Consider the following 57,671-nt stretch of genomic DNA (forward strand, 5'->3'; position numbering starts at 1 on the left):
GCGTTGGTCTTAGGCTTGCAATTGGATTTACGATACCGCACATAGTCCAGTGCATTTTTTCCATCCAGCTCTGCCGGACCCTTTTTCAGATTGATATTCGTGCCATCCACAGTGTCTGTATAACACATATTTTCACTAATATTTACTTCGACTCCCCCAAGCTCGTCCACTACATCACGGAAGCCCTGAAAATCAAGAATCGTTGTATAATCTACATCAATATCCAAATACTTACCCATCATCGTCTTCATCTCATCTTCAGCCAGTAGACCAGAGGATTTCTCCTTACCCTTGAAGCGAGCATAAAATTCATTAATTTTCGTCTTCTTATAGCCACTTAGCTCCACGTAGGTATCACGAGGAAGCGAAACAATAGTCGCTGATTTAGTCTTAGGATTAAGTGCTGCAACCATGATTACGTCAGTCAAATAAGACTCGTGTTTAGGTCTGTTATCCGTTCCCAGTATAAGCATTGTCAGTGGTTTTTCTGAAGCGGAATGCCCTGGAGCAACCGTACCCTCAACCCCTGCATTAAATACGCCATGCTCAAGCTTCCAATACAGATAACCGCCATAACCCAGCACGCCGAGGATCGCAATAATTAGCAAAGTTAACAATACTCTAACTAATCTGCCAAAAAAACCTCTCTTTTTCACTTTCTTTTTCGTTTTTTTCTTAGAAGCACCCTTCACAGGCTGTTTTCTATTAGTAGGTTGTTGCCCGTTTGCTCTTGGAGGTAAACCGCTGTTTCTTGTACTCATAATAGAATAAAGTCCTTTTCATTTCATTTAGAATTAGAATTGCTACATTAATTAGACGATCCTTAAGGTACAAAAGTTGCGATTACGATCTCTTCGCTGCTGCCGCAGCCTTTCTCTTCTGTCGGGCTTCTACTATATAACGTATCCGTACCATCAGCATTAATCCGACAGCAACCAACAGACACTGGATAATCGGAAGCTTATCATGTTGGAAAATGAGGAGCATGCCAGAGCCAACCGCCATCATTATGTAGAGCATGATTTCCTTGCCAATCGATAACTTTTGATTCACACGAAAGACTTGATTATAAACAAAAGTAAGCAATATAAAGATAACAATATAAGCGACGATTGGATGCTCAGCGAACCACACCTGCATAGATAACCGCACTCCTCCCAAATTTAAGATACGTTTACATTATATCATCAGTAGGGGAATTTTTTGTTTCTTATATTAAAAAAAGCCGCCGGATGCAATAATCCGGCGGTCTTATTCATAAGCATGTGTTTACGCGTTGGCTTGTGCTGTTTTACGTTGTTTCTCTACACGTTCGCGTTCGCCTTTGTTCAGAATCTTTTTACGCAAACGAATGGATTTAGGTGTAATTTCACAATATTCATCATCATTCAAATATTCAAGTGCGCCTTCCAAAGAGAAGGTGCGTGGTGTCTTCATTTTTACAGTATCATCTTTGCCTGAGGTACGCATGTTGGTAAGTGCTTTTTCCTTACAGATGTTAACGATAATATCGTTATCACGGGTATGCTCGCCTACGATCATACCTTCATAAATTTCTGTACCTGCATCCAAGAAGAGAATACCACGATCCTCAACACCCACGATTCCGTATTGAGTTGTTGATCCAGTCTCACTTGCTACAAGCACACCTTGATGACGTCCGCCAACTTGACCAGCAACCAGTGGAGCGTAGCTGTCAAAAGCATGGTTCATAACGCCGTAACCGCGTGTCAAAGTCAAGAAGTAAGTGTTGTAACCAATCAATCCACGTGCAGGAATCAGGAATTCCAGACGTACTTGACCCGTACCGTTGTTAATCATATTGACCATTTCGGCTTTACGAGTACCCAGACTCTCCATAACAGAACCCATGCTCTCTTCTGGAATATCAATCATTAGACGCTCAAGCGGCTCCATTTTGACACCGTCGATTTCTTTAATGATTACTTGTGGTTTAGAAACTTGCATTTCATAACCTTCACGACGCATATTCTCGATCAGAATACCAAGGTGAAGCTCACCACGTCCAGAAACGATAAATGCATCAGGACTATCAGTTTCTTCCACACGCAAACTCACGTCTGTTTCAAGTTCTTTAAATAGACGCTCACGTAGTTTACGGGAAGTTACCCATTTACCTTCTTTACCAGCAAAAGGACTGTTATTCACTAGGAATGTCATTTGCATGGTTGGCTCGTCAATCTTCAGAACCGGAAGTGCTTCAGGGTTTGCAGGATCAGCAATGGTCTCACCAATGTTGATGTCCTTGATCCCTGCAATAGCAACGATATCCCCTGCGCCCGCTTGCTCTGTTTCAATACGTTTCAAACCTTGGAAGCCGAACAATTTCTCGATACGTGCAGTTTTGCTCTTACCATCACGCATAATAACTGTTACAGATTGACCTTGTTTGATCACACCGCGGTTAACACGTCCAATCGCAATACGACCCAAGTATTCGTTATAATCCATCAACGTTACGAGGAATTGAAGCGGTTCTTCAACACTTTCGGTTGGAGCTGGAATATGTTCAACAATGGTTTCGTAGAGCGAAAGCATCGTTTCATCTTGTTTCTCAGGAACCATGCTTGATGTACCATTAAGAGCAGATGCATAAACAACAGGGAATTCCAATTGTTCGTCATTTGCTTCAAGTTCGATGAACAAATCGAGCACTTCATCAATAACTTCCTTAGGACGAGCAGCTGGACGGTCAATCTTGTTCACGACAACGATCGGTGTAAGTTTTTGTTCCAATGCTTTACGCAGAACGAATTTCGTTTGCGGCATGCAGCCTTCATAAGCATCAACAACCAGCAATACACCGTCAACCATTTTCATGATCCGTTCTACTTCGCCACCAAAGTCAGCATGTCCAGGTGTATCCACAATGTTGATCAAAAACTCTTTATAAGTAATTGCTGTATTTTTAGCTAGGATTGTAATTCCACGTTCCCGTTCGATATCATTAGAGTCCATAGCACGTTCTTGCAAGTGCTCATGGGCGCTGAAGATCCCCGATTGTTGAAGGAGCTGATCGACGAGTGTTGTTTTGCCATGGTCAACGTGGGCAATGATCGCAATGTTGCGAATATCTTTTCTTGAATGCATGATTTGTATCCAAATCCTCTCATTTATCAAATTAAAACTGTTAAAATTCATAGCATGTCACGGCAGTCTCACAAAAGAAGCGCCAGGCAGAAAGCCGACGCTTCAACATAACATTAATATTATAGTGAAAGTACCATGAAAAGCAAGTCTTTTTATGAAAAAACAGTTACCAATTTCCGTTTTTTTTCACAAGATCCTACAGCAATTAGCTTCGATACCATCTATTCCGGCCACGTGCTCTGCCTCGACCGGTAATCAGCCAAATTCCTACAGCTATTAATACAATCCCGATCAGGTAGATCGCGCCGGTGCCCATAAGGCTGAAAATACAAAGCGCAAGGCTTAGTAAGCCTAATGTTACAGCAATTGCTGACAGGCCACCCGTCCGTCTAGGTTCATAGATGGAGTATTCATACAAGCCCACGGCAAGACCAAGCAACAGCACAGGCCATAAGCTTCTCATAAGCCCCCATCCCCAAATATTGCAGAGGCCAAACAACAAACCATACACCGTTAATATCCCGGCAGGAACCAATACCGAGGCCGAAGCACGACGGCTGAAAAATAACATGTGTAGTACTATTCCTGGAATTAAAATCACTAGAGGCCAAAGCGCGCGCCCCAAAAATCCGAAGACGCCCAGCTTACCTAATAAAATCACGATGCCAGCAGCAACAATAAAAATTCCTAGCTGTATATCTTTCTTTGAAGACATCCTTCACCCATCCCTTCAATTTCACGTCTACCTCATTTCCTCGTCACCTTATAGCCTGAAAGCGACAGGATTCTTACTCATATATTATCCGAAACATACACAAAATGCCATCACTCCCTGTGATTAATCAGTGTCGATAACCGCTTCTGATCACGCAAAAAAAACGGACAATTCCAATTTATGGAGATGTCCGTTTAGTATTGCCTTTTATTGCAATTTATTAACCTGCAGATGTTTTTCTGCGTTTTATTGCTCCCGTAACGACAACTAATATTCCTAAGGCAATGGGCAAATAGGAATGTGAGGAAGGGAACAAAAAGGATAGCATCGTCCCTAATTTTGCATCCTGAAGCAACATATCCCCTGCTGTAAACGCCAATATATAAGCACCGATAAATACGAGCACTGGAAACCGGTGCAGCCAGCCTACAATAATGCCGCTTCCCCACACTACTATCGGAATGCTAAGGGCAATCCCGATGACAATTAAAGCCAAATCTCCTTTAGCTACTCCTGCAATAGCTAGTACATTATCCAGGCTCATAATGAAGTCTGCTACAAGAATCGTCCGGATTGCTTTCCAGACTGAGGATGATTCCCTTACTCTGAGATCCTCCTCTTCCTCCAAAAGCAGCTTGAACGCTATCCATAGCAGCAGCATTCCCCCTCCAGCCTGAATATAAGGGATTTTTAATAGCAATACCGCAACAAAAGTAAGCAAACACCGCAGAACAACTGCGCCTGCTGAGCCCCACCATACTGCAGTCTTTCGGTGCTTCGCCGAAAGATCCTTGCTGGCCATTGCGATAACCATTGCATTATCTCCGCTCAGCACCAGATTAATCATCAATATTTCACCAAGGAGCAATAATGAATCCATTCGCACTTACCTCCCCGAGTCACATGTAACTACTTGTATGTTCGGAAATGACAAGCTATGCTTCCTGTCCAACTTTTTTTGAGCGTGAACGCATGTTGGCTCCTTTTTTTGCGTATACAAAACTAAGCATATTTTGAAGCTCAATCTAACAAACTTGGGAGTGACTTCGCTTTGAATACATCCATTTGGGAGTTTATATTATCGCTGCTCAACATTATTTTTCTAGATCTTATTTTGGCGGGAGATAATGCCATTGTGATCGGTCTAGCGGCGCGTAATTTACCGTCAGACACGCAAAAGAAGGCTATCGTATTTGGAACAGCAGGTGCTGTAGTGTTGCGGATCTTCGCAACGATTCTGGTCGTATGGCTGTTGAAAATCCCCTGGTTACTGCTTGCCGGAGGGATTTTACTCATTCTGATTGCCTATAAGCTGTTAACCAGTGAGAACACTTCAACAGATATCAAGGCAGGTCAAAGCTTGTGGTCCGCTGTAGGGACAATCATTTTAGCTGATGCTGCCATGGGCCTTGATAATGTGATCGCCATTGCCGGAGCTGCCAAGCATAATATCTCACTGGTTATCATAGGACTGCTGATCAGTGTCCCCATCGTTGTGTGGGGAAGTACCCTTTTTATTAAATTAATCAACAAATATCCATGGATCATTTATATTGGTTCTGCTGTCTTAGGTTTCACTGCTTCAAGTATGATTACGGATGAACATCAGCTTGCGCCATTTTTTGATCATCATCCGCTGCTCAAATATCTGTTTATAATCGTGATCATTATAGGTATTTTGGCAGCGGGACATTGGAAACGCCAATCAAAACCAGAAGAGCCTCAGGAGGGCACAATCGTCTAAACCACAAAAAAACTGCCTCAGAACGTAGATTTCACTACGCTTCAAGGCAGTTTTTTGGTTTATTATTTTAGAACCATTCTTCCTGTAATCCAGCCTCGACACTTACAACATCACTAGGCTTCTCATCTCCATAGGGAGTGATTAACACGGTCTCTGTGGCTTCAATCGCCGCTTCCAGAAGTTCAGAATATCCCGGAAGCGTAGCCTCTATCTTATCCACAATCCGTAAATTCGGATTTGTTGTAGGTGATTTTGGAACAAATAAAGTACAGCAATCCTCATAAGGAAGGATAGACAAATCATAGGTACCGATGTTCTTCGACAGGTCCACAATATCACTTTTGTCCATCATTACCAGCGGACGCAGAAGGGGCAGGGTTGTCGCCCGGCCAATCACGTTCATGCTTGGCAAGGTCTGGCTAGCGACTTGTCCCAGACTATCCCCGGTTACAATCGCCAATGCACCTTCGCGCTCAGCAAGCTGGGTAGTAATTCTCAGCATTGCCCGTCGCATCAGTGTAATAATCAGATTATCCTGGCCGATGCCGGTAAAGGAAGTTTGCACTTCAGTAAAGGGTACCAGATGCAGCTTGATTACACCCGCATAACGTGACAATACCCGCGCAAGATCCACAACTTTTTGTCTAGCAAGCTCGCTTGTATAAGGATAACTGTAGAAGTGCACGCACTCCACTTCAAGTCCGCGCCGCATGGATGACCAGCCTGCTACGGGACTATCAATGCCACCGGACAGCAATAACATCGCTTTTCCGTTAGTGCCTAATGGAAATCCACCTACACCGGCAATATTTTCACAGAAAATATAAGTATGTCCCTGACGAATTTCGACCCTCAGCTCTAATTCAGGCGATTTAACGTCTACGGTGAGGCCAGGATATCCTTGCAATAGTGGTGTCGCGATCCGTTTATTCATCTCAATGGAGCCGTAAGGGAACTCTTTCCATACCCGCCGAGCATTAACCTTAAATCTGGTGCCCGGAGCAGGCGCGATTATCTCCAAAAATTGACGGCTGACCGCTACAATATCCTCAAGCTCTGACTTAGAAACCTTCACTGGACTAACTGAAGCAATGCCAAATACATTCTTCAGTGCTTGTACCAATTCAATCGCAGATTCCCCGTTCAATTCCACGTAAATTCTTCCGAATTCCTTGCTCAGAACTACGTTTGGATAAGGCTTAATCAATTCCTTCACATGACGCAGTACGGTTTTTTCAAATCGGGTACGATTTTTGCCCTTTAAAGTAAACTCTCCAAAACGCAGGAGCAGCATATCAGCGTATTCTATACTATGGGCTCTGCCTTCTGCAGATTCCTTGTTCATCATGCTCATTTGTTACTTCATTCCTCCTTCAGCAATCTTTAAAGCTTGTACCGCAGTGGTTAATGCTTGCTCAAGCGCAGCGACATCCTCATCTGTATGACTGTCGCCAAGGCTAATACGAATCCCACCTGAAGCACTGGAGACATCTTTACCCATAGACAATAATACACGACTAGGCTCAGCCAGTCGTGAGGAGCAGGCCGAACGGGTGGAGACAGCCATCCCCAGTTCCTCCAGCTTGCGGGCGAATACCTCTCCCTTCATGCCAGGGTAAGAGAAATGCACAATATGGGGAGCTCCATCCTCTCTGCTGTTTATAACAAATTCAGGAACGGTGCGCAAGAAGCGTAATAATCGATCTCGGAGTGGAACCAACTGGGCAACGAAGGTTTCGCGCTGCTCACCACTCATGCGGATAGCTTTGGAGGATGCGACAATCGCAGGTACATTTTCAGTTCCAGCGCGTTGTCCTTCTTCATGAGAGCCCCCTGTAAGCAATGGGAATAGCTTAATTCCCTCTTTGATATACAGTAATCCCACTCCACGTGGGCCTCGAAGCTTATGAGGAGACAGGCTATAAAGATCCACCTGCCAATCCTTTAAGTCAACTGCAAGCTTACCATATCCCTGAACACCATCTACATGAAATAAGGTTCGCGGATTCACAGCTTTAATCAGCTTCCCCATCTCTTTAAGCGGTTGTATCGTTCCAATCTCGTTATTGACATGCATCACACTAACAAGCACTGTGTCGCACCGGACAGCAGCAGCTACGCGCTCAGGATCAACAACGCCAGTGCTATCGGGTGCTACAAAAGTAACCTCCCAGCCCATTCGCTGCAATTGCAGGAAACTCTCATATACAGAGGGATGCTCTATTTTTGTAGTTACCAAATGGCGGCCTCTAGTCTGATATTGCAGAGCAGCGCCTTTTATCGCCAAATTATTGCTTTCCGTTGCACCAGAAGTGAATAGAATCTCCTGCGGTTGTACAGATAAAGCAGCAGCGCATACTTCACGCGACCGTCTGATCAGCTTACCCGCTTCACTGCCCGCACGGTGCAAAGAGGAAGGGTTCGCATAATGCAGCTTCATAATTTGTTCCATCGTCTGCACCACTTCTTCATAGGGCGGTGTAGCGGCGGCATAATCCCAGTAAAGCATATGTCAAATGTCTCCTTTACTTCGTTGAGTGAACTTATTATCGAAAAAGGATCAAACGGTGTTTCCCGTTTGATCCTTTTTATTATACCGCGTATTGAGCGCGAGCGCGTTCTATTTTAAAGATATAAGATTGTGTCTCTTTTGGAAGCAGGCTAAGTTTCTCCAATAATTCCTGATCATTGGTTACTCCCAGATCTGTTACCCGTCCCGGCCCTGCGTTGTACGCTGCAAGTGCCATCTTTTCCTCTCCGCCAAAGCGTTTCAGTTGATAAGATAAATAACGTACGCCGCCATCAATGTTTTGCGCCGGATCGAACGAATCAGTAACCCCTAAGCCGCTCGCGGTCCCATCCATAAGCTGCATTAAACCTTTAGCCCCTGCCGAAGAGACCACATTAGGATTAAACGAAGATTCAGTATCAATCACTGCTTTGATCAGATCAATCGGCACGCCATATTTAGCACTCGCCTTCTGGATGAGATCATCATAGCTCGTAGGTGTGGAACCCGTTATTTCCCCGGAAATTATGTTATTGAAGGTTTCTGTTGTCCCGCCTATCTGCTGCCATAACAAGCTGCTGACTGAAGTTGCATCCGGGAGAGAGGTCAAATAGCTTGAACTTTCACTACTCGTTGACATTGCCTGAAGCATTGTCGCAAATCCAGAAGCTGAAACTCCCGTTGACCGTTCATTTCCATTCGCGGAGCTAGTCTTTTCGGTTGTAGCCTTAAGGTTGATCCATTTAAGCTGCCCTAACCCGTCGGTTACAGCGGGATTGATCTGCATGCTGGCGCACTCCTTTTTTGTCCTACTCGAATCATATATAAGGTTTCGCGTTGAAATTTCGATGAATTACGGCTTAATCTTACATTTTATCTGAGATTATTGCTATATGTTGGAATGAAAAAACAGACTTCAGACCCTGATATTTAGGTCTAAAAGCCTGTTTAGATCAAAGCCATTCAGTTCTTTTTAGCGCGCAAAGGGAATCATCACGAAGTAACTTAGTGTCGCAACAATCCCTAAGCCCATTGCCCATGCCCCAAGCGTTTTTTGCTCTTTGACATAGGAATAATAACCAACTACGGCAGCGATGGGTCCGAGAATAAAAGACCAGATGAACAATGAGGCGATCCCCATCCCCAGTCCAACATACCCCATTACCCGGCTTCCACTATATTCCGCTTCACTGTCCTTGCGTTCTTCCACTATCCGCGGGGCATCCCGAACCTGCATTGGAACCGGATTTACCTCAGCAGCGTATTCTTCGCGATGCTCTCTGTCCCGCCGAGGATAGTCCACTCTCCGCGGACGAAGAATGACTTTTCTCGGACCGGATTGTTCCCGTGATGAGCTTGATTCATTATCCTTTTCTGTGTCCATTCTGGCGGCCTCCTAAGCGTTCGGCTTAAACGTCAGACAACATGTTGCAGATGATGTACTGGCATGATCGCGGTGACCTTCATTTGTCATTTCTTCAGCATATTCTTCCTTATAACCATTGCCTACGTGCTTATCGATCTCGATGACAATTTCTTCAGCCCGGCATAAATTATGCTCGCCCCAATAATGACAATTGCTCACGCTACATTTTACTAGTGGTTTTTCACTCGACATAATTATCACCTCGGCTTCATTATGTCCGCTCCATTTACCCGCTATTCGACAGAGTGGTTTCCAGTTGATGTATCGAGACAGGGCTTTTAATCCACGCAAAAAAGGACCAGCTCATTGTCATTACAAAATGACAAAGTGCTGATCCCTTTAGATCACTATTTAGAAGTTAAACCTGATTTTGCATACGTTTCTCGGTCAAATAGTCGTTCTCATAATAAATGAGATCATCGCGAAGATCTTCATACGTTTTGGTGATTTCTAGGATGATATCACGTGCGGGACGTACTGGCTTTTTGCGGAAACGGATTGCATCCTGACCTGTATAAGCGTATCGGCCATCTTCAGAATAACTTTCATTTTTCGGATAAAAGAAGTTGTTCACACCATAGTGATATACATTATAAAGCGCTTTCTGTGCAAAAGATTCATCGAATGTCGCACGACGCAGCGCAACGCCTAATTTCTCATATGACATTTCCGAGAACACTAATAGGTGACGAAGATCGGACAGAAAACCTTGGTAAAATTGTACGGTTTCCTCATCTCCCTCAACTACAAGCTGAGGCAATGCATGCTCATTTAGAAATACTTCCATTTTGTCGATTACCACTTTAAGTTTATCTCTCGTCGATTCACATAATTTCTGCACATTGGCTGCTGACATAGCGGTTGCTCCTCCTTATTATTCCCTGCTCTTGTAGTCAATAAAGTTAATCCTCTGAAAGAAACCGCCCTAAAGACGTATCTCTTTATTCTTGCAATATCAGGATGTGAACACAGAGAAGTCTAACCTTCTGAACAATTATTAAGAACAACATCTAATGAGGTATCTCTTACAAAATCAAGAAGACAATTCGAGATACTTATTCTCTCTGATATTATCATAAAAAACGTTAGGAAGGTATCCTTTTCTAAGATGCATAAAAGATACGCTCTCTTCTAAACCTATAGACATTACATTGCATAGAGGAGCGGAAATCATGTCACGAAAAAATCTAACAGTTGCAGGTTTGGTTACAGCAGCTTTTACAGTTGGGTTACTTACCTTTGCCCTGCGCCCTGCCACTAATGGGACGACCAGAGATGTCGCAAAAGTCGCTGTTCAGAATCCGGCTCCAACTTCAGCTTTGCATTCACCTCCAAATCCCTCTCAGGAAAAAACATTAAAGAAAACCTCCTTAAGCCAGGATGTGGAGGCAACAGATCATCTGAATAGAGTCGATGTCAGTAGACACTTAACTAAACTCCTGTCTGAAACAGACGGGATGTCTTCGATTCATGATAAATCAGTGTATGCGAAACGATTGCAGCAAGACCACGGGTTTATCTCCATGCTGATGTGGATCGATTTCCGCACACAAAAGACTGAGACCTTTAAGTCGTCTTTTCCAAAAGGAACCGAACAGGAGAACAAACAGCTTCTAAAATATCTCAATACGGCAAAATCAGCAATCCACGGTCATCAATCCTATGAATCTCCAACGTTTACAATCGGTAAAGAAAAATATTACTTTATCGCTCAGCGGAACAAAGAGAAAAATGTAGGGATTATTGCTCTTATTAACCAAAAGGTGCTTGGGCGTGTGGCAGACCATCAGCTGAAGAACCTGCGTCTCATTCCGTATCCTAAGGAAGGCAAATACCATGTGGAATCAGTCCATACCGATAACTTAAAGGACATTACAGTCAAGACCGGCCATGATAACGAAAATGCCAGCCATTTTTATGAGAATGAAATTGTAGTCCGTTTTAAGGGAAATGCTCCGACTCAGGGACAGCTCCAGACGATAACCGCCGATATCCACTGCAAGCAGCCACGCAAGCTGGGATATGCCTATATCTTTCGCTCTGAGAAGATGACCTATTATCAGCTGAAATCCTATTTCACCAACAAATGGCATCCCGAGTATACGGAACCTCACTATATGTATTTAACCAATGATACCATCACTAAAAACGCTGAAGGAACTGTCACGCCTAACGACATGTTATTCTCCACTTACCAATGGAACCTCCCGGCGATTGAAACTGAGCTAGGTTGGAATCTTTCCAAAGGCAGCAAAGAAGTGGTTGTAGCCGTAGTCGATACGGGAGTACAGATTAATCATCCTGATTTACAAGGTAAGCTTTTGACTGGTTACAATGCCATTACCAATGGTTCCACACCCGAGGATGATGTAGGTCACGGTACACATGTATCTGGAATCATTGGCGCACTTGTTAACAACGGGGAAGGTGTAGCTGGCATCAGCTGGTACAATAAGATCCTCCCTGTAAAAGCGCTAGATAACTCAGGTGCCGGAACGACTTATTCCGTAGCAGAAGGTATCATATGGGCAGCTGACAATGGCGCAAAGGTTATTAACTTAAGTTTAGGGAATTATGCCGACTCGCAGTTCCTCCATGATGCGATTAAATACGCCTATGACCGGGACATCGTGCTTGTGTCTGCAGCAGGCAATGATAATACAGAACGGCCTGGATACCCTGCAGCTTATCCCGAAGTGATTGCAGTGGCTGCTACAAATGCTTCAGGGGAAAAAGCCTCCTTCTCCAACTACGGCGATTATATTGATGTCGCTGCACCCGGAGAAAGCATCGCAAGCACCTATCCGGACAGCCAGTATGCCGCTTTATCCGGCACGTCGATGGCCAGTCCCCATGTCGCTGCGCTGGCGGGTCTGGTACGTTCACTGAATCCTAATCTGACGAATAAAGAAGTTATGGACCTTATGACCAAAAACGCTGTTGATCTGGGAACTTCCGGCCATGATAAATACTTTGGCTGGGGTCAGGTCGATATTTATAAAACGCTACAAGCGGCAAGCGGCAATCAAGTTCCATTGCAGCTTTTTCCTCAACATGTACGCCAGCAAATGAATCAATTAAAACAAAGAACAAATAACACCCCATAACCGTGTCATTGCAAAAACCGGCCAAGTAAGCGCAGAAACCGCTTTAACCCTTCCTCCATTTCCGATTCCTTCATTTGCGAATAGCAAAGACGGATGTGGCGGGAAGGCGTTTCCGCAGAGTAACAGACATCACCGGGTAAAAAAGAAATGCTCTCCTGCTCCGCCAAGTCATGCAGGCTTGCGATATCAGGAGAAGGGGGCAGCTCCAGCCAGAGATTAAGTCCTCCCTCTGGTAGAATATAGTTCACTCCAGGCGGCGCGTACAGCTTCAGAAGCTTCGCCGCCTTTTCCATACGACCACGGAGTGTAATTCGTAGCTGTGCTGCGTAGGCGTCGTATTTTTCAGCGATGAAGGGTAATACGGCCTTCTGTGTCAGCAAGGGACTTCCTAGATCACTCGCAGATTTAGCGGCGATCAGCCGGGACAGAATATTTCCTTCTGCAGCCACACAGGCGATTCGGCAACCAGGTGCAAGTACTTTGCTAAAGCTTTTCATATAGACTACATGTCCATCGGGATCCATTGATTTAATCGCCCTAGGTGGTGGTGCATGGAAATATAAATCACTAAATGGGTCATCCTCAACAATGAGGCAACGGTAGCTGCGCGCTAATTCCAGCAGTCGTTGTCTTCTTGTGATGCTCATAGTTACGCCGCTTGGATTTTGAAAAGTAGGGATGGTATAAATTAGCTTTGGCGGTCTTTGATCACACATTTTTGTAAGAACATCCACTCGCATCCCTTCACTATCGGTAGGCACAAAAATCATCTCTGCACCTCGTCCCGCAAAAACATCAATAGCACCAGTATAGCTAGGCGCCTCAAGATAGACTGTATCTTCAGGACCAACAAATGTACGAGCCACCAGATCAATGCCTTGCTGAGTCCCGCTGGTTATCATCAAATCGGAAGAAGTGAGTGAAACCCCACGCGATTTCAAATGTTCTCTCATGACATTCCGCAGCTCAAGATCTCCCTGAAAATTCCCGTAGGTTGCCATAAGCTCCGGTTGCTCTTTGACCAAGGATGCATAGGTGTCACCAATATCTTGAAGTGGCAGCAGCTCACTGTGGATGGCGGCTAAATGAAAGGGATATTTCACTTCTGAAACATCAAAATTCCGCCAAAGCTGAGCCCGCGGCAAATAATCATCATATAAATCCTGCCAGCAACCCTCTTCTTGACGTCTATTATGGGTTGGATCGGCTACAAAGCAGCCTTTACCCTGTCTGCAGTAAATAAGTCCTCGTTTCTCAAGCATATCGTAAGCCTTGCTTACTGTAACCTGACTCACGTTCAATGTTATAGCTAGACTTCTAACGGAGGGCAGCCGGACACCTTGCTGAAGCAGTCCTGATGAGATCCGCTGACTGAGGGTTTCACTAATTTGATGGGGCAGAGTTTTGCTGCCGCTGCGATTCAAATCGATATGCATGAACCCTTCACCTCCACTGTTATATTCAACGCTTTACTGTTATACAGCACTCCTATTATGATAGCATCAAATCGAAAGGTGGAGAACTAATTTATGGATATCAAATACTCAACGGCAGCCAATCATCTAGGATCATCAGCAGTTCGGGAGATTCTAAAAGTTACACAAGGCAATGACATTATTTCACTTGCAGGCGGGCTGCCTGGGGAGGATTTGTTTCCCTTGGAGGCCGTACGTGATGCCTATAATCGTGTGCTCTCCAGCGACACCTCAGCGCTTCAATATGGGCTTACCGAGGGTTTTACTCCACTACGTGACAAAATAGCTGAAAGGCTTACCCGGCAAGGCATCCCGGTTACAGCCTCTGAGATGGTATTGACTACAGGCTCACAGCAAGCTATAGATCTGTTATGCAAAATATTGCTGGATCCCGGCGATGCAGTTTTTGTGGAAGCGCCCACCTATCTGGCAGCACTACAGGTACTCGGTTCTTACCGGGCTGCTATTCATTCGATACCAAATGATGAACATGGCATTCTGCAGGATCAGTTGGAAGAGCAGATTCGGATACATCGGCCAAAACTGCTATACGCAGTTCCGACCTTCAACAATCCGTCTGGAGCAACCTGGAGTAAAGAGCGCCGCGAGAAGGTGGTTGAAATCTGCCGCCGTTACGGTGTTCTTATTTTAGAGGACAATCCCTATGGAGAAATAACCTTTGATGAAGATAAAACTCTATATCCACCCTCATTAGCCTCCATCGATAGAAGCTGCGGCGGGGATCATTGTGTAGTCTACACAGGGACCTTCTCCAAAATCGTCGCCCCTGCCCTGCGCACCGGCTGGATTATCGGCGATTCCGAACTAATCAAGACCATCGCCAAGGCAAAGCAAGCAGCCGATCTGCATTCCAGCACCATCGACCAGCGTGCTTTAGATGAACTGCTGTTGCATTTTGATATTGAGCAGCATATCCGCCTCATCTCAAGAGAGTATCATTCGCGTATGAAGCTCCTGTCCGCGGAACTCAGATCACATAACTGGAAAGGAGCACATTTCCTCGAGCCAAGAGGCGGCATGTTCCTATGGCTTACCCTTTCCAAAGAGATCAATACTAAGGAATTACTCCCGCTGGCAGTGGAAAACGGAGTAGCGTTCGTACCCGGAGAGGTATTCTATTCAGCGGAGCCTCACAAAAACAAAATGCGCCTTAACTTCACACACACGCCACCAGAGCAAGTCCCTGTTGCTGTCCAGCGTCTAGAGAAAGCATTGGTACAATGGCAGCAAAATCAAAACATCGTTCGGTCGTAAACAACTGCTCGTAATCAATACCTACGATGGCAAAATAAAACGGCTTCTCCATCCTTTATTGGACGGGGAAACCGTTTTTTGTGAGCAGATTTCTGAGCTTTCACTTTTGCGCATTTGCAGAATGTTACATTTACGCATTTCTGCAAATCTCATTTTCGTATTTTTACTTTTAGTGTTTTTGCACATCACATTTCGCAATTCCACATTGAGCGTTTCTGCTCAGCTCATTTCGTATCTTCACATTTCACATTCAGCAATTTTCACACTTCATATTTCTGATTTCCACATTTCAGCGCCTCTACAGATCCCATTTTCGTATTTCCCCATTCAGCAATTTTTGCTCGTCACATTTCGCATTTTCACATTTCAGCGTTTCTGTACAACTCATTTAGCATTTTCACATTCGCATTTCTACACTTTGCACGTCATATATCCCATTTCCCACATTTCGCTTTCCGCATCACCAAACATCCTCTAGTTACTCAACACATCTACCACTCAATTAACTCCGATTTCACAGCGAAGTACAGCCAGAGGTTCTTATTGATATGATGCTTCTGATACCAATCTTTCCGCAGAAGATTAGCCAAGCTCCGCATTGTTACAGTTTGCTAGCTACTAGTCTAATTCTGGCGTCAAAGTAACCATGGCGTTCGGAAGTTCGGGAGTTCTGAATTCTGGAGTTCTGAGTTCTGGAGTTCTGGAATTCTGGAGTTCTGGAGTTCTGGAGTTCTGGAGTTCTGGAGTTCTGGAGTTCTGGAGTTCTGGAGTTCTGGAGTCTAGAGTTCTGAGTTCTGGAGTTCTAGAGTTCTAGAGTTCTGAGTTCTGGAGTTCTGGAGGTTTGTATCGGACCCCAGCGCTCTTATTTGCATCAATTCCGCTCATTTGGTTTGCTATCGGACCCCATAGTCACTATTCGATCCAAAACGCCCGATATCCACCCTATTTATGCCGAATAACGGCTCTCCAGTCCGAAACTCCTCCAAAAAGGCATAAAATACACAAATAGCTGCATCTCGGTCCGTTAGCATATCAGCTCATCAAACCATCAACCATCATCCATCAACCATCATCCATCAACCACCAGCCATCTATTCATCAACCACCAGCCATCTGCTCATCAACCACCAGCCATCTGCTCATCAACCACCAGCCATCTGCTCATCAGCCCATCAGCCGCTAGCAATTCTTCTAAAAAGTCTAATTTCTGCATATCACGTTCCAAATCCCTGCATGTTATCGCATTCACCGCTTTATATATTTGCCGTATCCGCATTTGTTTGCAACAAAAAAGGCGGCGTAAGCCGGGTTACCGGGATACGTCGCCGTTTGTATGGTGTTGTTATTATAACGTTGCAGTTAGGAAAGTTTGCCGTAAGCCGGGTTCTGTGCTCGTCGTGGTTCGATCGGGAACTACCCTCCCACCATAAGCGACAATCATCTATCTAGGCCATACATTACTGCACAGCTCCAGCGACCAACCTAGACGCGCCTCAGGCTAAGGCTGCTTATTCAGCTGCGTCTCATTAGGTCTTGCTCCAGATGGGGTTTACCAGGAACGAAGTCACCAGCGTTCCTCGGGGTCTCTTACACCTCGGTTCCATCCTTGCCTGTGCCGCCCTAAGGCGGCCATCGGCGGTCCATTTCTGTGGCACTATCCTTCAGCTCGCGCCGACTGGACGTTATCCAGCATCCTGCCTTATGGAGCCCGGACTTTCCTCCCGTGACGTCTTCACGTCACCGGCGATTGTCTGTCAAACTTTCCGAACAACATTATATATTATACAGACATCACATGTCTGGCACAAGCATTATTAAATGGCAATTTTATAGGAACTTAAATGGCTCCGTATTCACCTGCGAAGCATGCACAGCTGTATCATACTTATGCTCGGCCAATTTTCCAGCCATCCACTCCGCTACTTTCTCTTTCATGATCTTCTCCGCATTATGTCCCGGATCAATCAGAGTGATTCCGGCGAGCGCAGCATCCTGAACTGTATGATAATCCAGATCCCCAGTAACCAGGACATCCGCACCGCGGAAAATAGCACTGTTATAATACTTTCCACCCGAGCCGCCGAGAACGGCAGCTTTACGAATCGGACGGTCCAAATCACCAACAACCCGTACATGGTCTACCTTCAGGCCTTTTTTTACCGTCTCCACGAATTGTCCAAGGGTTGTAGGCTCTTTGAGCTTTCCTACCCGCCCAAGTCCTAAGCTGCGGCCTTTAAGATCCATTGAGTACAAATCATAGGCAACCTCTTCATAAGGATGGGCCTTAAGCATAGCCTGCACCACTTTATTGCGGATGGAGTGCGGGACGATCGTCTCAATACGAATTTCCTCGGCACGTTCCATCTTACCTTTTTCCCCGATATAAGGATCCGTGCCTTCTCCTGGAATAAAAGTACCGTATCCCTCGATATTGAAGCTGCAATGACTATAGTTGCCAATTGCCCCTGCTCCAGCATTCAGAATAGCATCCAGAACCTTCTGATGATGATCCTTCGGCACAAATACTACCAGCTTTGATAATTGCTCGGAGTGAATGTCTTTGATGGGTACTCCGTTTTCTATGCCAAGAGCTTCAGCCATCCAATCATTCATTCCACCTTCGGTGACATCCAGATTCGTGTGGCTGATGTACACCGCAATGTCATTCTTAATTAATTTTTCATACATTTTGCCCGCCGGTGTGTCTGTCTGGATTCCTTGCAATGGACGGAAAATAATCGCATGATGCGCAATAATCAAATTGCAGCCTAGACGAATCGCTTCTTCAACTACCTCATCATTCACATCTAAAGCAACTAATACATTAGTGATTTCTTTTTGCAGCGTGCCCAGTTGAAGGCCAATTTTGTCCCAATCCTCAGCTAAATGCTTAGGAGCCAGTTGCTCCATATACTGAATTACTGTTTGTCCCTTGGCAAACATTGTAGCACCTCCGTAATTTCCCTGATCTGACCTTGAATCTGTTTCCGTTTATGCTCAGCAGATTCGAGTTCTGAACGTGACAACGATGTTAAAATGCCTTCCAATTTCTGAATCTCACCCTGCCACTTAGCAAAAAACACAGTATTTGGCGCTTGAAGCAGCCATGGTCCCATTTGAAGCAAGGCCTCTTGCCCAAAGACTTTAGCGGAATCCCCCAAGGTTAATTCACGATATACACTTTCATTTGTAATTCCAGCTTCCGTATTTTCTGGTACAGCCGTCAATACTTCATATAGCTTCCCGTCTTCTTCCAAAATTCTCTCAGCTACGAGTACCCATTTATTATTTAATAACCAGCGGCGCAAAATATCCTCGCCTACATTCGGCTGAAGCAAAAGGGTTGTAACCTCTTTTAGCTTCCCCTGGCTTTGACCCCGGTCCAGAATCGCGGCAATTAATGCGCCTCCCATGCCAGCAATCGTGATACAATTGACTTCACCAGGTTCCAGAACCTCAAGGCCATCTCCACGGCGCACCGAGATCACCTTCCCTAGTCCAGCCTCTGCAACGCCCTTACAAGCAGCATCAAAGGGACCCGGGTTTACTTCACCTGCAATTGCAAACACAGCCTTACCGCTTTCGACAGCGGCCACAGGAAGCAAGGCATGATCGGAACCGATATCTGCTAATCTGCTTCCTTGCGGAATTTGCTCCAGCAATTGCTGAAGCCGATCTGATAATTTCACATTGTTCATGTTGCCACCCACGTTATCCATTTTTTTCGAAACCCAAACAACAAAGCTAACCCTGCTGCAATCTTTAGGATCAGCATCAATGAAATCCACTGCGGATAATCCTGTCTTAATAAAAGAGCGTCAAGCTCTGGCATGATCCAAAGCGATACTCCCACTGCAAAATAAACACTGGCAACACCTCTTACCTTATGATGCAAAAGCCAGCTTAACCATACCATCAGCACACACAATGGCAGCCATAGGAACTCCAGTTCAAATATAGAGGCCTCCGGGCTTCTTCCACCGAAGAACCCTGCATACAGTAATGCCCAAAAAGCAAAACCACAGTACTGCAACAAACCTATCCGGAGTAAAAATCCCAAAATACACCATAACAAGCCGCAGCACCCAATTAGAATAGGCCTCCAGAGCTGAGGATCCAGATCATGCAAATCAATCAGCCATAGCCCAAAACCAAGCGTTAAAACACTGCCCAGCCCCGCTAGGATAAGACTGATAACATTGTTCCGGTCCTTATAAACGGCGGAGTATCCATAACAAATAATTAATACAGATAGTGCGGTTGCAAGTTGCAAAGGCCAGGGAAAAACGCTAAAATAAAGACTAATCAAGAAAATCAAGGAAATAATTCCAAAAGAAAACAGCCAAATTTTGATGCTTCCCTGCTGTAAATTTCTCAGCGATATTGGATTGTTATCCTTATTCGCATCCTCATCGTCATACAGATTGGTTAAGAAATCGCAATACTGCTCTGGCAGCAACCGGCTTTTTCTCCAATACTGAATCTCTTTTATAATGATGTCGCGTTTTTCCAAATTCACTGGCTCATCCTTCTTTCCAGATACACAAGGTCAACACATTTTTTACCAGCGTAAATTCAAATAAAAGAACCTCCTGCCACTGAGCAGCAGAAGGTCCAGTTCATGAAATACTATTCAAGGAAATCCTTAAGCCGTTTACTGCGGCTAGGGTGACGAAGTTTGCGCAATGCCTTGGCTTCGATCTGGCGGATCCGTTCCCGGGTAACACCAAACACCTTGCCGACTTCTTCAAGCGTTCTTGTCCGTCCATCATCAAGGCCAAAACGCAGACGAAGTACATTCTCTTCACGCTCCGTGAGCGTGTCCAGCACATCCTCCAGCTGTTCCTTCAGGAGTTCATAAGCCGCTGCATCCGCAGGAGCCAATGCTTCCTGATCCTCAATGAAGTCTCCTAGATGAGAGTCATCTTCTTCACCTATTGGTGTTTCCAAGGATACAGGTTCTTGGGCAATCTTCATGATCTCTCTAACTTTCTCCACCGTCAGTTCCATCTCAGCCGCAATTTCCTCTGGGGAAGGTTCGCGTCCCAGTTCTTGCAGCAATTGGCGAGAAACCCGAATCAGCTTGTTGATCGTTTCCACCATGTGTACAGGAATACGTATGGTACGCGCCTGATCCGCAATCGCACGAGTGATGGCCTGGCGAATCCACCAAGTCGCATACGTACTAAATTTGAATCCCTTGTTATGGTCAAATTTCTCTACTGCTTTGATCAGACCCATATTACCTTCCTGAATCAGATCCAGGAACAGCATACCGCGTCCGACATAACGTTTCGCGATACTTACTACGAGACGCAGGTTCGCTTCTGCAAGACGGCGTTTAGCTTCTTCATCGCCATTCTTAATCCGCATAGCAAGCTCAACTTCATCGTCAGCCGACAACAAAGGAACGCGTCCGATTTCTTTTAGATACATACGGACAGGGTCATTAATCTTGATCCCTGGTGGCAGCGACAGATCGTCATCAAAGCTGAAATCATCGCTGTCTTTATCCTCATTATCCTCACTTGGTCGGAGGCTGTTAACCTCTTCATCGTTCTCGTTTACAACCTCAATTCCCAAATCACTGAGTTGCTCGTAGAACTCCTCCATTTGCTCGGGGTCTTGATCAAACGGCGATAATTTCTCCATAATATCTTTGTAATTTAATGATGATCTTTTCTTACCTTGCTCAATGAGCTGATCCTTCACCTGATCCAAAGTAAATTCTGCTTCCAATTCAGTATGCTGATCGTTCGCCATAATTCGACTCCCTCCTCCCTAGGTACATCCTGTCAACATGTCATTGTCTCTCTAGGGCTATAATCTCACTTGCTATTTGTGCCGCACGCAAAAAGTCACCTGACTTTTCAGCCTGAATCATCTCTTCACGCTTCTGTTCCATTTTGCGTTGCAGTGGGTATTTCCGCACTTCACGAATACAATCATCTAGAACCTGCATATTCCAGTCCGGAGGGGTATCCATCATGGATATTGATGTCGCAGTTTTCTCCAGACGATCATCCTGAAGTGATGATAGAAACCGACTAATGCCGGGTGGTTTGCCTTGCGCGTAATAGGCATATAGATAAGCAGCAATTGCCGCATGATCAACGATGTTGAAATCTTCTCCGAGGCGTTCGCCTACATACGTGGCGGCTTCCGGGTCCTGAATCATAAAGGACAATAGACGCCGTTCCGCGACATGATAAGCGGGTAGTAAGGTCGGTGTCTGCACCTGCCCTTTTTTATGCCTACCATTATTCCACCTTTTGTCGTTATTATCCCCTTCAGGGATGTTTTTTTGCATCGATGCCCTAAGTAAATTACAATCCTGCTTCAAACTATCATAGGAAAGTTCGAGTTCAGCAGCGATTTCCTTCAGATAAACCTCTCGCTCTGTTGAGGAATGCAGTGAAGCAATAACTTCTAAGGCTTCCTTGACATAGGCGATTTTGCCATCTTCCTCTAGGAGTATATGGTTTTTTTTCAGATATATAAGCTTAAATTTTATGGATGAAACTGCTGAATCAATAACCTGATCTTTAAATCTTTCTCCTCCATGCTTGGAGATAAATTCATCCGGATCCACCCCGCTTGGCAGTAAGGCGATCTTTACACGCAGGCCGCTGCCTTCAAGCATCGGAATGGCCTTCATGGCTGCTGCTTGTCCCGCCCGGTCACCGTCGTAAGACAGTATAATTTCATCAGCCAGGCTTTTCATCAGTGCCACATGACCCTCCGTCAAGGACGTTCCCATCGTTGCTACGCCGTTATGCACACCCGCTTCCCAGGATGAGATGACATCTCCGTATCCTTCAAACAGGACGATTTGTCGAGTTTTGCGAATGGATGCTTTGGACTGGTGCAAATTGTACAATATCCGGCTTTTGTTAAACAACCTACTCTCCGGAGAATTTAAATACTTAGGTTGACCCTCTCCAAGTATTCTTCCGGCGAATGCGATTACCTTGCCTGTACGGTTGGCAATCGGAAAGATAATCCGGCCACGGAAACGATCCAAATAGCCTTTGCCCTCACCGCGGGCTGACAGAAGTCCGCCTTTCTCCATTTCCGCAAGATCAAAATTTCGTTTCTCCAAAAACTGCAGCAAAGTATCCCAGCGGTCCGGAGCATATCCGATCTGAAACTGATCAATCATTTTATCACTGAAGTTCCGGCCTCTTAAATAGTCCATAGCGGCTTTGCCGTGTTCCGTGTTCTTCAGCAAGTAATGATAGAACTTTGCCGACCATTCATAAGCTTGAATCAACCGGTCGCGTTCCGGATCAGGAGGAGACATCATACCTCCCTTACCTTCTGGAACGGGAATATCACTTTCTTCAGCCATTATTCTGACAGCTTCGGGGAAGGTTAATCCTTCGATTTCCATCCTAAATTTGATGGCATTTCCACCCATACCGCAGCCAAAGCAATGAAATACTCCCCGGTCGGGGGTAACAGTAAAGGAAGGGGTTTTCTCCGAATGGAACGGGCAGAGGCCCCATAAATATTTCCCCTGCTTGGACAAATGAACAACCTTACCGACTGTATCGACTATATCATGACGCGCAAGCACGCTTTCGATAACCTCTTCCGGAATATTGCCGTGTCCGCTAGCCACTTCAACCACCTTCATCTCTTAACAAATAAATATAATTCGCTATTGCTCCACATTCTCCTGCAAAAGTATTAAAAGTTTTGTCAGTTTATGTTGAAAATAAGTTTTTTCTTCTGCCGTTATGGGTTTTGGACCCTTGGAATAATGTCCCCGTCTTCGTTCCACAGCCCTGGCATGTCTACCCTCCAACATAAAATCCATCTTGAAATTGTCGTATTCCTGACCACGAAATGAAAGCACACTGCACCTTTTACCTAATGCAAGTGCCGCAAGACCATAATCTTGAGTCAATACCACATCTCCAGCAGTAATATGATTGGCAATATATAGATCGGCACTCTGATCTCCTCGATCCACCTGCACAACCGTTACACCCTCTTCAGCTTTCAGTGCATGGTCATAAGAAGATACCATAAGTACCGGAACACCAAAGGTGCGACCTACCTCAGCGATCTCTTTTTTGACCGGACAAGCATCCCCATCCACCACTATCGTTCTAGACTGGGACTTCTCCATGATCATCACCAATTTCCCGTGTAATATATATACGCCCTCTCCGCAAGAAATCCTTCTTTCTAAGCATAAATACGGAACGGATGTCAAATGACGCATTGGCACCGTTCCGTATATTTATACCCCAAACCAACATTCTATACCATAAGATTCAAATTTTCTTGATTAAAATTACCAGACAAGCTTCGCAAAATCAGCGAACGACTTGGAGTCAGCATCAATACCCGCAAGCAGAGCCAAACGGTTAGCACGCACTTGCTCGTCCTCCGCCATAACCATAACGGAATCAAAAAATGTTGTAACGGCGTCTTTTAGACCCGAAAGAATCCGAAGTGCTTCTTCGGCATTTTTTGCCGCCATAGCTTCAAGGTAAGGTGTGTGAAGCTCCTGCCATGTATTAAAAAGCTGCAATTCAGCATCTTCTTTAAGTAAAGCAGGATCAATCACTTCACTGGTTGCTTTACTTGCCAAATTACTGACACGAGTAAGCGAATCTACGGTAATCTTGAAATCTGCTTGGTCGGACACAGCAGCCATAAGAGCACGGCTTCTGCCCACAACATCTACCACGTCGTCAAAACCAGCCGCTGTAACAGCGTCCACAACATCATAGCGTACATTGTCAGATAAAAGACGTTTTACACGCAGACCGAAGAACTCGTACAGGTTTATACGTAGTTCATCTCCAGAATGTTTCGTATTTCCTGAATTTTCATGAATTTCAATCGCCGCTTCAAAAATTTCGCGCAGCGTAATTGGCAATTTATGCTCAAGCACAATTTGGACAATACCTGCAGCCTGACGGCGCAGGGCATATGGATCCTGAGATCCTGTCGGGATGATGCCGATGGAGAAGCAGCCAACAATCGTATCGATTTTGTCCGCTATGCTGACAACTGAACCTGCTTCTGTTGAAGGTACAGCATCTCCTGCAAATCGTGGCTGATAATGCTCGAAGATCGCTTTTGCCACAGTTTCAGGCTCGCCTGCTTTACGTGCATAATCTTCACCCATTGTTCCTTGCAGCTCAGGAAATTCATAAACCATTTGTGTTACAAGGTCGAATTTACAAATATCCGCAGTGCGACTTACTTCGGACACAGCAGAAGCTGACAGTCCAAGCTTCACAGCCAGACGATCAGAGATTTGGCGAATACGGCGCACCTTATCCCCTACGCTGCCCAAATCTTCATGGTAAACAATGTTCTCAAGCTTGGCTAACGCATCGTCAATCTTCATCTTTTGATCTTCTTGATAGAAGAATTTGGCATCTGATAGACGAGCACGAAGCACTTTTTCATTTCCCTTAGCGATAACATCCAAGGATTCTGCATTCCCGTTACGTACAGTTACAAAGAATGGCAGTAGCTTACCAGCTGCATCAAAAACAGGGAAATAACGCTGATGCTCACGCATCGAGGTAATCAGCACATCTTGAGGAATCTCTAAGAAAGATGGATCAAAGGTTCCAAAGAGCACGGTTGGTGTTTCTACCAAGAACAGTACTTCTTCCAAAAGATCTTCTTTAATCGCAATCGTCCAGCTTTTCTCTTCAGCCAATTTGTTAATTTGATCTAGGATAAGCGTTTCCCGTTCCTTCACATCCACAAGTACATGCTGCGCACGCATGCTCTCCACATATTGCGCAGGCTCCGAGATTACAGTCTCTGTACCCAAAAAACGATGTCCACGGCTCACATTACCCGCTTTTACATCCGTAATTTCCAAATCAATGATCTCTTTACCAAAAAGAGCAACCATCCAGCGAATCGGACGAACGAATTTAAAATCGTAAGCTCCCCAGCGCATGTTCTTCGGGAAAGTCATTGCATTTACAATACCCAGAAGTCCTTCTGTGAGCAAAGAAGCAGTCTCTACACCCGCACTATTTTTTGTGGCATAAATATATTCCACGCCAGCTAGCTCTTTAAATGTAAATTGCTCTGGAGATACACCTTGACTGCGGGCAAATCCTAGCGCAGCTTTACTCCAGTCGCCGTTAGCATCCAGCGCGATTTTGCGTGAAGGTCCTTTGACCTCTTCGCTAATATCCTCTTGCTTCTCAGCCGCGTCCTTAACAAATACAGCGAGACGACGTGGCGTAGCATATGCAGTAACTCCAGCATGGTTTATACGTGCAGAATCCAACCAATTGGACATTCTATCTTGCAGCTGTTCCATCGCAGCACGGATAAAACGTGCAGGAATTTCCTCCAGACCGATCTCAAACAGGATATCTTTAGACACGGTCAGCACCTTCTTTCTTCAGCAGCGGGAAGCCAAGCTTCTCGCGTTCCTCAAGATATGTTGCCGCTACGGAGCGGGCAAGATTACGCACTCGGGTAATAAATCCAGTCCGTTCAGTTACACTAATTGCCCCACGCGCATCGAGTAGATTAAAGCTATGTGAGCATTTCAACACATAATCGTAGGCTGGAAACACAAGATGTTTCTCCATCGCTCTACGTGCTTCCTCTTCATACATGTTGAACAGCGAGAATAACATTTTTACATCCGATACTTCAAAAGTGTAGGTAGAATGCTCGAACTCCGGCTGATGAAAAACATCACCATAAGTCATACCGCTTACCCATTCAAGATCAAACACATTTTCTTTATCCTGAATGTAAGAGGCTAAGCGCTCCATACCGTAAGTGATTTCTACAGCAACAGGGTTAGCTTCGATGCCACCTACCTGCTGGAAGTAAGTAAATTGAGTGATCTCCATACCGTCCAGCCATACTTCCCATCCCAGACCCGCACAGCCCAGTGACGGATTCTCCCAGTTATCCTCTACAAAACGGATGTCATGCAAGAGCGGATCAATACCGAGTGCTTTCAAGCTATCCAAATAGATCTCTTGAATGTTATCTGGTGAGGGTTTGATGATTACTTGGAATTGGTGATGCTGATACAGACGGTTCGGGTTCTCTCCATAACGACCATCGGAGGGACGACGTGAAGGCTCTACGTAAGCCACTCTCCAAGGCTCAGGACCTAGCGAGCGTAAAAAAGTCATAGGGTTCATCGTGCCAGCGCCTTTTTCTGTGTCATAAGGCTGTACGATGATACAGTTCTGTTCAGCCCAGAACTGCTGCAGTGTCAAAATCATCTGCTGGAAGTTCATAATACCGTCTCCTTCGCTTTACAAGTTTTTTACAACAGCTTGCCTAAAACTTTCTACCATGGAGGCGGCACTTTTAGCTCCTGACAGCAACAAAAAGCCCCCGCCCCCATGCCTGATTAACAGACATAGGGACGAGAGCTTAACTTATTCTCCCGCGGTTCCACCCTACTTGATTTCATACCTTGTATGAGCAAGTTTGCTGCCAAGACAAGAACGAAATCCACTTTCATTCGCCGCATTCGTACTCCCGGGTGCCATGTTCATGAACGTTGTCCCGCTAGGCTTCCACTGCCCCCAGCTCGCTGAATAACGACAATACAGTCCACTACTTTCCCGATCAATGCACGCCTCTCCCCAATTGGAGCATAACGACGATCATATAATAAACTGATCCTATAGTAACGGAAAAATCAGCTTTCGTCAAATCTTGTACTTGTCGAGCTGGTCTAGGAAACTTTGTGACTTCAGCTTTAATCCGAGTTGCACATCCATAAAGGCCCGCATAATTTTTTTCAGCTCATCCCGGCTGCTTTCCTTTACATCCACATTGCCTAGTCTAGTCAGGTCAAGTCTGGCGAATAATCGCAGCAGCTTCAACGCACGAGCAGAGACCTCCATGGCTGGAGGGTCATTATGTTTACAACTGCGGCACAGTGCTCCACCAAGGCGAGGGCTGACCAGCAGTTGATCATCCGGCTTCTCGGCACCACAAATTACACAAGAATCGAATTCAGGACCATAACCGGCTGCCTGTAAGATTTTCATTTCAAAGACATTTATGATAACGCCGGGTTCCTTGTCCTCTTCAAGTGCATTAAGACAGGCCGTAAGCTGGCGAAACCAGAAGCTTCCCGTTTCCTCATCATGCAGAACACGATCAAGCAGTTCACACGCATAAGACGCATAAGCAGCTTTGATCAAATCCTCACGCAGCGGATGGTGCGACTTCGTAATTTCGCCAGAATTCAGTGTCCCAAGTCCTCCATTATTTCTAAAAAAAACAAATTCCCCAACGGTGAACAGTTGGATCAATGCAGCATGGCGGCTTTTGACCTTCTTTGCGCCACGCACCAGAACCCCTACTTTTCCCGCGTTCTCGGTGCAAAGCGTAATAATTGCGTTCCCCTCGCCGTAGTCCATGCTGCGGATGACGATCCCTTCCACCCTGTGTAGCATGCCTCTTCCCCCAACCATTCGGCAAGCAACCAGTCCTTATTGCGCTTCTTCATCACAGGCCTTCTCTTCCTCCACTAGCTGTAATCCACTATCTTCAAGCGGATGGCCAGCTTCCTTATACAGCAGGTAAGCATCGACGTCTCCTGTCATTGCAAAATACTTCCACGAAAAGTTTCGCATTCGTATTCATCCTTTCTTGGGAAAGACGATGTCTCTTATCAAGAATTAGGATGGTGCGATGGAGCAGGTTCTATCCTTGCAATTCCTACCAAACGAGGAATAACGGAATTAACTTAAAGATCTTTATGGAAGCCCAAATCCCGCAGAACGCGGTCCTGATTGCGCCAATCTTTTTTCACTTTTACCCATAGCTCCAGAAAAATCTTCGAACCCAGCAGGTTCTCAATATCTGTCCGAGCCCGTCTGCCGACCTCTTTCAGCATTGCCCCTTGCTTGCCGATAATAATTCCCTTTTGCGAATCACGCTCAACAAAAATAACAGCTGAAACATGCACTACTCCATTAGGCTCAACCTTCATATCTTCGATGGCTACAGCAATAGAGTGCGGCACTTCTTCACGAGTCAAATGCAGAATTTTCTCCCGGATTAATTCCGCGCAGACAAATTGCTCGGGGTGATCCGTGATTTGATCTTCCGGATAATACTGAGGGCCTTCCGGCAAGTACTTGGCAACCTGCTCTAACAGCGTGTTAACATTGCTGCCCATCTTCGCAGAAATCGGAATAATTTCGGCAAAATCATGCAGCTTGTTATATTGAGCCATAAGCGGGAGCAGAGCTTCCGGCTCTATTTTATCGATCTTGTTGAGCACTAGAATCACCGGTGTCTTCAGACCATTTAATTGCTCGGCAATGTAACGGTCTCCACCGCCCAAGCCCTCTGACGCATCCACAAGGAATAACACTGCTTCTACTTCACCCAGTGTACTCATTGCAGTCTGGTTCATGTAGTCGCCTAGCTTGGACTGTCTTTTATGAATCCCCGGTGTATCCAGGAATACGATTTGTGAAGTGTTTGTTGTGTAAACACCATGGATTTTGTTTCTGGTTGTCTGTGGCTTATCCGACATAATGGCAATCTTCTGGCCAATGACCTGGTTCATGAGTGTTGATTTACCTACGTTTGGTCTGCCGATAATTGCGACAAAGCCTGATTTGAATTTCATATTATCTTCCCTCCATACTTACCTTCTAAATTTGCGTTTGAAAATCTTTTAAGATCTTTTTCGATCCCCCTAAATCCCCCTTAGCCAAGGGGGACCCCAAGGGCCCCGGCCCTCTGGACACCCGGAAATGGGCGTAACTGCAACGTTAGGCTGGATTAGAGGGACTATGGTGCATGAGCGCTTTCCTCCCCTATCGGGGACACGCTTCACTGTCGCTTATTCATACGGTTCGCATTGCCCTCACCATGAATAAAGATTACTGAGATGATTGGCTTTAGGCTGTGTTACAAGTAACCTTACGTAATTAGAATCGCTGACGGCTTTTGCCGTGGCGCTTACCTCGTAATGTTACTCTAAAAACACATAGTTTGCACCAGTTTAGCCTAACTTGGTAGAACTAGAACACTTTTAATTGTACTTTGTACAACTAATTTTAGGTTGAGTTTATGTTTTTGGTGTTTTAGTTGTATTTTGTGCAATTAAATCCTGTCTTAAGAGCCAAATATGGGCTTTATCATAAATTTAATTGTACTATCTGCAACTAAATTCATTTTTGTCGCGAAAGAGTAGCAATTTAACTGTACATTGTGCAATTAAAGTAGCAACCTTCGTCTAACTATGCCTGATTTGCCCTTAAACAGGCACAGGCATTAAATCAAAATCTCATTTTATTCTGGAGCTTGTCCTTGCTTCAGATCTACGGGACCAAAAGCGCCTGGAAGCAATTCTCCCACCGTAGTCTCAACGATATCACCCTTCATGTTCCCAAGAATAACCTTCATATCCGGCGAACACAACTCAATCATTACTTGCCGGCACACACCGCAAGGTGAAACGGGGCCGTCAGAGTCAGCTACTACGGCAATTGCTTTAAAAGAACCAACAGCGTGTCCATCCGCAATCGCACGGAATAGTGCTGTCCGTTCCGCACAGTTGGTTGGCCCAAAAGCAGCATTTTCCACATTACAGCCGTGGTGAATATGACCATCCTGATCAAGAAGGGCAGCTCCCACTCCGAATCGGGAATATGGAATGTAAGCTTTTGCTCGTGCTTTAATCGCCTCTTGCATAAGAAGAGTAGAATCCATATTTTGACCTCCTAAAGTTTTGTGAGTATTGACTTCATTGATTTTTCTTCGCACAAAACTTACTTCGTAAACATCTAATTAGTTTCGTTTATCGTTATTTTCTCAGCGTGCACTAAATTTTATCAGCGTACTTCATGAGATATATTCGGGTGCATAACTCACTTCAAATTATTCAGTAACGAAAGAGGCGGAATCGCAAAACGCGGGTCCGCCTCTCCCCTGAATTGATTTTGTATCCTGATTATGACATAAGTCCGCTAATCCAGTCCATCACAGGGTGATAAAAAACATAGATCCCAACTAAGACAGCAAACACCGCCGTGAGAAGCACAGCTCCTGCGGCGGTATCTTTTGCTCTCTTAGCCAGTGGATGAATCTCTGGCGAGATCAGATCAACCGTCGCTTCAATCGCCGTATTGAGCAATTCGGCAGTTAGGACAAGCGTGATCGAGAACAGCAGCAACATCCAACTGGCCAGCGGAAGTCTGAACACGGCAGCGGCTATTAGCACAACCACCGCTAAACAGCAATGCACCTTCATGTTAAGCTCGGATTTGAATGCCGACACTAAGCCTTGCGATGCAAACCGAAAAGAGTGCCAGAACTTCTTGTGCCCTACCGCCGTGTTCTTCACCATTAGCGCGTCAACCCAACCTGAGATAGTACTTTTTCTTGCTTGGACATCATCTCTGCTTCTGAAGCTTCATCTTGATGATCATATCCTAACAAATGCAGAAATCCGTGAACGAAAAGAAAACCAAGCTCTCGTTCCAGTGAATGGCCATATTCCAGCGCCTGCTCCTGCGCACGAGTTACGGAAATGATTATATCCCCAAGTACGTCTGGAACATCTTCCAGCGCCTCGCCTTCCTCTACCTCGTATATAATGTCCAGCTCGTCCTCTCCGCTTTCATTCATAGCAAAAGAAAGCACGTCCGTCGGACGGTCAATGCCCCGATATTCCAAATTCAACTCATGTATACGAACGTTATCGACAAAAGTAAGAGCTACCTCGCCCCGATCGATCCCTTCCGCTTCACCTGCTTTTTGCAAAATGCTCTCCAGCAGCGTAATGAGATCGTCCTTTATCTCGTATTCTTCCTGCTCGTTATCCCAAACGATCTCCAAACTCATGGGTTAGGTGCCCCTTCCTCTTTTTTCGGCTTTCGCACATCTTCTGGATATTCGATCCGTGAGTGGAAAATTCCCATAACCGTCTCCTTCAGAGTCCGTGCAATAATATCCAATTCTTTAATCGTCAAATCACATTCGTCAAACTGATGATCATCCAGTCGACTTTTAATAATCTTCTCAATCATCGTTTCCACCTGCAGAACAGTTGGCTTACGCAATGATCTCACTGCAGCCTCGACACTGTCGGCAATTCCCACAACGGCCGCTTCCTTCGACTGGGCTTTCGGTCCAGGATAACGGAAATCTTCCTCGGTAAAATCAGGATCGACACCTTTTTCTTCCGCCAGCTTCAGTGCCTTATGGTAAAAATAATGCAGGAACGTTGTTCCATGATGCTGCTCCGCAATATCACGGATTGGTTTTGGCAGCTTATATTCTCGTTGCATTTCCACCCCGTCACGGGCGTGGGCAACGATGATAGATTTACTAAGCTTCGGTTCAATAGAGTCATGTGGATTTTCCATATTATTTTGATTCTCGATAAAATAAAACGGACGTTTTGTTTTGCCAATATCATGATAATACGATCCAACCCGGCACAATAGCCCATCTGCTCCAATCGCTTCCGCGGCAGCTTCTGACAGGTTACCTACCATTACACTATGGTGATAGGTTCCCGGCGTTTCGGTAAGCAGTTTGCGCAGCAGCGGGTGGTTTGGATTAGACAATTCTACCAGCTTCAATGCCGATAGAATACCAAAGGTTGCCTCGAAAAAAGGCATTAGCCCAATCACAAGTACAGCCGTCAATAGTCCCCCTGCAAAAGCAAAACCAACCGAATACAAGGTACCTACCTCTTTCCATGCTCCTCCACCTAACAGTATCTGCATAAAGACTGTCAGACAGCCAAAAAGCGATACCATAATCCCGCCTTTAAGGAGCGTGGAGCGTTGACCCGCACGGTGAGTCGCAAAGATAGCCACGTACGAAACCACGATAGCAAAGAAACCAAAGTTAAAATCAAAGATTGAGTTCTGCTGCACATTCAAAATAACACTCGCCAGTACACTGAATAGAATGGAGCAGAAATAGGCCAAAGGCATGTCCAGAAGCATTGCAATTAACATTGCGCCAATCGCCACCGGTGCCAGGAATCCGATATAAGATCGGACATCGGTCTGCAAAACAGCGGCCAGCCGCATAGAGATAATAGTTATAACAAATACAAGCACCAGCATCAATAGCTGAGAATTGTTGTACTTAAAGCCTGAGGTGCCGCCTGAATAACGAATGAACGCAAGCAAACCGACGGAGAGCATCGCAGAGAGAATCAATAGGCCTAACTGTGGCCAGTAATTCACCTCATTGCTTAGTAGTCCATTCTCATCCAAAAGAGTGTAGAGCTCTGGAGTAATTAGCTGCCCCTTAGCAACAAGCGTGTCCCCTTGCTCAATGAATACATCAGGTGTGTTCTCCCGGGCTTGTACCTTCGCTTCCTTGGTAGCATCCTCATCGTAGAACTTGTTACTTGTGATCACAAGACGCACAAGCTCCTGAACAACCTCACGCGCTGTACGCTGGCTTAGAGAACTAATACTGACCTGTTCCGCTACCTTGGCGCGAGCGGTCTGCGCATCTGTAATCTGATCATTCATCAGCCTAGTTACAATATCTCGGGCGACAGGCTTCATCTCGATAATGTCCTGAGAGGTCAGGCGCGGAATCTTAATGTAAGTCTCTTCCGGAATGACATAGGTCTGCTCTTTGATGACAGATTGCATTTCATCCAAGAGGTGATCTGAATATGTAGCGCTGCCCCGATTGGAAGCTACGAAATTCAAGATGAAATCGCTGGCTCTCTGCGGGATTTCATCACGATAAATCCCCGTCTTATCGCTTTGCGAGATCAGATCATCCTGATTGAGGCGATCTATCCGGTCCAGCAGCGAGGTCACTAGGTTGTCTGCCCTCATCGGGATAATTTTGTACTTGGGAGATACGCTTTCGGCCGCTTCCTCAGCTGCTTTTAACGTAGCTTTGGTGTCCTTAATTTGTTTCGGTGCCGTTATTTCCTTTGCACTGTAAGTATTCTCTTTAATATCATATTTCTTAGGTAGCAATTCTGGCGACAAGCTGAAGTAGAACACTAGTCCGAGTAACAGGAAAAGAGCATAGCGTGTCACTGCGCTATACTTCCATCCGTTGTTCGTATATACAAATCCGCTTAATTTAGATGGTTGCTTTGAAGCCATGAAGACAATCCCCTTTATTGGAGGTTTTCGGCAGAGCGGTCATAGGCAACGATAATTTTCTGCACCAGGGAATGCCGTACTACATCCTGTTCCGCGAAGTAGACAAAGCCAAGTTCTTCTATGCCGGATAAAATCGCTTTGGCTTCAATCAAACCGGATTTCTTGCCGCGGGGCAGGTCAATCTGGGTAACGTCACCTGTAATCACCATTTTGGACCCGAAGCCGAGTCGAGTCAGGAACATTTTCATTTGCTCAGGTGTTGTATTCTGCGCTTCATCCAAGATGATAAATGAATCATCCAATGTACGTCCGCGCATATAAGCCAGCGGAGCAATCTCAATCAATCCCCGTTCAAGTGCCTTAGCCACCTGATCGGGCCCCATAACGTCGTATAATGCATCATAAAGCGGACGCAGATATGGATCTACCTTTTCTTGCAAATCCCCTGGAAGGAATCCTAGACTCTCTCCTGCTTCTACTGCGGGACGCGTAAGAACAATACGCTTAACCGAACCTTCTTTCAGTGCCGTAACTGCAAGCACCACTGCCAAGTAGGTCTTCCCCGTTCCTGCAGGACCGATTCCGAATACAATATCACGCTTCTTGATCGTTGTCACATAATGCTTCTGGCCGACCGTTTTGACACGGATAGGCTTTCCGCGAAAAGTTGTAGTAATTTCTCCTTTGAACAAATCGAGCAATTGATCAGCACGAAAATCTTTCGCCAGTTCCACAGCGTACTGCACATCACGTTCAGTAAGTATGTAACCGCTCCGAATGAGGGACAGTAGCACATTAAACAATTGCCCCAGCATGTCTACTTCCCGCTCAGCTCCACGAATCGTTAGCTCTGCTTCACGCGAATCAATAATGGCGGGAATTTCACTCTCGATGATTTTTAAGAATCCATCCTGCGGGCCAAACAGCGATTGCGCTTCTCCCGCATTTTGCAAAGATATACGAATGCTTGCAGTCTGTTCTGACAAGTAGCCTCATTCTCCTCAATTGTTTACTATTGGCAGTTCTTCGGAAATTTTTTCTTCTACTTCAAAGATCACTTTCATATAAACTTTACCATTCTCTTTCTTCTCATGCAAAACTTTTTGACTTTTGATGACGCTATCAACACCATATCGAGCTAAAATATCATTCTTCGCCCGCTCAATTCCCCTCGCTACTCCAGCTTCTGGAGTTATCGTATCCTTTGTTTCATTGATCTCCATTTCTTTCTCAGTCATCAGGCCCAGCGGCAGCTCAATAGAGCGCCAAGATAGCGGATCATGCTCTGTGAGCGTCTTTGAATTCTCAAAGGAGGATTTGCCATAACCCCACAGCTGAATAGCCCATTTCCCCAACACGAGATAGGTGCGATCCTTACGCTCCCCAGTGTAGGTGCTATTTGTTGTTTCAAGCGGAACCTCGATATTGTACTCATGCCAAACCAACCCCTTAACCTCACCCTTGGCTACCACATACTCTACATTTTCTTCGTCTCCAAGAGCACCGGAAATCAGGATATCCCCTTTTTTCACACGCGAATTACGCGCTACTACCGGTCTGCCCTGCTCCGCATATATTTCTGTTACCACCGCATCTGTTCGGCTAATTAAATGCCGTTGGCTAAGCAAAGGTTTGATATCGGGCTGTTTAGCCTCTACAACCTGAATTTTGATGCTCGTCCCCGTCCGTTGCAGCCCTATCCAAGAAACACCCGGTAAATGGGCCAGCAGCCCCTTAGAGAGCTTGTCCGGCTCCTCCAGACGCCATATCCACTGAAAAGGATACACACCCTCCTGGCGAGCGGCAGCCAATATATCCTCAGAAGCAATTTTTTCATTCCCTTCGACTCTAATACTCCATACCATCGTAGATAACATAAAAAGTGTAATTCCAAACATTAAAATACCTATGCCAAAAAATTTCCTTTTCCACAGCCGCGCCATAAGAAATGGAAGTCCGCTTCTACCGGTAACGTGCATACGACAGCCTGTCTTTTTTAAAATCGGCCGGAGGACATAAAAATCATCCAGAAGCAGCTTAAGGGAAGCGCCGCCCTCAGCGGGCCTCACATCCCAAATCATGATTCCTGCTTCAGAAATGAAATTAATAAATCGCTCCACCTGAGGTCCCGTCACATGCAGTGTAACGAACCCCCGCAGTGATGACAGAGGTGGCTCCTTCATGATCTCTCCTCGCTTTCGTTATATCTGATCTCCCCGATAACGCCTTCTACAGCCAATTCCTGGCCTAGAATATTTCGGATGACAAGTCCCTCGCCCGTGATTTCAAGCGATCCTTTAGCTAACGCGAGCTTAAGCTGACCAGAGGAAAAATGCAGCACGCCGCGATGATTCTCAATATGCAGTTCCTTATTGCCGATCAGGGTGATCCGGGGCATTTCCTGTAATAAGTCCTGTGGTAGATCCAGTACCCCGTTTGTCCATCCCCGCAGCCTGCGGCCAATACGGGTCATAAGTAGACGTTCCCCCTTCCTGCCTTCTGTACACCTTATGCGGCAACGCTTTTTTTTATGAGAAGAAGTAACAAAGGAGGACCCTTCAAGTGTGAAAAAAGCAAAAAAAAGCCCCGTCAACCTATCGTAAAGATAGGAAACCGAGGCTTTATTGTTACTATGATCCGTAAATATTATCTTCGGGTGGAATGCGGCTGACGAGAACGCGGTGGTCCCAGAATCTCTGCCCAGACTACACCATTGCGCAGGTCGTCACGACTCCCTGTTCCATGTGTCTGGTCTGCCGCAGAGGGTGAGTTTGTGTTTTTAGTCTTATTTGATCTTTTGGTATCTGCACCCGCTATCCCGTCAAAAGCAGATTGAAGGCGCCGCACCTCTTCTTGCATTCTTTGTGTGCGTAATTCAACTCCGTCATCGGCATGCTCCAAAGACATTCCTTCTCCAGTAGAATAATCTGGAGTTGGTATATACGCGGGTTCTGGAAAGGCAGGAGAGGCATCATACTCCCGGTTATCCTCTGACCTCGACTGCCGGGAAGAGGTGCTAACAGGAGCAGGAAATCCACTGCCAGACTCCGCTTGGCGCCCTCCATCGATATCCGGGCGTTTTACCCGGCGGAGCGGAGAATCCTCTCCGCCCCCAAAAGTGGGCATTCCCCCGCGAGGAGCTCCTTTGGGCTTGTTTTTAGTTGCTTTATTCACATTGGACACGATCGCGAATATAATAACCGCAATAATATAGATCCAGCTCATGGAGATTCACATCCCCTTTTATTTATTATTGTTAGGACGGTTATTGTCGTCCTGATCATTCATTTTGCCGAGAGAGCCCCGCATTTGGGTATCTGCCTCGATGTTTTTGATATTCATATAATCCATCACGCCGATTTGGCCATTTCTGAGCGCCTCAGCCATTGCCATAGGCACCTGAGATTCAGCTTCCACAACAAGCGCCTTCATCTCTACTACGCGCGCCTTCATCTCTTGCTCGTGAGCGACAGCCATCGCTCTGCGTTCTTCCGCTTTGGCTTGGGCAATGCGTTTATCTGCTTCTGCTTGCTCGGTTTGTAGATAAGCACCGATGTTCTTGCCTACATCGATATCCGCAATATCAATGGAGAGGATCTCAAAAGCAGTACCTGAGTCAAGCCCTTTGGACAATACCGTCCGCGAAATCAAATCCGGGTTCTCAAGGACATCTTTATGGGAATCACTCGAACCTACTGTCGTTACAATCCCTTCACCAACACGGGCAATAATCGTTTCTTCACCCGCACCACCCACGAGGCGGTCGATATTGGCACGAACAGTTACGCGCGCTTTTACCTTAACTTCAATCCCGTTCTTAGCAACAGCCGCAACAACCGGTGTCTCAATTACACGAGGGTTAACGCTCATTTGCACAGCCTGCAGCACATCACGTCCTGCAAGATCAATGGCTGCTGCGCGAGTAAATTCCAAAGGAATATCTGCACGTTGTGCTGCAATAAGCGCATTAACAACACGGTCTACGTTACCACCTGCGAGATAGTGACTCTCCAGTTGATTAATGTTCAGTCCAAGACCTGCCTTAGTCGCTTTAATCATTGGGTTAACGATACGACTTGGGGTTACACGACGCAGTCTCATCGCCACCAGCGTAATAATACTGATTCTAACGCCCGATGCTAATGCTGAAATCCAGAGCATAACCGGGAAGAAACTTAAAAACACGCTCAATACAATAATCACCACTACCGCGATGAACAGAATAGGAATCAAAGATGCTTCACCCATACTATATAACCTCCGTAAATTTGTTGTAGAACTATTATTGGTTCCAGTGTTTACCTTATTCCTTGATTTCTTTCACAACAATCCGTCCGCCCTCTACTTTAATAACAGAGACCGGTGCATTAGCACTAATAAAACTACCTTCTGTAACAACATCCACACGTTCGCCGCCTATCATAGCTGTTCCTGAGGGACGAAGTGGAGTAATACTGGTTCCTGTAGTGCCTAATAAGCTAAGCTTCTCTTCTACAGGCACAAATCCCTGATCTTTAGTAAGGCTTTCCTTCAAAATAAATCTGTTCCATATCCCTCGTTCTTTAAAAATGACCGCAACAATTACTACAACTATAGTCGCAGCTACGAAAGAGATACCTAGACTGAGCAGTGCATGCTTATAGCTGTAAGCAGCTCGTACAACACCCGCTACAAGGCTGACAGAGCCTAGCAGCCCCAATATTCCGAAGCTAGGCACAAAGAGCTCCAGCACAAGCATGACAAGCCCAATGATAAACAAGAGCCAAGTTTCCGCTCCGGCGAATCCTGCAACATAGTTGCCGAAGAAATATAACACAAAAGCCAACGTCCCGATAATTCCTGGCGCACCAAAGCCTGGAACAATCAGTTCAATGACAACGCCTGTAATCCCAATGAACAGCAGAATCGTCATAATAATCGGATTGGTCAGAAATTGCGACATTTTTTCTGCACCGGTATGCTCTACGCGAAAGATGTCGTCTGTAGTATATCCAAGCCACTGAATTGCTTCTTCAGGGGTATCTGTAATTTGATCAGCGTAACCAGCTTTTAAAGCTTCTTCACTAGACAAGGCAATGATTTCTCCCTGTGTCTTAGTCACTCCAAGCTCTGGCTTATCCACGACCAAATTACTATCCACCATTCCAGCAGCAATGTCTGGATCACGATCATTCAGAGCAGCAGCGCCGATCATTTTAGATCTCCAGTAGGATATCATTTTGGCATCATCGACTTTTTGACCATTCATGTCTACCAAGGAAGCGGAGCCGATCATACTGCCCGGCTTCATGATTATTGCACCTGCATTAAGTGCTATGTAACTGCCTGCAGAAGCGGCATCACCTTTAATATAGGCAGCTGTTGGTATTTCACTCTCTCTTACCATCGTCCCAATCTCTTCTGCCGATTTCACCAGCCCTCCAGGTGTATCGACCTCTAGTAGAATAAGGACTGCTCCATAATTAGCGGCTTCTTCAAATCCTCTTTCCAAAAAGCTTTGCAAACCCCGTTCAATCTTTTGATCTACCGGAATAATAAACACGGGACCTTTTTTCAGCTCACTGTTCGTAACCCCCGGTGTTTTCGGGGCTGTCCCGTCAGCGCTTACATTCGTTGCAAAGGGTGTCAGGAGGAGTAACAGCAGGACCACAGGAAAGCTAGCTAACAGTATTTTCCGTAATCTTCTCAATGATTTTACCTCCCTTCTTTAGCTTGACCCAGAACTCATAACCTTTAATACGCTGAAATTGGATTTACGTTTCATAACATAGAAAAGCACCCCTTTTGCAAGGGGTGCTAGTGCTATATTATTGCAGAAATTGCAGAACCGCCTGGTTCACGAGTTTACCATCAGCGCGACCTTTGACCTTAGGCATCAGTGCGCTCATGACCTTCCCCATTTCGCTCTTCGAAGAAGCACCGGTTTCCTGGATGGTCTGCTGTACAATTACTTTAATTTCTTCTTCGGAAAGTTGCTCGGGAAGATATTTAATAATAATCTCGATTTCTGCTTTTGTACTCGCGGCAAGCTCGTCGCGACCCGCTGATTCAAATTCTTGGAGGGCATCTTTGCGCTGTTTGATTTCACGACTAAGGATATCAAGCACTTCGTTGTCGTCCAATGTTCTCTTCAGATCTATTTCAAGATACTTTATTGTAGAACGAACCATTCGAATCGTGGAGAGCGTGAACTTGTCCTTACTCTTCATCGCTTGCTTCATATCTTCGTTCAATCTCTCGCTAAGATTCATGCGTGGGTAATCCTCCTAAAACTTTCTCTTACGAGCAGCCTCAGACTTCAGCTTTTTCTTAACGCTCGGCTTTTCGTAATGTTTGCGTTTCTTCACCTCAGCCAAGACACCATCTTTTGCGATGGAACGTTTAAAGCGACGAAGTGCAGCATCAATTGTCTCGTTTTTGCGAACTTTCGTTTCAGACACAGGTTTCCCCTCCCTCCGACCATACCGTCCAAGAGCATAACACGGTTTATCAAACTCCATTATAGGTCAAACGGAAATAACGTGTCAACCTTCGTGCTATTCTTTTTTCTGGCAAGTTCTTCAACATTAAATGATTATGCTATGCGTGCGAAGCTGAGTTTCCAGTGAGCGCACCCAGCTTGGCTCCACCCAGCAGGTGATAATGAAGATGAGGCACAGCTTGTCCACTATCAGGTCCGCAATTATTGATTAAACGATAACCAGACTCAGCAATTCCAAGGTCTTTGGCGATCTGTTGGGCTACACTGTGGATTTCAGCAATTAGCGGAAGATCCTCAGGTGTAACATCATTCATTGAAGCAATGAACTTCTTGGGAATGATCAACACATGTACCGGTGCAGCCGGCTCGATGTCGTAAAATGCAAGAATACGTTCATTCTCAAATACTTTTTTGGAAGGAATAGTACCCTCAATAATTTTGCTAAACACGGTCTCCATAGAGTGCTTGCCTCCTAAAAATTGGTGAAATTCCACTTCATCATAAGATAATCATACAGGATAATCATCAATTACGAAAGCAGCAAGCAAACTCAGCATAATCTGCCCTAAACTGTATCTGTTACAGAATGAACCATTAAATAAATATATCAACACCGTTAGGCCTAAAAAAGACAAAAAAAAGAGAAACACCCTTCACAGCTTATAAAGCTGATTCGGCGGCGGACGTATGAAAAGGAGTTCATTCCCTGCCATACGTCCGCCGAGGTGTTTCTAAAGTAATGTCGGCTTAGCTGTATTATAACAGCGCGTTGATACTGTATCTGTGATAAGAATCACACACATTATAGATCTTCACATTTTTTCCAAAAGGATCCGAGATCCCCCTCCACCCTGTTCAGCAGGTACTACTACCAGCTTGCGTGGCAGTCGTGCCCGAAGCTCTGGAACATGGCTGATAATGCCGACAGACAGTTGGTCGTTATGCAGTCTTTCCAGTGAGGTAATTACCGTATCGAGCAATTCCGGATCCAGCGTACCAAAGCCTTCGTCCAAAAAGAAAAATTGCAATGGATACTGTCCCCGCAGCTGAATCTGTGCCGAAAGTGCAAGTGCAAGTGACAAGGAAGTTAAGAACGTCTCTCCGCCGGAAAGCGTGGAGACCGGTCTTCTCACACCACCGTTTCCATCATCACGGATTACAAAGCCACCACCCGAATCAACCTCCAGCGCATAACGCTGTTTGCTCAGGAAACGAAGCCGCTGGGAAGCAGACTGGCATACCTGCATCAATTGTTCCTCCGCAATATACTCAACAAAAGCATTTCCACGTAAAACCGTCTGCAATTTGGACAAATGATCCTGTAGAGAAGCATGTTCTAGCCGCTGGGCTTCGAGCTCCATCCAGCGAATATGCCGATGCCGCAGATCCTCCAGATCTCGCTCTGCGCGCGCTCTTGCTTGCAGCGACATTTCATACTCTGACTTACACACGCTTAAGCTCTCCTGGCTAACTTGCCACTCCTCTTCACTTAAGCTGGCTCCGTCAAGCTTCTCTTCAATATTGCGCAGCTGCAATGAGACTTCAGCTTCTTCCGCACGATGGGCATGTACCCGAGAAGAAGAAATTTCCCGCTCTTCAGGTGCGAGAGCTGCTCCTTCAACCTCAGCGGCGGAACTAAAAGGTGAAGAGGTTAAGCTTTGCTCCCACAGATGGCTTGAAGTCACATAATGCTCTCGAGCAGACTCTGCAGCCTGGCGGGTAATCGCTGCCTCCTTGATCTCATGCTGCGCTTTTTCCGCTGCCGTGAGATGTAATCGTTGGCTGGTCTCCACAGCTGCTAACAATTCCTGCAGACGACGCTCACACTCTGCTAGAAGAGGGGCAGCAGCGCGGCCATTAGTCCACTCTAAAAGACGCCGTTCTTTTTCACGCTGCAATTCTTCTTTGCCTTCCATCTGTGTATTCCACTGAGTAAGCTCTTTATCGAGTCCGGTGATGGTCTCCTGAAGATTCTGCACCGAAGCGCTTTTCTCATCCAGAAACTTGACACTGATTTCCAGTCGGGATCTAATTTCCTCAGCTTGAGCATCCTTGGCTAACAGCTCACGATAAGCTTTTTCTACCTCTTCCGGTGCCAAATCAGGGAACTGCTGTACCCAGTTCTGCCGCAAAGCGGTTAGTTGGCCACTCAGTTCCTCGGCTTTGGCGGTTAGGCCTTCTACCCAGCTTCGCTCACCTTCGGCACCCGCTGCTTCTTTGAGGCATAGCTGCTGAACTTCCTGCATCGATTGCTGCCACTGTATCGCTGTACGGCGCAGTTCTCCAGACTGGCTTTTTAATGCTAAAAATGCAGCATCAAGTTCTGCCAAAGCCTTTTCATCTGGAATGGACATATCGGTAGAGGAAACCTCAGTAGTGCTGACTTCTGAGCCTGCCGCTGCAGGATGATTTACCGTATCAAAAGCTCCATCACCAAACACCTGCTCCAGCCAAACCAGGTCCTGCTCCCGCAGACCACGGAACATATGGCGTGCTTCCAAAGCACGTCTGGACAACACCCGAGCCTGTTGAAGCTTTAACTCCAGTTCCTGTTGCTCTACGTTATCCTGCAATACAGCAGGGGCCGGGTGGTGTTCGCTGCCACATACAGGGCAAGGTTGTCCTGCTTCCAATTCTTTAGCCAATCCAAGCGAGAGTCTGTGCAACTCATACCCCTTGAGGGCTGCTTCCAAAGAACTGATATGTTGCTCCAGACTTTCTGCTGCGGTGCACGCAGCTTCTTCTGTCGCCAGCAGCTTCTCTTGATGCAGCGCCGCCTCGCGGATCAGCTGCCCGCGAGAAGCTTCCTGCTGCCCGCGACGGCCCTCGGCCTCCGCGAGGCGCGCCTGCGCAGCCGCGAGTGCAGCGGCACGCTCGCGGCGCTCCTTCTCCGCCTTATCCCACTGGGATTCGGCGGAGTGCAGCCCTTGCAGTCTCTGCATCGCTTCTTGCAGAGACTGCCGCTCCTGGGAGCGGACACCGAGCGGCTGCAAGCTCTGCTGCAGCTCTTGCTGGCGCTTTTGGCCCTTGGCCAAAAGCTCTCGCTCCCGGGCCATTCCCTCCCGCAGCTCCGCCAGCTTGCGGGAGGCCTCTTCGCGGCGCTCGCGCAGAGCCGCGAGTTCGCGCCGCAGGGCGCCGAGCTCGGACTCGAGCTCGAGCGCGCGGCGGTAGGTGTCGGCCCCCTGCCGGAGGGCCGGCTCTTCCGCCGCAAGCGCGGCCTGCGCAGCAGCCGCGGCCGCAGCGGCATGCGCCGCCTCCTGCTCGGCAGCGGCGGCCAGCACCTCTTGACCCTCCGCGCGGGTCAATCGGCTCTTGAAGGCGTCTTCCGCGCTTCGCCATGCTTTCAGCGCGGGAAGCCTAGCCTCGGCCTCGTCAGCTTGGCCGAGCTTCCGTTCAAGGAGGAGAATCTCCTCCTCCTTGGAGAGCAGTCCCTGCCGCTGCAATTCGCGGCGGGTCCGTTCCTCTTGCAGCTCGCGAATGCGCGTGAAACGCTCCGCGACCTGCAGTGCCGCCTCCAGCTTGCGGCGGCATTCCGCAGCATGCTGGGCTGCTTGTTCGAGGCGCTCCGCCGCTGCCTTTACATCCTCTTTGCCTGCGTTGCCAAGCCCCTGCTGCTCCGCTTCGAGTGCGCGGAGCGCAGCCTCATTCTCCTTCACCCGTCGGCTAAGCTTCAACGCAAGCTGATCGCCATACTGTTCCAAATGGAACAGGCGCTGCAGCATTTGTCGGCGGTCTACGCCCCGAAGCGATAAGAATTCGGCGAATTTCCCCTGCGGCAATACAACTGCTCGCGTGAAGTCATCCATCTTGAGCCCAATATGCTCTTCCACACAACGTGTAACATCTGCGAGTTTATCCGCCATAACGTTATCCCCGTCAGGTGTAACTTCAATGAAACGGCTAATGGTGTTACTGACTGTTTGCTCACCTGTCCGCTTGAACTTACGTTCAACGCGATAACGATGTGCCCCAGCGGAAGAAGTGAGTTCAAAGGTAAACGCCACGCTGAGTGAATCCTCAGAGTGATTCATAATCCCCTGTGTTCCATTAACGGCGCGCTCCACTTTGCCGTACATCGCCAAAGTAATAGCATCCAGCAAACTGGACTTGCCGCTGCCCGTAGGTCCAAAAATCCCAAACAGCCCGGTCTCACACAGACTTTCAAAATCTATTTCCTGCATTTCTCTATAACTCTGCAATCCTGCAACTTTTAATAAAATAGGCTTCACCTTAGTTCTCCTCTCCTTCCTCCGGCTGCTGCCGTTCTTCTTCGGTTAGCTGTAAGAACAGCTCAATCAAACGATCCTCCGGCTCCGCCCCGCCCGTCTGGCGCTGATAGAATTTACGGAACAATTCTTGTACAGGCATACGTGAACGGGAAATCTGTTCGAGCTCCAGCTCCATTTGCGGATAAATCGGACGAATATGAATGATCCCCTCACGTGATTTACGCAGGCGCTGAATATCATTCATCGACATAGCTTCACTGAGCCGAATCTCCAAATCTATAAAAGCGGAAGCATCTCTACCTTCATCCAACCAGTTATATACCTCTTGCAATCCCCCCGTAGAGCTCCATCTTACAAGTGGACGCCCACAGCGAAGATAGATTTCTTCGAAGGTCGGCTCACCGCCCGGCGCAACATCAATCAGCGTCACCGACTTGGCTTGTCCTGCTTCCGAAAAGCTATATGCCAGCGGGGATCCGCTATAACGGATCATCCCTTCCCCTTTTACACGCTGAGCGCGATGAAGATGGCCTAGTGCAGTATATTGCGCTCCACAGGATAAGGCAGAAGGGTCTACAGTGTAAGCCCCGCCCACCTGAATCGGGCGTTCCGAATCACTCTCTACACCTCCAAGCACATAAATATGGCTCATCGCCAAATTCACGGTTTGTGGCGTAAATTCCCGTCCCAACAGTTGCATAAGTTTGCCTACCCGTGCGCTGTAAGCTAGTCGAAGCTCCTCTTCCCCGCTGTCCCCAGCAAGCAACTCACCGAGACGTGCCTCAGAGGGATAGGGAAGGGCTGCGATTTTGGCAATCTCACCTGTCCGCGCAGCATGAACTGTCACTGGCTCTGAGGTTGGAAGTCCTACCAAGGTAATCCCCTGCCTTAATACAAGCGGGGAGACTGAAGATACGCGCTCCGGTTGGTCATGATTGCCGGCAATCACCACAAGGGGCCTGCCCCCTGAAGTCAGCCTGGCAGCAGCCTCATAGAATAATTGCTCCGAAGCCGCTGGCGGATTAACGGAATCGTACACATCTCCCGCCATCATAATCAAATCCACCTTATGAAAATCGGCGATCTCCACCAATTCATCTATGAACTGCTCTTGCTCCTTCTGGCGGCTTCTTCCCTCCAGCGTACGGCCCAAGTGCCAATCCCCCGTATGCAATATCCGCATCTTCGTCCTCTTTCCCCGCTCCTATGCGGCAATGAATAATTTATAATTTCACAGCATGATCGCCGTCAAAAAAGTACAGCCAAATCTCGCTGATCGGTTCTCCCAAAATATCATGTAATGCCTTGCTGTATAACTCTAGCTGAAAACGATATTTTTCCTTAAGTGCCTCTAAGCCGCCCTGATGTTCTAATACAGAGTCCGTCTTATAGTCTAGCAGAATAATCCGGTCCTCTTCTCGGAACAGGCAGTCAATGACCCCTTGAATCAGTACAGCCTCACTAAAGCCTTCCTTATTGTTCTCAGGGGAAAGCTCCGAGACGGCTTCATTCATATAACCGAGCCCTCGATAAGCCTCACCTGCGGGAACCATATAACTGAACGGCATTTCTCTAAGCTTCCAAGAAGAAGCTATTAATCTACGTCCAAGTTCATTAGTATAAAAAGCTTCTATCTGATCGGGAGCTACAGCCTCCACCTGCTCAGCAGTTAGAATAGCCACTCTCTGAAGTCGGGCTAAGGTTTCTTCCACAACCCTAGGATCAACTGAACCCTCCAGCGGAATATGCTGCATGACTGTATGGTATGCTGTCCCGCGTTCCGCTGGGGTTAGACTGCGTTTTTCCATAAATTTCGGACGCCGCAAATGAAGACTGTCCGCACCTGCAACACTTGGACGTTTATCGGTTTCTATTGAGGTTGTAGAATTGCCTTCTTCCAGCAGATCAAAAGAGGGCTGCTCCTGCAACGACAACAACGCTTTTAACTCCGTAACAGAAGTTTTAGCCGGAATACCTGAGGCTGCCGCATACGGATAATTCCATTCCAGTCTTCTAGCAATTTCATCGCTAGTCTCTGTTTCATATATATTTACAGCTTCACCCTTATGCAGTGCTTCGAGTACAGCTTGCCGTTCCTCTACCTTCTCCTCAGTCTGATCCGTTGGCAGGAACGCCCCAGAATTAAGTTCGGAAGCATTTTGCACACTGATGCTCCAGTTGGAGACATCGTTGTGCAGCACCGTGGAGACGGTACCTTCTGAACCGCCCAGCTTACGAAGAATCGCCGCCGCAGGGTGCCGGATCAATGCCGGTCCAACCCAGTCCAAATAGCTGCGCCCTCGGGCCAGCAGATGATCTGCAAGCAGCAGCTCATCCCGGTTCTGTACGCTGCTCCAGCTAGCGATTTTGCGCGGCAAATCTCTTACAGTGCCTACTAGAATCATTTTATCTCTCGGACGAGTTAACGCTACATATAATACACGCATCTCCTCCGCTAATAATTCAAGCCGTGTACGCCGGTTAATAGCCAGATAAGGAAGTGTTGGGTAGCTAACTCGCGTTTCCCGTTCCACAAAACGCGGCCCAAAGCCAAGCTCTTTGTGCATAAGAAATGGCGAATGCAAATCTTGTCGATTGAACTGTTTTGCCATCCCGGCTACAAAAACAACAGGGAACTCCAGCCCTTTGGATTTATGGATGGTCATGATTCTGACGCCATTGCCTTCTTCACCGCCACCGCCAGCTACACCCAGATCTCCGCCGTTCTCACGAAGCCGTGAAATGAACACCAGAAAACGGAACAATCCACGCGCTGCGGTGTCATTCTCAAATTGCACAGCCCGATCATACAAAGCTTTAAGATTGTTCTGGCGCTGCGAGCCTCCAGGCAGTCCTCCAACCCATTCCAGATAGCCGCTCTCCCCATAGATACGCCAGATCAGCTCACTGAGACTACCTTGTCTAGCCGCATTTCTCCAGCTTTCCAGCTGTTCTAGGAAATGTCTAAGCTTGCGCTTCAGTTCTGGACTGATCTGCGGCAGATCTTTATCAGGTAAAACATTATTCTCGACGGTGCTTGCGGATTCAATCACAGGAGCCGAGAAGAGGTCATACTCTTCTTCAGCCTCTTTTGCATCTTGCATATCCACCGCCATCTGTACTGCTTGAAAATAAGGACCCTGACTACACATACGCACCGTAGCCAATTCTTCTTCCGTTAATCCGACCACAGGTGAACGAAGTACGCCAGCCAGCGGAATGTCCTGCTGAGGATTATCAACTATTTTTAAGAGGGAGAGTGCAATTTCCACTTCTGTAGCTTCAAAATAACCTTTATTCAGATCACCATAAGCAGGGATTCCTTCCATCCGAAGCTCTTCGATGATCAGAGGGGTCCAGATTCTTGCCGAGCGAAGCAGGATTACGATATCACCGTAAATAACCGGGCGCATAATCTTGAGTCCTTTATCGTAGATAAGCAGCGGCGATCCACCGGTCATCCCCGTCATTTGTGAAATACGCCGGGCAATTGCCCGTGCTTCCAGCTGCGCCGTCTCGCTCTCAATGGCTTCACTCTCCTGAAGTGGCGCCTCACCGTCTTCAGAAGTCTCTTCTGACTTCCCTGTTGTTGAACCACGATCTATCAATAATAACTCCGGTGCAAAAAAGGTATCGGGACCCTTCTCTGCTGCACCTGGGAAATTCGCTCCGTAAACAAGCTCAGCGCGTTCGTCATAATTAATCTCCGCTACCGTCTCATTCATAATCTGCCGGAAGATCATATTAACGGCATTCACAACCTCCATGCGACTGCGAAAATTACGGGCCAGATCGATAACCGAACCGCTAGACGATTCATTAGTAATTTCAGATGGATCATCGATTGGGTGTGAGCCAAAGCTGCGGTATTTATCCAGGAATAGCCCCGGCTCCGCCAGACGGAATCGATAGATACTTTGCTTCATATCTCCGACCATAAACCGGTTACCGGGTGTTTCACGGGATATTAGCCGCACAATCTCCTCTTGCACACTATTCGTATCCTGATACTCATCCAGCAGAACCTCATCGAATTGAGCACGGTATTCCATAGCTGCATCAGAAGGCAGGGAATGACCGGGCGTAGAGTCCGGATGGCGTAGAATTTGCAGACAATAATGCTCCAAATCACTGAAGTCGACTAGACCTCTTCCTGCTTTTTCAATTCTATAACGTTCACCGAATGCTATCACTGTCTCTGCAAGCTCTGCCATCAGTGGAGCCGCTTCGTTCAGCTCTTTCAAAAAAACCTCAGGCGGACGGCCAAACAATGCTTTCTGAAGATCTAAAATACTCTTCTTCACACTGTCGCGCAGTTCCTTCACCATCTCCTGCAGTCCAGGATCTGTCGAATCCTTCTTACAAGCCTTTAATTTTCCAAAATATACTTCCATAAAAATATCATATAATTCTGCCCAAGGTCGTTCGTTAACGGCATCCTGCAGTGCATTTACCATCTCAAGATCAGTGGTTAAATTCTCAGCATAGGGTGCCGGACCACCCGGTTGTAGTGCAATCTCCCGGCCTTGCATCAGCTGACTGGCTGCACCCGCAAGTGTCAGCTTCGCTTCTTCAAGAATGCTCAGCACCCATGGCGTTCCACCCAGACTTTCGGTGTCTGGCAATGAGAAATCAGCTGCAGTATCACGGAGCCATTGCGCTGGCCAAGGATGGCTGCGGGCGTAATCATGCAATCGCTGTATGAGCGCATGCACTGCATCATCACTGCGTTCACCACTGAACCAATCAGCGAGCTGCACAAATATGCTATCCTCGCCATCCGCACCTACCTCACCGTACTTTTCCTCCAGCAACTCTTCGAGCAGCTCCTGCCGCATCATCTCCGCTTCATGCTCATTTAATATGCGGAAACCCGGATCAATCGGAATCATTTGATAATAACGCCGGATCACTTCCAGACAGAAGGAGTGCAACGTTGTAATCGAAGCTTTGCCCAGCAGGGATAGCTGACGGCGCAAATGGTCGTTCTCCCCGTTCTCCTCCAGCTCCCGATCAAGGGCTTCCCTGATCCGCTGCCGCATTTCGGCAGCCGCAGCTTTGGTAAACGTGGCTACTAGTAGCCTGTCTACACTGAAGCCGTTCTCTTCCTTACTGATCTTTCGAATAATCCGTTCTACCAGCACCGCCGTCTTGCCGGAACCTGCTGCCGCAGCAACGAGGATGTCATCACCGCTCTCCGCAATGGCGCGCCACTGGTCATCACTCCATATACTTCCTTCCGGTTTCGCTTCTATTTCAGCCTTCATACTCAAGGTGTAGTTCCTCCTTTGCGGGACAGCAGATCCCATATAACGTCCTTCCCTGGCTTACCCAGATTGTTATAGCTGTTACCTTCCACAGCTTCATCGAACTGGCAGACAGGTCTAAAGGAACAGAATGTGCAGGCGGTCTCCTGCCCAATTCGGTACGGCTCAATCGCTACATCACCCTCTGTTATCCGTGTCCCGATATCCGAGATCGTCCCTCTAACGGAGGATAATAGATGGCCCCACTGCTCTGGTGTAGCTACTGAGGCACTGCTATAAAAGCTGCCGTCAGCTTTTACTGCTACAGGCACGATAGAAGAATACCCTTTGTCTAAAGTCGTATCCATCAGGGAGACAACCTCACGATCTGCTGTAAGCAGTCCTTTCATCTTGAAGCGTTTCAACAGCTCTTGCTCAGCCTGTTCCTTGTTCATCCCGTTGGATGAAGTTAACAACGGATCATGCACATGGAAATAAAGTGTGCCTGCTGGAAGTGCCGGCTGCCCCAGCCATTGCTCCGAATATGTCAGCAGCACATCCAAATAAGTCAGCATTTGCAGCGACAAGCCATAATACACCTCATGCAGCTTGAGATCCTTTTGGCTCGATTTATAATCAATTACCCGCAGAAGAATACCGTTCTCTCCACGAGCCATGTCTACACGGTCAATCCGGCCAACGACCTCCATCACACAGCCATTCGGCAGCGTAATTCTTAAAGGCGGCAACTCCTTATCCGGTCCAAAATCCAGCTCCAGCCCTACTGGCTCAAAGCTGCCCCGGCGGGCGTGCTCGCCCAGAATCACAGAAGCACGTCCAACAATATTCTTAAGCTTACGGGAGATGTACCCGTAACGTTTGGAGCTCATTAGAATTTCACCCTGCAACATCGGAGATAGCCGTTCTACTGTCTCACTGGCCTCACGCCGACATTCATCCGGAGATAAGCTGCCCCAGCCCCGTCCCTCTTGTTTCAGTCTTATCGCCATATCACTTAGCGCAGCATGGAACAGCTGTCCAATATCAGGTGCTTGCAGCTTATATAACTGGCGCTCTTTCAGTCTTAGTCCGTAGGACGCAAAATGGGAAAATGAGCACGCAACAAATTTCTCCATCCGGGACACACTGCCCCGCAGTGTTGAGCCACCATACAATCTGAGGCTTGTGCCACGCTTTAGCTTCGTTCCCTCATTACGATAGAACAGTGAACTTAGCAAACGTTCCAGTTGAAATTTACGATCTTCGTTCTTAGTAAACCAGTTATACACATCCCACCATAGCTCCGGAATTTCTGTTCCTTGGCGCCACTGCCGCAGCTGCATAATCAATGCGCGAAGACTCTGTTCTGGTTGACCAATGAAACCGAGATGGATAGGATTTCCGACTTCTATAGGTAGTCCCGAAGGGGGAAGTGCTGACAAGCTGTGCTCTTGAACCCTTGGGAACATTCTATGCAAATGCCGGATAACCTCAGAGGGAAGGAGAGCTTTGCCCTCATCATCCGCTGTAGCGTAGCTAATCCAGAGCTTTCGGCTTCCTGTCGTTAGTGCATTATAGATCAGAAACCGCTCGTCCAGCAGTTTACGAGAAGCGCCGGGAGCAAGCTCCATTCCAGCATTCTCTAGTACGGAGCGTTCACCTTCCGAGAGAATTCCATCTTCCTTAAACTGCGCAGGCACAACACCTTCATTAAATCCAAGCAAAAAAGCGTATTTAACCCCCGTTGGGCGAGTCCGATCCATATTGCCGACCAATACTTGATCCAGTGCGGGCGGAACTAGTCCCATTTTAAGTTCAGCAAGACCTGTCTCTAGAACTCCAGTGAACACTTCAAACTCAAGTCTTTCATTGCCCATCATTTCTACTATCTGATCTAGAAGATCAAGTACCGCACCCCACAACTGGCTATGTTCCCTAGCCTTCTCGGGTTGGCCCTTCTCCATAGACTTAACACTGAGTTTCTCCAGCTTTCGTGCAACATCCGTCTCTTCAAGCAGCTTGTACAATGCCGTACAAAGTTCAAGACCGCTACGACTTTTCTGGATTCTTTTCTCAAAAGCAAATAATGGACCTGTTATACTAGCACGGCATCGTTCCATAGTAGCAAGCAGTTCATCATCCATCTGTCTGCCGCCTTCCAGCGACAAGCTAGGAATACCTTTCCAGGAGCGGCCATCTGTCCAGCGGTACCCCTGAATCCCACAAGCCAGCACATAGTTTTCTAAAGCATCCATATCATCACGCGTAATACTACCGTCTAGCGGAAGCAGAAGCTCCGTCTTTACGCAACGGAATACATCCTCATAACGCCAGCGACGACGCACTACATCCAATGCGGAACGTATAAACTCCACTAGCGGATGATGCAGCTCATTCACCTTCTGGTCCAGAAAAAATGGCACTCCATAATCTTGGAACAACGGCTGAACCAGCTGCTCGTAATCGCCAATATTGCGCATCAATACGGCCATTTCGCCATATTTTGCACCTTCATCCCGCGCCAGTCTAGTCATTTCGCGCAGGGCTCCCTCAACCTCTGCTCTGTGCGAAACTGCGGCGCCTATGGATATAGCCTCTCTTGCCAGTTCATCCGCACCTATCCAAGCCTTCCGGCGATCATATCCCCGTTCAAGGTGAGCAAGTACTGGACTTTCCTCAAAACGCGGAAGAACCGTTGGCTCCAACAGCTCGTCCCATACATCAATGCCCAGCTCTTCAGCAATTCCTCGCAGTTTAATGTAAGTAACCGCAGTTGGGTGAAACAATTCAAGCTCATTCAACTGATCTCCATAGGGGTAAGGACGATCAATTGTAAGCGAAACCGTCAGCCTCGAAGCTTGCTGCATCAATTCTCGAAGCACTACGAATTCCTGCGGAGTAAATCCATGGAACCCATCTACCCAAATCTCTGCCCCGCGAATGTAGGAGGAATCTGGAATATGCTCAGCCAGTTCTGCTAAACGATCCTCTTCATCGATATAAAGACGGGACATTTCCTTCTCTAAATCGCTAAATACCAGCTGCAAATCATCCAGCTTACCCTCAAGAATAGGACTTCTTGCAATAGCTCCTCGCATAGCGGACAGCTGTTCCTCTAAATCAGTGGAACCCAAACAGCAACGTTTCATCTCAGTGTGCAGTTGGTTCAGACGTTCCACAAAACCCGGTCTGTCTGCTGAGGCACCGAATAATTTCAGTTCCTCTTTGCGGCGACTGATGATTTTGTAAATTAACATTTTCTTACCTTCTTCACTGATTGGCAGACTTGCACTGCCACCAGTTTCCTGCTTCACACGATAGGCAAGCCGCGAAAAACTCAGTGTCTGCGCCCGAAGGCTTCCCTTCACATTCCCTACGGTCAGAAGCCCCCGTTCTGCTCCAAAAGAACCTTGCTCTGGCACAAGAATAATAATCGGCGCACCAAGCGGTTCCTTTTCTAAGGAAGAAGAGATAGATTCCCATATTTTTGTTGTCTTGCCACTGCCCGAGCGGCCTAGTAAAAAGGTTACCGGCATAAATGATAGACTCCTTCCGTAGCGGAGAAAATATATAGAATACAGGGTGAAATATCCACCCATTGATTACACTCCAATTAAAAAAGTTCAGTGATTCCTCGTCCCCTCAGTATATCATAACCACACTAATCGGAACATGTGTTTGCTAGTATTTTCTAATGTTTTACAAAGGATAAACAGCTATGAGTACAAATAAAAAAAGCAAACCTCCGGATTTTGGCGGCTTGCTTTTTAGAGTGTTTAGTTTGTTTTTAATGCCAGTTGTGCAACGTTAGATAGGAGCTGCCAATGTCGGAGCATAGGGTCAATGTTAGACTGTTGGCGTTCAGCGTTCAATACTCAACATTAGCACTCTACGCCGATCGTTTTGTAATCCGCATTCCGCATATCATAATTCAATAAGCATCATTCGTTGTTTACTATTTAGTATTCCGAATTTAACACTCAACATTTCGGCTAGGCTTGTTTCATTAATTACTTAGGGACCCAGGAGCCGTTATTCGTGGATTCAGTGCTGTTATGGCAACTTTTCGGACCCCACTGACGCTATTCTTCGAAAATGTGCTGCATTACGGGTGTTATTGGGGCAATAGCGCCTTTAGGGTCCGTAAGAATTCAATAATGGGCTGTTTACGCTAAATAGAGTCATCTGAGTCCATTGGCAACTCCTTGCCTTACAGTCGACTCACGGCCACCCTACGACCAGCCCTTTTATCTTATTTGTTACTTGGCACTGTAAACCTTTTTGACCTTCAGGCTTATTTTTTACTCCGTACTTCAAAAATCGCAAACTTCAGATAGTGCCCTTCGTTAACGCCAAGTATTTGTGGATGGTCTTTGCCTGCGGCCCGCCATTCTACAAGTCTCAACACCTTGCCAGCATCTTTAGCTGCATCGGCAATCGTTTCGAGGAACAGATCTGGCTGCATATGGTAAGAACAGCTTGCGGTAACCAAATAGCCGCCTTCGTTCACCAGCTTCATCCCGTGCAGATTGATATCCTTGTAACCACGGCAAGCGCCAGCTACTGCACTTTTGGTTTTGGCAAACGCCGGAGGGTCCAAGATGACTACATCCCAAGTTCTTCCTCCACCTGCCGTCATCGGCTTGGATGTGTCGGTTTTGGCTGTTTTGCCTCCGGATTTAGGATTTGTAGCAGCTGCTGCGGTATCTGTTCCACTGGCAACTGTCGCCCGTTCAGAACGTTCCTCTAGTCCTTTAACCTGATTCCGTAGATATGCAAAAGCATCATCCACTACGAATTCAACACGATCGCTAAAGCCGTTCAGCTCCACATTCACTTTGGCACTCTCAATGGCGTGTGCTGAAACGTCAAGGCAGGTTACTTTTTTCGCGCCATACTTGCAGGCATGCAGCGTGAAGCTGCCCGTATGCGAGAAGCATTCCAGCACTGTCGCACCGTCCCAATAAGGGAACGTTACATGTTTGCCGCTCTTATTAACTGGTAAGGTCTGTAGTGAACCATCCTCAGTTTCAATTTCCTGTAGCGTAATGCCGCTTCGTCCTCCCCAGCCTTTCATGAGCGGAGCAATGGAAGCTCTATTCTCACGTTGGTCAAAGAAGTAACCTGTCTTCTGGCCCTCTTCAATATCAACGACCAGCTTCAGGCCATTCTCGCTCACGGTTACATGCCTTGGACATTCCCCGTACAGCACACCCGTTGTCTGCTCCATACCTTCAAGCTCGCGCACACTAACATCACTGCGCTCATAGATTCCGCGCGGTGCCATAACCTGCACCAATGCTTCGACGATTTCTGCACGCCGCTTGTCCATTCCGAGGGTAAGCAGCTGCACAACCAAAATATCTCCGAATCGATCTACAATAAGCCCCGGCAAAAAGTCCGCTTCACCATAAACCAAGCGATAAGCATCCGCACCCGGAAGGAAACGATTTCTGTGTTGCAGACAATTCGCAAACCGTTCTGCAAAAAAGGCTGTATCCATGATCGCAAGGGGTCCCTGCGATACAATTCTTACCCGAATTTGTGACGCTGGATTGTAATATCCTACGGCCAAAAATCGGCCCTGATGATTAAGGACATCTACTAATCCCCCCGCTTCCGGATTTCCTTCTACCGATGCGACTTCACCTGCATAGACCCACGGATGGCCCTGTTCCAGTCTTTTTTTGCGATTGCGTTCTAAAATAACCGATGGCAATGACTTCAACTCCCTGTTTTTCTAAAAATGTTTTTATACATGTCCCATGCAATACATTCATATATTGGTGTACAACCCTCGTCCAAAGGAGTATGCCCTATGTTCAGTGATTTGCTGTTCCCTATCATATATGGTCTTGTTATCTTTCTAGCCGGCATGAAGCTGATGGAAACGGCGTTGTCCAAGCTAGCAGGCCCTCTATTAACTACAAGCCTAAATAGAGCTACCTCAACCCCTATTAAAGGAATGATTGCCAGCAGCCTGTTGTCCGCCTTACTCCAGAGCAGTACTGCTGTAACGGTGTTGACTATCGGCATGGTCAATGCCGGCCTGCTTACCTATGCCCGCACACTTGGCATTATCCTGGGCAGCAACATCGGCACCACATTAACTACAGAATTGATCGGACTTCAGATCAATACCATGGCCACGCCCTTGCTGGCAGCCTCGCTCAGTCTGTGGGCAGCGGCAGTTATTGCAGGCGAACTGCCGCCTACATCACGAGTGGCAGAGCTCTGCCACAAAATATCCCCGCCGCTGCAATTTATCAGTCTGGCTGTATCAGGCTTCGCCCTCGTCCTATGGGGCATCGCTGTCATGCAGTCTATCGGCGGAATACTTCAGGAAAGTGGCTTATTCCTCTGGTTCCTAAACCATGCCGCTACTAGTGCCTTATGGGGGCTCGCCGCTGGAGCGTGCCTAACAGCCATGCTCCATAGCAGCGCTGCTGTCATAGCTATGGCTATGAGCATTGCCGCCTCGGGTGCCATGCCGCCTGAGCTAGGTATAGCCATTGTGCTGGGCGCCAACGTAGGCACCTGTGTTACAGCGGTCATCGCTTCCATCGGCGGCACGCCATCCGGCGTCTTCGTCGCTTGGTCCCATGTTGCGCTTAATGTAGGTGGTGCACTATTATTCTTGCCCATGATCGGGCTGCTACAAGCAAGTGCTGCATGGATTGGTGGAGGCCCTGCTTCACAAATCGCCCACGCCCAGACCATTTTCAACGTAGTCTGCTCACTTCTAGCACTGCCATTATGCTACCTGCCTATATGGTCAAAACTGGAGAAACGTCTTCAGTCTTAACAAAAAGGTGCCGTTTATTATAATCCCAGCTTTCCACAACTGTACTATTATACTTCAATCGAAAATATTATAAAACCGCGAACCGTCGTAAAAAGTGATCACCGTCGAGAAAATTCCAATCAGCGCAAACAAAGCCAATGCAAAATAATCGTCTCTCGTGAACGGGCGACGGCTATACCAAGTTCGTTTGGTCTCAGTGCCAAAGCCGCGCAGCTCCATAGCGGTACTGATATTTTCAATCCGTTCGATACTAGTCAGAATTAGGGGCATCAGAATCGAAATGATATTTTTTAGCCGCTTAGGCAGCTTTTCTTTTCTAGAAATATCTATTCCCCTTGCTTGAGCAGAAAACGATATATTCTCATAATCTCGTTGAATATCCGGAATGTACCGCAGTGCCAGCGATACAGAATATGCAATTTTATAGTTCACTCCAACTCTATTTAAGGATGCTGCAAATTCACTGGGATTGGTCGTTAGAAGAAATAATAATGCCATAGGAATGACCACCGCATATTTCAGGGCAATATTGAATTGATAAAATAGCTGCTCCCAAGTTACCGTATACCGGCCTGCAATATGCATTATATCATGACGTGTCCCGTAAACACGTACGCCCTCCAAAGGAGAAAAGATAAAGATAGCTATATGATTAAGCAAAAAGAAAATCAAGATGAAATATAATACGAAAGCATAATCCTGAAATTGAACTTTGGAAATTCTAAAGGCAAGCAAACTAAATAACAGCATCACAATTAGACATCTTGTATCATATGTAATCATCCCCGTCACAGACCACACTACAAATAAAATCAACTTCGTAGCGCCGGTAAGACGGTGAATAGGTGAATCCTGCTTCGTAAAAGTTAACATTTTGGCCTTCATCCGCCTCGGCTCCTCCTATCATACGCAATGAACCTTCTAACGAACTCCTCCGGTTGTTTCAATCCAGCTTTTATAGCTAGGGCAAAAAGCGAGGTTTCTTTCAAGTTCGCTTTTTTCACCACATCAGTATTTGTTAATATTCGCTCAGGGCTATCATCCGCAAGCTTCACGCCATCAGCTAACACTATAGCTCTATCGGCATATTCCAGCATCAAGTGCATATCATGCGTAATCATAATGACCGTCATCCCCTGCCCCCGCAGCGTCAAGAGAAACTCCATCATTTCGTTATAATGCCTGTAATCCTGAGCAGCAGTCGGTTCATCCAAAATGATCACTTCCGGCTCCAGTACCAGAATGGCGGCAATCGTGACCCGTTTCTTCTGGCCGTAACTGAGCGCCGAGATCGGCCAGCTGCGAAAAACATAAAGTCCGCACACCTTCAAGACTTGATGGACGCGTTCACGAACGAGCTCCTCAGGGCAACCTCGGAGTCTTAGTCCTAGGGCAACCTCATCATATAAAAGTGTCTTAGAAATCATATGATTGGGATTTTGCATAACAA

Annotated in this window: 47 protein-coding genes and 1 other RNA gene (2 of these 48 cut by a window edge); 4 read left to right on the forward strand and 44 right to left on the reverse strand. The window is 46.8% G+C overall.

From position 1 onward, the window contains the following. The 5 genes from MHH89_RS15080 to MHH89_RS15100 form a co-directional block, all read right to left on the reverse strand. Positions 1-761, reverse strand: the 5' portion of a protein-coding gene (locus tag MHH89_RS15080) for an LCP family protein (RefSeq protein WP_076129031.1). 340 nt of this gene lie to the left of the window's left edge; the window shows 761 of its 1,101 coding nt (coding positions 1-761); the start codon lies at positions 759-761; the stop codon falls past the left edge of the window. Positions 762-843: 82 nt separating this feature from the next. Further along, positions 844-1,140, reverse strand: a complete 297-nt coding sequence (locus MHH89_RS15085; RefSeq protein WP_076179286.1) for a YlaH-like family protein — start codon at positions 1,138-1,140, stop codon at positions 844-846. Between the two features lie 129 nt (positions 1,141-1,269). Continuing rightward, positions 1,270-3,111, reverse strand: a complete 1,842-nt coding sequence (gene typA / locus MHH89_RS15090) for a translational GTPase TypA (RefSeq protein WP_076129029.1) — start codon at positions 3,109-3,111, stop codon at positions 1,270-1,272. A 205-nt stretch (positions 3,112-3,316) separates the two neighbouring features. Next, positions 3,317-3,826 (reverse strand): hypothetical protein, encoded by a 510-nt coding sequence (locus MHH89_RS15095; protein WP_076192076.1) that lies wholly within the window; start codon positions 3,824-3,826, stop codon positions 3,317-3,319. Positions 3,827-4,046: 220 nt separating this feature from the next. Next, positions 4,047-4,706, reverse strand: a complete 660-nt coding sequence (locus tag MHH89_RS15100; protein WP_076136549.1) for a TerC family protein — start codon at positions 4,704-4,706, stop codon at positions 4,047-4,049. A 171-nt stretch (positions 4,707-4,877) separates the two neighbouring features. Between MHH89_RS15100 and MHH89_RS15105 the strand changes: the two genes are divergently transcribed. After that, a complete protein-coding gene (locus MHH89_RS15105) occupies positions 4,878-5,570 on the forward strand; it encodes a TerC family protein (RefSeq protein WP_076278783.1) in 693 nt (230 codons plus the stop codon). A 67-nt stretch (positions 5,571-5,637) separates the two neighbouring features. Here the strand turns inward: MHH89_RS15105 and thiI are convergent, their stop codons facing one another. From thiI to MHH89_RS15135, 6 genes are all read right to left on the reverse strand, one after another. Further along, positions 5,638-6,924, reverse strand: coding sequence for a tRNA uracil 4-sulfurtransferase ThiI (gene thiI / locus MHH89_RS15110; RefSeq protein WP_081386858.1), 1,287 nt, complete (start codon positions 6,922-6,924; stop codon positions 5,638-5,640). Positions 6,925-6,927: 3 nt separating this feature from the next. After that, positions 6,928-8,079: a cysteine desulfurase family protein gene (locus MHH89_RS15115; RefSeq protein ID WP_341087480.1), complete on the reverse strand. Its 1,152-nt coding sequence runs from the start codon at positions 8,077-8,079 to the stop codon at positions 6,928-6,930. An 82-nt stretch (positions 8,080-8,161) separates the two neighbouring features. Beyond that, entirely contained in the window at positions 8,162-8,866 is a 705-nt protein-coding gene (locus MHH89_RS15120) for a lytic transglycosylase domain-containing protein (RefSeq protein ID WP_038572880.1), read from the reverse strand. Between the two features lie 186 nt (positions 8,867-9,052). Beyond that, positions 9,053-9,463, reverse strand: a complete 411-nt coding sequence (locus tag MHH89_RS15125) for a hypothetical protein (protein WP_038572882.1) — start codon at positions 9,461-9,463, stop codon at positions 9,053-9,055. Between the two features lie 12 nt (positions 9,464-9,475). Next, entirely contained in the window at positions 9,476-9,697 is a 222-nt protein-coding gene (locus MHH89_RS15130) for a DUF1540 domain-containing protein (RefSeq protein WP_036683762.1), read from the reverse strand. A gap of 166 nt (positions 9,698-9,863) precedes the next feature. Continuing rightward, positions 9,864-10,361: a YpuI family protein gene (locus MHH89_RS15135; protein WP_036683764.1), complete on the reverse strand. Its 498-nt coding sequence runs from the start codon at positions 10,359-10,361 to the stop codon at positions 9,864-9,866. A 316-nt stretch (positions 10,362-10,677) separates the two neighbouring features. On the opposite strand from MHH89_RS15135, the gene MHH89_RS15140 reads away from it, so the two are divergent. Next, entirely contained in the window at positions 10,678-12,612 is a 1,935-nt protein-coding gene (locus MHH89_RS15140) for a S8 family peptidase (protein ID WP_341087484.1), read from the forward strand. Between the two features lie 5 nt (positions 12,613-12,617). On the opposite strand, the gene pdxR is transcribed toward MHH89_RS15140, so the two are convergent. Continuing rightward, complete coding sequence (gene pdxR / locus MHH89_RS15145; RefSeq protein ID WP_341087488.1) at positions 12,618-14,048, reverse strand: MocR-like pyridoxine biosynthesis transcription factor PdxR; 1,431 nt, start codon at positions 14,046-14,048, stop codon at positions 12,618-12,620. A 93-nt stretch (positions 14,049-14,141) separates the two neighbouring features. Between pdxR and MHH89_RS15150 the strand changes: the two genes are divergently transcribed. Next, positions 14,142-15,362 carry an aminotransferase-like domain-containing protein gene (locus MHH89_RS15150; RefSeq protein ID WP_341087490.1) on the forward strand — a complete coding sequence of 407 codons (1,221 nt, stop codon included), beginning with the start codon at positions 14,142-14,144 and terminating at the stop codon, positions 15,360-15,362. 1,360 nt (positions 15,363-16,722) lie between these two features. Here the strand turns inward: MHH89_RS15150 and rnpB are convergent. The 30 genes from rnpB to MHH89_RS15300 all read right to left on the reverse strand — a co-directional run bounded on the left by rnpB (position 16,723) and on the right by MHH89_RS15300 (position 55,135). Then, an RNA gene (gene rnpB, locus MHH89_RS15155) (RNase P RNA component class A) lies at positions 16,723-17,125 on the reverse strand. Positions 17,126-17,189: 64 nt separating this feature from the next. Then, positions 17,190-18,305: a Nif3-like dinuclear metal center hexameric protein gene (locus tag MHH89_RS15160; protein WP_076098536.1), complete on the reverse strand. Its 1,116-nt coding sequence runs from the start codon at positions 18,303-18,305 to the stop codon at positions 17,190-17,192. Next, positions 18,281-19,051, reverse strand: coding sequence for a tRNA (adenine(22)-N(1))-methyltransferase (locus MHH89_RS15165; protein WP_341088812.1), 771 nt, complete (start codon positions 19,049-19,051; stop codon positions 18,281-18,283). The genes MHH89_RS15160 and MHH89_RS15165 overlap by 25 nt, the downstream gene beginning before the upstream one ends. A gap of 5 nt (positions 19,052-19,056) precedes the next feature. Beyond that, positions 19,057-19,881, reverse strand: coding sequence for a hypothetical protein (locus tag MHH89_RS15170; RefSeq protein ID WP_036683797.1), 825 nt, complete (start codon positions 19,879-19,881; stop codon positions 19,057-19,059). A 110-nt stretch (positions 19,882-19,991) separates the two neighbouring features. Continuing rightward, entirely contained in the window at positions 19,992-21,125 is a 1,134-nt protein-coding gene (gene rpoD / locus MHH89_RS15175) for an RNA polymerase sigma factor RpoD (protein WP_036683799.1), read from the reverse strand. 40 nt (positions 21,126-21,165) lie between these two features. After that, complete coding sequence (gene dnaG / locus MHH89_RS15180; protein WP_036683805.1) at positions 21,166-22,986, reverse strand: DNA primase; 1,821 nt, start codon at positions 22,984-22,986, stop codon at positions 21,166-21,168. 39 nt (positions 22,987-23,025) lie between these two features. Then, positions 23,026-23,505 (reverse strand): YaiI/YqxD family protein, encoded by a 480-nt coding sequence (locus MHH89_RS15185; RefSeq protein WP_076103766.1) that lies wholly within the window; start codon positions 23,503-23,505, stop codon positions 23,026-23,028. A 162-nt stretch (positions 23,506-23,667) separates the two neighbouring features. After that, on the reverse strand, positions 23,668-25,743 hold the full coding sequence (gene glyS / locus MHH89_RS15190) for a glycine--tRNA ligase subunit beta (protein WP_341087493.1): 2,076 nt from the start codon (positions 25,741-25,743) through the stop codon (positions 23,668-23,670). Then, positions 25,736-26,623: a glycine--tRNA ligase subunit alpha gene (gene glyQ / locus MHH89_RS15195; protein WP_036683820.1), complete on the reverse strand. Its 888-nt coding sequence runs from the start codon at positions 26,621-26,623 to the stop codon at positions 25,736-25,738. The genes glyS and glyQ overlap by 8 nt, the downstream gene beginning before the upstream one ends. Positions 26,624-27,043: 420 nt before the next feature. Continuing rightward, positions 27,044-27,799: a DNA repair protein RecO gene (gene recO, locus MHH89_RS15200; RefSeq protein WP_036683821.1), complete on the reverse strand. Its 756-nt coding sequence runs from the start codon at positions 27,797-27,799 to the stop codon at positions 27,044-27,046. A 36-nt stretch (positions 27,800-27,835) separates the two neighbouring features. After that, entirely contained in the window at positions 27,836-27,979 is a 144-nt protein-coding gene (locus tag MHH89_RS15205) for a YqzL family protein (RefSeq protein ID WP_076098533.1), read from the reverse strand. Positions 27,980-28,092: 113 nt separating this feature from the next. Further along, positions 28,093-28,986, reverse strand: a complete 894-nt coding sequence (era, locus tag MHH89_RS15210) for a GTPase Era (protein WP_036683823.1) — start codon at positions 28,984-28,986, stop codon at positions 28,093-28,095. A 668-nt stretch (positions 28,987-29,654) separates the two neighbouring features. Beyond that, positions 29,655-30,074, reverse strand: a complete 420-nt coding sequence (locus MHH89_RS15215) for a cytidine deaminase (RefSeq protein WP_076129005.1) — start codon at positions 30,072-30,074, stop codon at positions 29,655-29,657. Positions 30,075-30,315: 241 nt separating this feature from the next. Beyond that, a complete protein-coding gene (locus tag MHH89_RS15220) occupies positions 30,316-30,711 on the reverse strand; it encodes a diacylglycerol kinase family protein (protein WP_076129003.1) in 396 nt (131 codons plus the stop codon). Beyond that, on the reverse strand, positions 30,711-31,208 hold the full coding sequence (ybeY, locus tag MHH89_RS15225) for an rRNA maturation RNase YbeY (RefSeq protein WP_076129001.1): 498 nt from the start codon (positions 31,206-31,208) through the stop codon (positions 30,711-30,713). Before ybeY ends, MHH89_RS15220 begins: the two co-directional genes overlap by 1 nt. Continuing rightward, complete coding sequence (locus MHH89_RS15230; protein ID WP_076128999.1) at positions 31,205-33,460, reverse strand: HD family phosphohydrolase; 2,256 nt, start codon at positions 33,458-33,460, stop codon at positions 31,205-31,207. The genes ybeY and MHH89_RS15230 overlap by 4 nt, the downstream gene beginning before the upstream one ends. A gap of 14 nt (positions 33,461-33,474) precedes the next feature. Further along, positions 33,475-34,446, reverse strand: coding sequence for a PhoH family protein (locus MHH89_RS15235; protein ID WP_036683834.1), 972 nt, complete (start codon positions 34,444-34,446; stop codon positions 33,475-33,477). Positions 34,447-34,461: 15 nt separating this feature from the next. Next, positions 34,462-35,643, reverse strand: coding sequence for a sporulation protein YqfD (gene yqfD / locus MHH89_RS15240; RefSeq protein WP_076128997.1), 1,182 nt, complete (start codon positions 35,641-35,643; stop codon positions 34,462-34,464). Continuing rightward, positions 35,640-35,933 carry a sporulation protein YqfC gene (gene yqfC, locus MHH89_RS15245; RefSeq protein ID WP_036683844.1) on the reverse strand — a complete coding sequence of 98 codons (294 nt, stop codon included), beginning with the start codon at positions 35,931-35,933 and terminating at the stop codon, positions 35,640-35,642. Before yqfC ends, yqfD begins: the two co-directional genes overlap by 4 nt. A 173-nt stretch (positions 35,934-36,106) precedes the next feature. Next, positions 36,107-36,685, reverse strand: coding sequence for a hypothetical protein (locus tag MHH89_RS15250; RefSeq protein ID WP_076128994.1), 579 nt, complete (start codon positions 36,683-36,685; stop codon positions 36,107-36,109). Positions 36,686-36,703: 18 nt separating this feature from the next. After that, positions 36,704-37,708 (reverse strand): flotillin-like protein FloA, encoded by a 1,005-nt coding sequence (floA, locus tag MHH89_RS15255; RefSeq protein WP_036683849.1) that lies wholly within the window; start codon positions 37,706-37,708, stop codon positions 36,704-36,706. Between the two features lie 55 nt (positions 37,709-37,763). Further along, on the reverse strand, positions 37,764-39,149 hold the full coding sequence (locus MHH89_RS15260; protein WP_076281221.1) for an NfeD family protein: 1,386 nt from the start codon (positions 39,147-39,149) through the stop codon (positions 37,764-37,766). Between the two features lie 118 nt (positions 39,150-39,267). Then, entirely contained in the window at positions 39,268-39,711 is a 444-nt protein-coding gene (locus MHH89_RS15265; RefSeq protein ID WP_036683862.1) for a GatB/YqeY domain-containing protein, read from the reverse strand. A gap of 15 nt (positions 39,712-39,726) precedes the next feature. Further along, positions 39,727-39,900: a 30S ribosomal protein S21 gene (gene rpsU / locus MHH89_RS15270; RefSeq protein WP_036657994.1), complete on the reverse strand. Its 174-nt coding sequence runs from the start codon at positions 39,898-39,900 to the stop codon at positions 39,727-39,729. Positions 39,901-40,039: 139 nt separating this feature from the next. Beyond that, on the reverse strand, positions 40,040-40,399 hold the full coding sequence (locus tag MHH89_RS15275) for a histidine triad nucleotide-binding protein (RefSeq protein WP_036683863.1): 360 nt from the start codon (positions 40,397-40,399) through the stop codon (positions 40,040-40,042). Between the two features lie 354 nt (positions 40,400-40,753). Further along, positions 40,754-44,170, reverse strand: a complete 3,417-nt coding sequence (locus tag MHH89_RS15280; RefSeq protein WP_341087497.1) for an AAA family ATPase — start codon at positions 44,168-44,170, stop codon at positions 40,754-40,756. A 1-nt stretch (position 44,171) separates the two neighbouring features. Continuing rightward, a complete protein-coding gene (locus MHH89_RS15285) occupies positions 44,172-45,353 on the reverse strand; it encodes an exonuclease SbcCD subunit D (RefSeq protein ID WP_076136581.1) in 1,182 nt (393 codons plus the stop codon). Between the two features lie 40 nt (positions 45,354-45,393). Then, positions 45,394-49,437 carry a helicase-exonuclease AddAB subunit AddA gene (gene addA / locus MHH89_RS15290; protein ID WP_076304298.1) on the reverse strand — a complete coding sequence of 1,348 codons (4,044 nt, stop codon included), beginning with the start codon at positions 49,435-49,437 and terminating at the stop codon, positions 45,394-45,396. A 2-nt stretch (positions 49,438-49,439) separates the two neighbouring features. Beyond that, the gene (addB, locus tag MHH89_RS15295; protein ID WP_341087501.1) at positions 49,440-52,952 is read right to left on the reverse strand and encodes a helicase-exonuclease AddAB subunit AddB; all 3,513 of its coding nucleotides are present in this window, start codon (positions 52,950-52,952) and stop codon (positions 49,440-49,442) included. A gap of 758 nt (positions 52,953-53,710) precedes the next feature. Further along, positions 53,711-55,135 (reverse strand): class I SAM-dependent rRNA methyltransferase, encoded by a 1,425-nt coding sequence (locus MHH89_RS15300; RefSeq protein WP_076281218.1) that lies wholly within the window; start codon positions 55,133-55,135, stop codon positions 53,711-53,713. 99 nt (positions 55,136-55,234) lie between these two features. Here MHH89_RS15300 and MHH89_RS15305 point away from each other — a divergent pair, with 99 nt between their 5' ends. Beyond that, complete coding sequence (locus MHH89_RS15305) at positions 55,235-56,221, forward strand: Na/Pi cotransporter family protein (protein WP_076218327.1); 987 nt, start codon at positions 55,235-55,237, stop codon at positions 56,219-56,221. 54 nt (positions 56,222-56,275) lie between these two features. Here the strand turns inward: MHH89_RS15305 and MHH89_RS15310 are convergent, their stop codons facing one another. Together MHH89_RS15310 and MHH89_RS15315 are read right to left on the reverse strand one after the other, a co-directional pair. Beyond that, a complete protein-coding gene (locus MHH89_RS15310; RefSeq protein WP_076128979.1) occupies positions 56,276-57,106 on the reverse strand; it encodes an energy-coupling factor transporter transmembrane component T family protein in 831 nt (276 codons plus the stop codon). After that, positions 57,103-57,671: the 3' end of an ABC transporter ATP-binding protein gene (locus MHH89_RS15315; RefSeq protein WP_076281217.1), read on the reverse strand. It continues 1,138 nt past the right edge of the window; 569 of the gene's 1,707 nt are visible here — the last part of the coding sequence; the start codon falls outside the window, past its right edge — the gene reads right to left on this strand; the stop codon is at positions 57,103-57,105. Before MHH89_RS15315 ends, MHH89_RS15310 begins: the two co-directional genes overlap by 4 nt.

The sequence above is a fragment of the Paenibacillus sp. FSL H7-0323 genome (assembly GCF_038002725.1).
Taxonomy (GTDB): domain Bacteria; phylum Bacillota; class Bacilli; order Paenibacillales; family Paenibacillaceae; genus Paenibacillus_AQ; species Paenibacillus_AQ odorifer.

Excerpts from the sequence above, each read along its gene's own strand:
- MHH89_RS15205 (WP_076098533.1), bottom strand. The coding sequence starts at position 27,979 with ATGCGAAACTTTTCGTGGAAGTATTTTGCAATGACAGGAGACGTCGAT.
- MHH89_RS15215 (WP_076129005.1), bottom strand. The coding sequence starts at position 30,074 with ATGGATTCTACTCTTCTTATGCAAGAGGCGATTAAAGCACGAGCAAAA.
- recO (WP_036683821.1), bottom strand. The coding sequence starts at position 27,799 with ATGCTACACAGGGTGGAAGGGATCGTCATCCGCAGCATGGACTACGGC.
- thiI (WP_081386858.1), bottom strand. The coding sequence starts at position 6,924 with ATGAGCATGATGAACAAGGAATCTGCAGAAGGCAGAGCCCATAGTATA.
- rpoD (WP_036683799.1), bottom strand. The coding sequence starts at position 21,125 with ATGGCGAACGATCAGCATACTGAATTGGAAGCAGAATTTACTTTGGAT.
- MHH89_RS15285 (WP_076136581.1), bottom strand. The coding sequence starts at position 45,353 with ATGCGGATATTGCATACGGGGGATTGGCACTTGGGCCGTACGCTGGAG.
- MHH89_RS15095 (WP_076192076.1), bottom strand. The coding sequence starts at position 3,826 with ATGTCTTCAAAGAAAGATATACAGCTAGGAATTTTTATTGTTGCTGCT.
- MHH89_RS15220 (WP_076129003.1), bottom strand. The coding sequence starts at position 30,711 with ATGGTGAAGAACACGGCGGTAGGGCACAAGAAGTTCTGGCACTCTTTT.
- MHH89_RS15275 (WP_036683863.1), bottom strand. The coding sequence starts at position 40,399 with ATGGAGACCGTGTTTAGCAAAATTATTGAGGGTACTATTCCTTCCAAA.
- pdxR (WP_341087488.1), bottom strand. The coding sequence starts at position 14,048 with ATGCATATCGATTTGAATCGCAGCGGCAGCAAAACTCTGCCCCATCAA.
- floA (WP_036683849.1), bottom strand. The coding sequence starts at position 37,708 with ATGGGTGAAGCATCTTTGATTCCTATTCTGTTCATCGCGGTAGTGGTG.
- MHH89_RS15160 (WP_076098536.1), bottom strand. The coding sequence starts at position 18,305 with ATGTTTGCCAAGGGACAAACAGTAATTCAGTATATGGAGCAACTGGCT.
- glyQ (WP_036683820.1), bottom strand. The coding sequence starts at position 26,623 with ATGAACTTCCAGCAGATGATTTTGACACTGCAGCAGTTCTGGGCTGAA.
- yqfD (WP_076128997.1), bottom strand. The coding sequence starts at position 35,643 with ATGAAGGAGCCACCTCTGTCATCACTGCGGGGGTTCGTTACACTGCAT.
- MHH89_RS15125 (WP_038572882.1), bottom strand. The coding sequence starts at position 9,463 with ATGGACACAGAAAAGGATAATGAATCAAGCTCATCACGGGAACAATCC.
- MHH89_RS15115 (WP_341087480.1), bottom strand. The coding sequence starts at position 8,079 with ATGCTTTACTGGGATTATGCCGCCGCTACACCGCCCTATGAAGAAGTG.
- era (WP_036683823.1), bottom strand. The coding sequence starts at position 28,986 with ATGAAATTCAAATCAGGCTTTGTCGCAATTATCGGCAGACCAAACGTA.
- MHH89_RS15265 (WP_036683862.1), bottom strand. The coding sequence starts at position 39,711 with ATGAATCTTAGCGAGAGATTGAACGAAGATATGAAGCAAGCGATGAAG.
- ybeY (WP_076129001.1), bottom strand. The coding sequence starts at position 31,208 with ATGAGTTTGGAGATCGTTTGGGATAACGAGCAGGAAGAATACGAGATA.
- MHH89_RS15310 (WP_076128979.1), bottom strand. The coding sequence starts at position 57,106 with ATGAAGGCCAAAATGTTAACTTTTACGAAGCAGGATTCACCTATTCAC.
- MHH89_RS15230 (WP_076128999.1), bottom strand. The coding sequence starts at position 33,460 with ATGGCTTCAAAGCAACCATCTAAATTAAGCGGATTTGTATATACGAAC.
- MHH89_RS15140 (WP_341087484.1), top strand. The coding sequence starts at position 10,678 with ATGTCACGAAAAAATCTAACAGTTGCAGGTTTGGTTACAGCAGCTTTT.
- MHH89_RS15185 (WP_076103766.1), bottom strand. The coding sequence starts at position 23,505 with ATGATCATGGAGAAGTCCCAGTCTAGAACGATAGTGGTGGATGGGGAT.
- MHH89_RS15135 (WP_036683764.1), bottom strand. The coding sequence starts at position 10,361 with ATGTCAGCAGCCAATGTGCAGAAATTATGTGAATCGACGAGAGATAAA.
- MHH89_RS15150 (WP_341087490.1), top strand. The coding sequence starts at position 14,142 with ATGGATATCAAATACTCAACGGCAGCCAATCATCTAGGATCATCAGCA.
- addB (WP_341087501.1), bottom strand. The coding sequence starts at position 52,952 with ATGCCGGTAACCTTTTTACTAGGCCGCTCGGGCAGTGGCAAGACAACA.
- MHH89_RS15250 (WP_076128994.1), bottom strand. The coding sequence starts at position 36,685 with ATGAGCTGGATCTATATTATTGCGGTTATTATATTCGCGATCGTGTCC.
- MHH89_RS15100 (WP_076136549.1), bottom strand. The coding sequence starts at position 4,706 with ATGGATTCATTATTGCTCCTTGGTGAAATATTGATGATTAATCTGGTG.
- addA (WP_076304298.1), bottom strand. The coding sequence starts at position 49,437 with ATGAAGGCTGAAATAGAAGCGAAACCGGAAGGAAGTATATGGAGTGAT.
- MHH89_RS15130 (WP_036683762.1), bottom strand. The coding sequence starts at position 9,697 with ATGTCGAGTGAAAAACCACTAGTAAAATGTAGCGTGAGCAATTGTCAT.
- yqfC (WP_036683844.1), bottom strand. The coding sequence starts at position 35,933 with ATGACCCGTATTGGCCGCAGGCTGCGGGGATGGACAAACGGGGTACTG.
- MHH89_RS15120 (WP_038572880.1), bottom strand. The coding sequence starts at position 8,866 with ATGCAGATCAATCCCGCTGTAACCGACGGGTTAGGGCAGCTTAAATGG.
- MHH89_RS15085 (WP_076179286.1), bottom strand. The coding sequence starts at position 1,140 with ATGCAGGTGTGGTTCGCTGAGCATCCAATCGTCGCTTATATTGTTATC.
- typA (WP_076129029.1), bottom strand. The coding sequence starts at position 3,111 with ATGCATTCAAGAAAAGATATTCGCAACATTGCGATCATTGCCCACGTT.
- MHH89_RS15305 (WP_076218327.1), top strand. The coding sequence starts at position 55,235 with ATGTTCAGTGATTTGCTGTTCCCTATCATATATGGTCTTGTTATCTTT.